General features: G+C 66.5%; 57 protein-coding genes and 1 pseudogene (2 of these 58 running past the window's edge). 21 read left to right on the plus strand and 37 right to left on the minus strand.

Annotation, left to right across the window (positions count from 1 at the left end; translation table 11 throughout):
* The 6 genes from BMX57_RS05785 to BMX57_RS05810 all read right to left on the minus strand — a co-directional run.
* On the minus strand, nt 1-786 hold the 5' portion of the coding sequence (locus BMX57_RS05785; protein WP_092363511.1) for a hypothetical protein. Its footprint begins 216 nt before the window's first position; only the first 786 of its 1,002 coding nucleotides appear in the window; its start codon is at nt 784-786; its stop codon lies off the left edge, out of view.
* A gap of 183 nt (nt 787-969) precedes the next feature.
* Nucleotides 970-1,287, minus strand: coding sequence for an excinuclease ABC subunit A (locus BMX57_RS05790; protein ID WP_177175397.1), 318 nt, complete (start codon nt 1,285-1,287; stop codon nt 970-972).
* Nucleotides 1,288-1,381: 94 nt separating this feature from the next.
* On the minus strand, nt 1,382-2,254 hold the full coding sequence (gene mmsB, locus BMX57_RS05795; protein ID WP_092363514.1) for a 3-hydroxyisobutyrate dehydrogenase: 873 nt from the start codon (nt 2,252-2,254) through the stop codon (nt 1,382-1,384).
* A 3-nt stretch (nt 2,255-2,257) separates the two neighbouring features.
* Nucleotides 2,258-3,298, minus strand: a complete 1,041-nt coding sequence (locus BMX57_RS05800; RefSeq protein WP_092363517.1) for an enoyl-CoA hydratase/isomerase family protein — start codon at nt 3,296-3,298, stop codon at nt 2,258-2,260.
* 7 nt (nt 3,299-3,305) lie between these two features.
* On the minus strand, nt 3,306-4,448 hold the full coding sequence (locus BMX57_RS05805) for an acyl-CoA dehydrogenase family protein (protein WP_092363520.1): 1,143 nt from the start codon (nt 4,446-4,448) through the stop codon (nt 3,306-3,308).
* 118 nt (nt 4,449-4,566) lie between these two features.
* Nucleotides 4,567-5,682: a carboxylate-amine ligase gene (locus BMX57_RS05810; RefSeq protein ID WP_092363523.1), complete on the minus strand. Its 1,116-nt coding sequence runs from the start codon at nt 5,680-5,682 to the stop codon at nt 4,567-4,569.
* A gap of 136 nt (nt 5,683-5,818) precedes the next feature.
* Here BMX57_RS05810 and BMX57_RS05815 point away from each other — a divergent pair, with 136 nt between their 5' ends.
* A complete protein-coding gene (locus BMX57_RS05815) occupies nt 5,819-6,670 on the plus strand; it encodes a class I SAM-dependent methyltransferase (protein WP_092364334.1) in 852 nt (283 codons plus the stop codon).
* A 10-nt stretch (nt 6,671-6,680) separates the two neighbouring features.
* Here BMX57_RS05815 and BMX57_RS05820 read toward each other — a convergent pair whose 3' ends face one another.
* Nucleotides 6,681-7,283, minus strand: a complete 603-nt coding sequence (locus BMX57_RS05820; protein WP_092363526.1) for a L,D-transpeptidase — start codon at nt 7,281-7,283, stop codon at nt 6,681-6,683.
* 148 nt (nt 7,284-7,431) lie between these two features.
* Nucleotides 7,432-8,931, minus strand: coding sequence for a CoA-acylating methylmalonate-semialdehyde dehydrogenase (locus BMX57_RS05825; RefSeq protein ID WP_092363529.1), 1,500 nt, complete (start codon nt 8,929-8,931; stop codon nt 7,432-7,434).
* A 114-nt stretch (nt 8,932-9,045) separates the two neighbouring features.
* On the opposite strand from BMX57_RS05825, the gene BMX57_RS05830 reads away from it, so the two are divergent.
* The 4 genes from BMX57_RS05830 to BMX57_RS05845 all read left to right on the plus strand — a co-directional run bounded on the left by BMX57_RS05830 (nt 9,046) and on the right by BMX57_RS05845 (nt 11,338).
* Nucleotides 9,046-9,954, plus strand: coding sequence for a LysR family transcriptional regulator (locus BMX57_RS05830; RefSeq protein ID WP_092363531.1), 909 nt, complete (start codon nt 9,046-9,048; stop codon nt 9,952-9,954).
* Nucleotides 9,955-10,016: 62 nt separating this feature from the next.
* The gene (locus BMX57_RS05835) at nt 10,017-10,451 is read left to right on the plus strand and encodes a CBS domain-containing protein (RefSeq protein WP_092363534.1); all 435 of its coding nucleotides are present in this window, start codon (nt 10,017-10,019) and stop codon (nt 10,449-10,451) included.
* Between the two features lie 81 nt (nt 10,452-10,532).
* Complete coding sequence (coaD, locus tag BMX57_RS05840) at nt 10,533-11,036, plus strand: pantetheine-phosphate adenylyltransferase (protein ID WP_092363537.1); 504 nt, start codon at nt 10,533-10,535, stop codon at nt 11,034-11,036.
* On the plus strand, nt 11,033-11,338 hold the full coding sequence (locus tag BMX57_RS05845; protein WP_092363540.1) for a hypothetical protein: 306 nt from the start codon (nt 11,033-11,035) through the stop codon (nt 11,336-11,338). The genes coaD and BMX57_RS05845 overlap by 4 nt, the downstream gene beginning before the upstream one ends.
* 4 nt (nt 11,339-11,342) lie before the next feature.
* Here the strand turns inward: BMX57_RS05845 and BMX57_RS20615 are convergent, their stop codons facing one another.
* Together BMX57_RS20615 and gap are read right to left on the minus strand one after the other, a co-directional pair.
* Nucleotides 11,343-11,486 (minus strand): hypothetical protein, encoded by a 144-nt coding sequence (locus BMX57_RS20615; protein ID WP_177175398.1) that lies wholly within the window; start codon nt 11,484-11,486, stop codon nt 11,343-11,345.
* Between the two features lie 71 nt (nt 11,487-11,557).
* Complete coding sequence (gap, locus tag BMX57_RS05850; RefSeq protein ID WP_092363543.1) at nt 11,558-12,559, minus strand: type I glyceraldehyde-3-phosphate dehydrogenase; 1,002 nt, start codon at nt 12,557-12,559, stop codon at nt 11,558-11,560.
* 178 nt (nt 12,560-12,737) lie between these two features.
* Between gap and BMX57_RS05855 the strand changes: the two genes are divergently transcribed.
* Complete coding sequence (locus BMX57_RS05855; protein ID WP_092363546.1) at nt 12,738-13,709, plus strand: DUF808 domain-containing protein; 972 nt, start codon at nt 12,738-12,740, stop codon at nt 13,707-13,709.
* Between the two features lie 97 nt (nt 13,710-13,806).
* Here the strand turns inward: BMX57_RS05855 and tkt are convergent, their stop codons facing one another.
* A complete protein-coding gene (gene tkt / locus BMX57_RS05860; protein ID WP_092363549.1) occupies nt 13,807-15,828 on the minus strand; it encodes a transketolase in 2,022 nt (673 codons plus the stop codon).
* A 255-nt stretch (nt 15,829-16,083) separates the two neighbouring features.
* Between tkt and BMX57_RS05865 the strand changes: the two genes are divergently transcribed.
* From BMX57_RS05865 to BMX57_RS05875, 3 genes are read left to right on the plus strand one after another with little or no spacing between them, the layout of a single operon-like run.
* On the plus strand, nt 16,084-17,103 hold the full coding sequence (locus tag BMX57_RS05865; protein WP_092363552.1) for a coiled-coil domain-containing protein: 1,020 nt from the start codon (nt 16,084-16,086) through the stop codon (nt 17,101-17,103).
* Nucleotides 17,103-17,498, plus strand: a complete 396-nt coding sequence (locus BMX57_RS05870) for a cell division protein ZapA (RefSeq protein ID WP_092363555.1) — start codon at nt 17,103-17,105, stop codon at nt 17,496-17,498. Before BMX57_RS05865 ends, BMX57_RS05870 begins: the two co-directional genes overlap by 1 nt.
* Nucleotides 17,495-17,848 carry an MliC family protein gene (locus BMX57_RS05875; protein WP_092363557.1) on the plus strand — a complete coding sequence of 118 codons (354 nt, stop codon included), beginning with the start codon at nt 17,495-17,497 and terminating at the stop codon, nt 17,846-17,848. Before BMX57_RS05870 ends, BMX57_RS05875 begins: the two co-directional genes overlap by 4 nt.
* Nucleotides 17,849-17,873: 25 nt before the next feature.
* Here the strand turns inward: BMX57_RS05875 and BMX57_RS05880 are convergent, their stop codons facing one another.
* The 9 genes from BMX57_RS05880 to BMX57_RS05920 all read right to left on the minus strand — a co-directional run bounded on the left by BMX57_RS05880 (nt 17,874) and on the right by BMX57_RS05920 (nt 27,081).
* Nucleotides 17,874-18,521: a hypothetical protein gene (locus tag BMX57_RS05880; protein ID WP_092363560.1), complete on the minus strand. Its 648-nt coding sequence runs from the start codon at nt 18,519-18,521 to the stop codon at nt 17,874-17,876.
* 111 nt (nt 18,522-18,632) lie between these two features.
* Entirely contained in the window at nt 18,633-18,995 is a 363-nt protein-coding gene (grxD, locus tag BMX57_RS05885) for a Grx4 family monothiol glutaredoxin (protein ID WP_092363563.1), read from the minus strand.
* Nucleotides 18,949-19,284, minus strand: a complete 336-nt coding sequence (locus BMX57_RS20620; RefSeq protein ID WP_177175399.1) for a hypothetical protein — start codon at nt 19,282-19,284, stop codon at nt 18,949-18,951. Before BMX57_RS20620 ends, grxD begins: the two co-directional genes overlap by 47 nt.
* A gap of 10 nt (nt 19,285-19,294) precedes the next feature.
* Entirely contained in the window at nt 19,295-19,537 is a 243-nt protein-coding gene (locus BMX57_RS05895) for a BolA/IbaG family iron-sulfur metabolism protein (protein ID WP_092363565.1), read from the minus strand.
* A 67-nt stretch (nt 19,538-19,604) separates the two neighbouring features.
* Nucleotides 19,605-21,764 (minus strand): phosphoribosylformylglycinamidine synthase subunit PurL, encoded by a 2,160-nt coding sequence (purL, locus tag BMX57_RS05900; RefSeq protein ID WP_092363568.1) that lies wholly within the window; start codon nt 21,762-21,764, stop codon nt 19,605-19,607.
* A 196-nt stretch (nt 21,765-21,960) separates the two neighbouring features.
* On the minus strand, nt 21,961-22,374 hold the full coding sequence (locus tag BMX57_RS05905; RefSeq protein WP_092363571.1) for a hypothetical protein: 414 nt from the start codon (nt 22,372-22,374) through the stop codon (nt 21,961-21,963).
* A gap of 124 nt (nt 22,375-22,498) precedes the next feature.
* A complete protein-coding gene (locus tag BMX57_RS05910) occupies nt 22,499-23,626 on the minus strand; it encodes a BamA/TamA family outer membrane protein (RefSeq protein ID WP_092363574.1) in 1,128 nt (375 codons plus the stop codon).
* 55 nt (nt 23,627-23,681) lie between these two features.
* On the minus strand, nt 23,682-25,925 hold the full coding sequence (locus tag BMX57_RS05915) for a mechanosensitive ion channel family protein (protein ID WP_092363578.1): 2,244 nt from the start codon (nt 25,923-25,925) through the stop codon (nt 23,682-23,684).
* 250 nt (nt 25,926-26,175) lie between these two features.
* Entirely contained in the window at nt 26,176-27,081 is a 906-nt protein-coding gene (locus tag BMX57_RS05920) for a LysR family transcriptional regulator (protein WP_092363581.1), read from the minus strand.
* Nucleotides 27,082-27,249: 168 nt separating this feature from the next.
* Here BMX57_RS05920 and BMX57_RS05925 point away from each other — a divergent pair, with 168 nt between their 5' ends.
* From BMX57_RS05925 to ccmE, 5 genes are all read left to right on the plus strand, one after another.
* Complete coding sequence (locus BMX57_RS05925) at nt 27,250-30,669, plus strand: indolepyruvate ferredoxin oxidoreductase family protein (RefSeq protein WP_092363584.1); 3,420 nt, start codon at nt 27,250-27,252, stop codon at nt 30,667-30,669.
* An 84-nt stretch (nt 30,670-30,753) separates the two neighbouring features.
* Nucleotides 30,754-31,626, plus strand: coding sequence for a lysophospholipid acyltransferase family protein (locus tag BMX57_RS05930; protein ID WP_373283094.1), 873 nt, complete (start codon nt 30,754-30,756; stop codon nt 31,624-31,626).
* 6 nt (nt 31,627-31,632) lie between these two features.
* The gene (locus BMX57_RS05935; RefSeq protein WP_092363590.1) at nt 31,633-32,442 is read left to right on the plus strand and encodes a glutamate racemase; all 810 of its coding nucleotides are present in this window, start codon (nt 31,633-31,635) and stop codon (nt 32,440-32,442) included.
* A 90-nt stretch (nt 32,443-32,532) separates the two neighbouring features.
* Nucleotides 32,533-33,561 carry an N-acetyl-gamma-glutamyl-phosphate reductase gene (gene argC / locus BMX57_RS05940; RefSeq protein WP_092363593.1) on the plus strand — a complete coding sequence of 343 codons (1,029 nt, stop codon included), beginning with the start codon at nt 32,533-32,535 and terminating at the stop codon, nt 33,559-33,561.
* 7 nt (nt 33,562-33,568) lie between these two features.
* Nucleotides 33,569-34,015, plus strand: a complete 447-nt coding sequence (gene ccmE / locus BMX57_RS05945; protein ID WP_092363596.1) for a cytochrome c maturation protein CcmE — start codon at nt 33,569-33,571, stop codon at nt 34,013-34,015.
* 21 nt (nt 34,016-34,036) lie between these two features.
* Here the strand turns inward: ccmE and gluQRS are convergent, their stop codons facing one another.
* The 4 genes and pseudogenes from gluQRS to BMX57_RS05965 all read right to left on the minus strand — a co-directional run.
* A complete protein-coding gene (gluQRS, locus tag BMX57_RS05950; RefSeq protein ID WP_092363599.1) occupies nt 34,037-34,879 on the minus strand; it encodes a tRNA glutamyl-Q(34) synthetase GluQRS in 843 nt (280 codons plus the stop codon).
* Nucleotides 34,876-35,490 carry a class I SAM-dependent DNA methyltransferase gene (locus BMX57_RS05955; protein ID WP_092363602.1) on the minus strand — a complete coding sequence of 205 codons (615 nt, stop codon included), beginning with the start codon at nt 35,488-35,490 and terminating at the stop codon, nt 34,876-34,878. The genes gluQRS and BMX57_RS05955 overlap by 4 nt, the downstream gene beginning before the upstream one ends.
* Nucleotides 35,491-35,512: 22 nt before the next feature.
* Nucleotides 35,513-36,886, minus strand: coding sequence for a methylenetetrahydrofolate--tRNA-(uracil(54)-C(5))-methyltransferase (FADH(2)-oxidizing) TrmFO (gene trmFO, locus BMX57_RS05960; protein WP_092364337.1), 1,374 nt, complete (start codon nt 36,884-36,886; stop codon nt 35,513-35,515).
* Between the two features lie 323 nt (nt 36,887-37,209).
* A pseudogene (locus BMX57_RS05965) lies at nt 37,210-37,998 on the minus strand (enoyl-CoA hydratase); the annotation flags it as partial.
* Between the two features lie 55 nt (nt 37,999-38,053).
* Here BMX57_RS05965 and BMX57_RS05970 point away from each other — a divergent pair.
* Nucleotides 38,054-38,497 (plus strand): PaaI family thioesterase, encoded by a 444-nt coding sequence (locus BMX57_RS05970; RefSeq protein WP_092363608.1) that lies wholly within the window; start codon nt 38,054-38,056, stop codon nt 38,495-38,497.
* A 65-nt stretch (nt 38,498-38,562) separates the two neighbouring features.
* Here the strand turns inward: BMX57_RS05970 and BMX57_RS05975 are convergent, their stop codons facing one another.
* The gene (locus tag BMX57_RS05975; RefSeq protein WP_092363611.1) at nt 38,563-38,790 is read right to left on the minus strand and encodes a DUF1127 domain-containing protein; all 228 of its coding nucleotides are present in this window, start codon (nt 38,788-38,790) and stop codon (nt 38,563-38,565) included.
* 96 nt (nt 38,791-38,886) lie between these two features.
* On the opposite strand from BMX57_RS05975, the gene BMX57_RS05980 reads away from it, so the two are divergent.
* The gene (locus BMX57_RS05980; protein WP_092363613.1) at nt 38,887-40,287 is read left to right on the plus strand and encodes an aminotransferase-like domain-containing protein; all 1,401 of its coding nucleotides are present in this window, start codon (nt 38,887-38,889) and stop codon (nt 40,285-40,287) included.
* Between the two features lie 9 nt (nt 40,288-40,296).
* Here the strand turns inward: BMX57_RS05980 and BMX57_RS05985 are convergent, their stop codons facing one another.
* On the minus strand, nt 40,297-40,662 hold the full coding sequence (locus BMX57_RS05985; RefSeq protein WP_092363616.1) for a nuclear transport factor 2 family protein: 366 nt from the start codon (nt 40,660-40,662) through the stop codon (nt 40,297-40,299).
* Nucleotides 40,663-40,896: 234 nt separating this feature from the next.
* On the opposite strand from BMX57_RS05985, the gene rplM reads away from it, so the two are divergent.
* Entirely contained in the window at nt 40,897-41,358 is a 462-nt protein-coding gene (gene rplM, locus BMX57_RS05990) for a 50S ribosomal protein L13 (RefSeq protein WP_092363619.1), read from the plus strand.
* A 2-nt stretch (nt 41,359-41,360) separates the two neighbouring features.
* Complete coding sequence (gene rpsI, locus BMX57_RS05995) at nt 41,361-41,846, plus strand: 30S ribosomal protein S9 (RefSeq protein WP_092363622.1); 486 nt, start codon at nt 41,361-41,363, stop codon at nt 41,844-41,846.
* Between the two features lie 169 nt (nt 41,847-42,015).
* On the opposite strand, the gene BMX57_RS06000 is transcribed toward rpsI, so the two are convergent.
* The 4 genes from BMX57_RS06000 to metA are packed head-to-tail and all read right to left on the minus strand — an operon-like array spanning nt 42,016 to nt 45,438.
* Entirely contained in the window at nt 42,016-42,630 is a 615-nt protein-coding gene (locus tag BMX57_RS06000) for a TetR/AcrR family transcriptional regulator (protein WP_092363625.1), read from the minus strand.
* Nucleotides 42,623-43,492 carry a polyphosphate kinase 2 gene (gene ppk2, locus BMX57_RS06005; protein WP_092363628.1) on the minus strand — a complete coding sequence of 290 codons (870 nt, stop codon included), beginning with the start codon at nt 43,490-43,492 and terminating at the stop codon, nt 42,623-42,625. Before ppk2 ends, BMX57_RS06000 begins: the two co-directional genes overlap by 8 nt.
* Nucleotides 43,493-43,545: 53 nt before the next feature.
* Nucleotides 43,546-44,493: an alpha/beta fold hydrolase gene (locus BMX57_RS06010; RefSeq protein ID WP_092363631.1), complete on the minus strand. Its 948-nt coding sequence runs from the start codon at nt 44,491-44,493 to the stop codon at nt 43,546-43,548.
* Nucleotides 44,494-44,499: 6 nt separating this feature from the next.
* Complete coding sequence (gene metA, locus BMX57_RS06015) at nt 44,500-45,438, minus strand: homoserine O-acetyltransferase MetA (RefSeq protein ID WP_092363634.1); 939 nt, start codon at nt 45,436-45,438, stop codon at nt 44,500-44,502.
* Nucleotides 45,439-45,571: 133 nt separating this feature from the next.
* Here metA and BMX57_RS06020 point away from each other — a divergent pair, with 133 nt between their 5' ends.
* Entirely contained in the window at nt 45,572-46,144 is a 573-nt protein-coding gene (locus tag BMX57_RS06020) for a hypothetical protein (RefSeq protein WP_092363637.1), read from the plus strand.
* A 13-nt stretch (nt 46,145-46,157) separates the two neighbouring features.
* On the opposite strand, the gene BMX57_RS06025 is transcribed toward BMX57_RS06020, so the two are convergent.
* From BMX57_RS06025 to guaA, 5 genes are all read right to left on the minus strand, one after another.
* The gene (locus BMX57_RS06025; protein ID WP_092363640.1) at nt 46,158-47,024 is read right to left on the minus strand and encodes an ATPase; all 867 of its coding nucleotides are present in this window, start codon (nt 47,022-47,024) and stop codon (nt 46,158-46,160) included.
* A gap of 50 nt (nt 47,025-47,074) precedes the next feature.
* Nucleotides 47,075-47,977 carry a DMT family transporter gene (locus BMX57_RS06030; protein WP_092363643.1) on the minus strand — a complete coding sequence of 301 codons (903 nt, stop codon included), beginning with the start codon at nt 47,975-47,977 and terminating at the stop codon, nt 47,075-47,077.
* 118 nt (nt 47,978-48,095) lie between these two features.
* Nucleotides 48,096-49,253, minus strand: coding sequence for an OmpP1/FadL family transporter (locus BMX57_RS06035; RefSeq protein ID WP_092363646.1), 1,158 nt, complete (start codon nt 49,251-49,253; stop codon nt 48,096-48,098).
* A gap of 113 nt (nt 49,254-49,366) precedes the next feature.
* On the minus strand, nt 49,367-50,260 hold the full coding sequence (locus BMX57_RS06040) for a DMT family transporter (protein ID WP_373283093.1): 894 nt from the start codon (nt 50,258-50,260) through the stop codon (nt 49,367-49,369).
* Nucleotides 50,257-51,819: a glutamine-hydrolyzing GMP synthase gene (gene guaA / locus BMX57_RS06045; protein WP_092363652.1), complete on the minus strand. Its 1,563-nt coding sequence runs from the start codon at nt 51,817-51,819 to the stop codon at nt 50,257-50,259. Before guaA ends, BMX57_RS06040 begins: the two co-directional genes overlap by 4 nt.
* A 77-nt stretch (nt 51,820-51,896) precedes the next feature.
* Between guaA and BMX57_RS06050 the strand changes: the two genes are divergently transcribed.
* Nucleotides 51,897-52,334, plus strand: coding sequence for a GNAT family N-acetyltransferase (locus tag BMX57_RS06050; protein ID WP_092363655.1), 438 nt, complete (start codon nt 51,897-51,899; stop codon nt 52,332-52,334).
* Nucleotides 52,335-52,347: 13 nt separating this feature from the next.
* Here BMX57_RS06050 and BMX57_RS06055 read toward each other — a convergent pair whose 3' ends face one another.
* On the minus strand, nt 52,348-53,028 hold the full coding sequence (locus BMX57_RS06055) for a DUF2270 domain-containing protein (RefSeq protein ID WP_177175410.1): 681 nt from the start codon (nt 53,026-53,028) through the stop codon (nt 52,348-52,350).
* Nucleotides 53,029-53,210: 182 nt separating this feature from the next.
* Here BMX57_RS06055 and BMX57_RS06060 point away from each other — a divergent pair, with 182 nt between their 5' ends.
* The gene (locus BMX57_RS06060; RefSeq protein WP_092363658.1) at nt 53,211-54,755 is read left to right on the plus strand and encodes a trimethylamine methyltransferase family protein; all 1,545 of its coding nucleotides are present in this window, start codon (nt 53,211-53,213) and stop codon (nt 54,753-54,755) included.
* 2 nt (nt 54,756-54,757) lie between these two features.
* On the opposite strand, the gene BMX57_RS06065 is transcribed toward BMX57_RS06060, so the two are convergent.
* Nucleotides 54,758-54,789 carry the end of a DUF6477 family protein gene (locus tag BMX57_RS06065; RefSeq protein ID WP_092363661.1) on the minus strand. Its footprint extends 265 nt past the window's final position, so only the last 32 of its 297 coding nucleotides appear in the window; its start codon lies off the right edge, out of view; the stop codon is at nt 54,758-54,760.

Below are 54,789 nucleotides of genomic sequence, written 5' to 3' on the forward strand. Positions count from 1 at the left end.
TTGCCCGGACACGCCGCCCAACAGGTTGCCGCGGCGGATCTGGCGTTCGGCGGCGTCGGTGATCTCGTCCGACAGCGGCCCCATGAACTTGCCGACGATTGCGCCCAGCATGCCGTCGGCGACCGAGTCCAGCGCGTTGTTCACCACGTCCTCAACGGTCTCGTCCACCGTCACGGTCTCGCCGGCCATCGCCCGGCCCAGGCGGGTCGCGCTGTTCTCCATCTCGTTGATGATGAAGCTCGACGCCGCCGCCTGGATCAGCGCGGTGCCGGCCCCGGTGCCACCTGCCACCGCGGCGCTGGCCCCGGCAGTGGCGCCGCCCGACAGCAGCGCGGCACAGGCCTGCAGCGTCAGGAACGACCCGTCGCGTGTGATCTCCAGGACCCGGACGGTCGAGGTCGTGCCGCTGCGCACGCGGTCCATATAGGTGTTCATGTCGCGCGCGAACCGCGCCGCGTCGCGCTGCCAGCGGGCGAACTGGTTGTAGAAGTTGAGGATGCCGCTGGGGTTCAGCATCCGTTCAAGGCGCTGTTTCTGCGAATTCAGCCGGTTGGCCCGGCTTGCGGCGGGCAAGGTCGCGCTGCCCACGGTTTCGACGACCCAGAGGAACAGGTTCACCGCGTGACCGCGATTGTGGTAGGACCAGTTCTGGTAATGCTGCTCGAACCGGAATTTCGGCGAATTCCAGACATGCAACCGGGTCTGACGGATCAGCCGGCGCACAAGGTTGCGCGCCTCGCCATCCGTCAGCGTGACAAGCTGACCGTTGATTTCGACCGTGGGCATGGCGTCGGGTCCTCCGCATCGTTCCGCGCGCAGGGCCGGCGGCGGGAATCGACACGGTCTCGGACAGCCCTATCCGCCGGAGCGCGAACAGATCATCCCGATTCCGTTGGCGGATGTATATGAACTACGCCACAGTTCCGATGCGCGGGCCGGGTTGGCGCGCCAGCGCGCCGCCCGTTCGGCCTAGTTCAGGACGTTCACGACAGCGCCGATCAGGTCCAGAACCTCGCGCGTTTCGCGGTCGACACGATAGACATGGTCGCCGACGCGATAATAGGTCTGGCCGGGGTTCAGGCCATAGCGGCCCGGTGACCGGATGACGATGTAGTCGTCATTGATCCTGTCGCCGATGCCATAGATCTTCTTGGCCTGTCCCGGTGGCAGACAGCCGTTGTTCTTCTTGGCCAGGCCCGGCGGGCAGCCTTTCGGAGCGGCGGTCGATGTGGCGGGCAGGGCCGCGGCACCCAGGACAAGCGCGAGTGCGGCGATGGGTCTGATCATGTCGGCTCCGGGTTGCGTGGCTGTTTCCAGATCAGATGGGCCGTTTGGACGGCCCTGCCAAGAGGGCGCCCGAGATTGCGCGAGACCTTGCCGATCAGCCGCGCCCGCGTTTTTCGAACCTGGGCAGCATCGCCGAGAAATCGCGGCCGGCGCCGTCCTCCTCCTCGACGAAACGGGCGTAAAGCGCCTGCGCCAGCGCACCCATCGGCGTGTCGGCATCGGCGCTTTCGGCGGCTTGTTGCGACAGGCGCAGGTCCTTGAGCATCAGGTCGGCGGCGAAACCCGGCTTGTAGTCGTTGTCGGCCGGGCTTTGCGGGCCGATGCCGGGGGCGGGGCAATAGGCGTTCATCGTCCAGCTGTAGCCCGACGAGGTGCTGACCACGTCGAACATCTTCTGCCGGTCCAGCCCCAGCTTGTCGGCCAGCGCAAAGGCCTCGCAGGTGGCGATCATGGTAACGCCGAGGATCATGTTGTTGCAGATCTTTGCCGCCTGTCCGGCGCCCGCCTCGCCGCAATGCACCGCCTTCTGGCCCATAATGTCGAAGAGCGGCTCGGCCTTGGCAAATGCCACATCGGACCCGCCCGCCATGAAGGTCAGCGTGCCCCCGGCGGCCCCGCCGATGCCGCCCGAGACGGGGGCGTCCACAAAGAGAATCCCTGCCTTTTCAGTATCCTGCGCGACGGATTTCGCGCTGTCCACATCGACGGTCGAGCAATCGACCAGCGTCGCGCCCTTGGCCATGGCGGGGATCACCTCGGCGGCAACCAGCCGCAGGATCGCGCCGTTGGGCAGCATCGTGATGACCACCTCGGCGCCCTTGGCCGCCTCGGGGCCACTGGCGGCGGGGGTGACGTCCTCGACGGTGACGCCGGCAGTGTCGAACCCGGTGACCTCATGCCCGGCCTTGACCAGATTGGCGGCCATCGGCGCGCCCATGTTGCCCAGGCCAATGAACCCGATCTTCATGTCTCAGTCCTCCTCGAATGTCAGCGTGTGTTCGCCCAGCGGCTGCAGCATCTTGGACACCGCCACCGCGGGCACGTCACCGTCGGCGAACTGCCACTTGGGATTGCGGTCCTTGTCGATGATCTGCGCCCGGATCCCTTCGAGCAGGTCGCCATGTTCCATCGCACGGTGGGTAAAGCGGTATTCCATCTCCAGCGCCTTGCGGATGGTCAGCGAGGGGCCACGCAGGCGGTGGATCATCTCTATCGTGCAAGCCATTGAAATCGGGCAGTTCCGTTCGACGACCTTCAGTGCCTCCGTAACCAGGTCGCCACTCCCGGCGCGCAGATCGTTGCGGATATCGGTCAGGGTCTCGCCGCCGAAATACCGGTCGATGTCTTCGCTGCGATCCCGCAACGGCCCGCGCGGCGCGGGTTGCGCGTGGCGCTCGACATGCGCGGGGTCGCCCGATGCCTCGAGCAGTTCGATCAGGTCGGCCCAATCCGCGCGCGGGATGCAATGGTCGGCAAAGCCCGCGCAAATCGCGTCATCCGGCCCCATGCGCGTGCCGGTGATCCCGAGGTATTCGCCCAGCCGCCCCGGCGCCAGCGCCAACAGCAGCGATCCGCCCACATCCGGCACCAGCCCGATGCCGCATTCCGGCATCGCGATCTGCGAGCCCTCGCAGACGACGCGGTGGGTGCCGTGGCAGCCCAGCCCGACGCCGCCGCCCATGGTGAAGCCCTGCATCAGGCTGATCACCGGCTTGGGGTATTCGAAGATCCGCGCGTTCATCCGGTATTCGTCGCGCCAGAACCGTTGGGCATAGGCGAAATCGCCCTGCGTGCCGGTTTCGTAGAGCTCGGCGATGTCGCCGCCGGCACAGAACGCCTTGTCGCCCTCGGCATCCAGGATCACCAGCGCGATCTCATCATCCTCGCGCCAGTTGCGCAGGGCGGTATCCACGGCCAGGCACATCTCGTAGCTGAGCGCGTTCAGCGCCCTGGGGCGGGTCAGGGTGATCCGGCCGGCGCGGCCGGTGACGCGGATGTCGATGTTGCTCATGGCCTCCTCAGCGGTTGGCAAGCATGTGGCGGGCGGTGATCACCCGCATGATCTCGTTGGTGCCTTCCAGGATCTGGTGCACGCGCAGGTCGCGCACAAGCTTCTCGATTCCGTAATCGGCCAGGTAGCCATAGCCGCCATGCAGTTGCAGGCATTGGTCGACGACCTTGGAGCCGGTCTCGGTCACGAATTTCTTGGCCATGGCGCAGAACTTGGTGGCGTCCGGGGCGCCCTGGTCCAGCTTCCACGCCGCCTGGCGCAGGAAGGTGCGCGCGGCCTGAAGCTCTATCTCCATGTCGGCCAGGCGGAATTGCAGCCCCTGGAACTGGTCGATGCTCTGGCCGAAGGCCTTGCGCTCGCCCATGTAATCCAGCGTCAGGTTCAGCGCGGTCTGGGCCGCGCCCAGCGAGCAGGAGGCGATGTTGAGCCGTCCGCCATCCAGCCCGGCCATGGCGTATCTGAAGCCCTTGCCCTCTTCGCCCACCAGGTTTTCGGCGGGGATCCTGCAATCGTCGAACTGCACCTGCGCGGTGGGCTGGCTGCGCCATCCCATCTTGTCCTCGAGCGCGCCGAAGCTGAGGCCCTTGGTGCCGTCCTCGACATAGACGGTCGAGATGCCGCGTGGCCCGTCCTCGCCGGTGCGCACCATCACCACATAGGCATCCGAATAACCGCCTCCCGAGATGAAGGCCTTGGTGCCGTTGAGCGTATAGCCCTCGTTGCTGCGTTCCGCGCGGGTCTTGAGCGCGGCGGCGTCCGAGCCCGAGCCGGGTTCGGTCAGGCAATAGCTGAGCACGGTGTCGAGCGACAGGATGTCGGGCATGATCCGCGCCTTCATCTCGTCGCTGGCAAAGGTGTCCAGCATCTTGGCGCACATGTTGTGGATCGACAGGAACGCCGCGACGGACGGGCAGGCCATCGACAGCGCCTCGAAGACCAGCGTGGCGTCCAGCCGGCTGAGCCCCGAGCCGCCCGAATCCTCGGACACGTAGAGCCCGCCGAAACCCAGCTCGCCCACGCGCGGCCACAGGCCCTTGGGGATGGTTCCCTCGGCCTCCCACTGGCGGGCGAAGGGGGCGATCTGCTCCTGCCCAAAGGCATGGGCCATGTCAAAAATGGCGGTCTGTTCCTCGGTCAGTGCGAAATCCATGCGCGCCTCCTCGCTCGACGGGTTCGAGTAATTGAACAGTTGTTTATTTATAGCTTTGACGAATTGCGCGATCAAGTCATCATTGCCGCAAAGGCGCTTTGCGGAATTGCATGGGCGCCTACAGGTCCTCGTGAAACTCGTCGATCAGGTGCTGGACCACGGCGCGGCCCGGATCCTCGCCCTTGGACAGCGCCTCGGCATGGACCCGGCGTTGCCGCGTGGCCGAGGTGCCGTTCTCGGCGATGCGCCGCAGCGAGGCCAGCTCGTTCAGGCTGCCCAGCGCCTCGGCGTCCTCGGCCAGAATGCCCATCAGCTCATCCATCAGCACGCTCATCGGCTTGATCGAGCGGTCGCCGAAATCGATCAGGCCCTCGCCAACCCCGTAGCGCTGTGCGCGCCAGCGGTTCTCGGCAATCAGGAAGCGGTCGTAGTTGCGCCAGCGCAGGTTGCGCGCCTTGAGCCGGCACAGCATCCGCACGATGGCCTGGTTCAGCGCGGCCAGCGCCAGGGTGTGCTCCATCCGCGGCGAGACGTCCATGATCCGCGTCTCCAGCGTCGGGAAGCGGTGCGAGGGGCGCAGGTCCCACCAGATCTTGGTGCTGTCCTCGATCACGCCCATGTCGATCAGCGCGCCGGTGGTGCGCTCGTATTCCGCCCAGCTGGCAAAGCTGGGAGGCAGGCCGGTCCGAGGCAGGTTGTCGAACACGGTCAGCCGGTAGGAGCTGAGCCGCGTGTCCTCGCCCTTCCAGAACGGCGAGGAGGTCGAAAGAGCCAGCATGTGCGGCAGGAAATAGCTGAGCTGTGGCATCAGGTCGGCGCGCAGGGCGTCGTCCTCGATCCCCACATGCACATGCATTCCGCAGATCAGCATCCGGCGGGCCACGCCGCCCAGCGCGTGATGCAGCGCGTCATAGCGTTCCTTGTGCGTGTGATGCTGGTCGCGCCAGTTGGCCGACGGGTGGCACGAGACCGCGATGGGGGCCAGGTTGTGCTCGGCGGCGCGTTCCGAGACGCAGGCCCGCAGCCGCCTGAGATCTTCGCGCGCGCTGGACACGGTGCCGTGGACGCGGGTGCCGACCTCGATCTGGCATTGCAGGAATTCGGGGCTGACCTGGCCTTCGAAATCCGCCTGGCACGCGGTCATCAGGGCCTCGGGCGCCACCGCCAGTTCCAGCGAGTCGCGGTCGACCAGCAGGTATTCCTCTTCGATGCCGATGGTGAAGTCTGTCTGCATCGGGCCCTCCGCTTGCGATTTGCCCCAGAAAACAGCTTCGGCACCGCGCTGCCAAGAAAATTTCGCCGTGCGCATGGACTTGGAACCGGTGGAAAAGGCGGCTAAGCAGCGCAGGCGCAGCCAGCAGGAGATGCGGATGAAGCCCAAGACGCGCAAATTTCCCCGGATCAACGCGCTGCTCGATCCGCTCGACGTGAAACTGATCGACCGCAAGGACGAGATCGACGAGACCGCGCGGCTGCAGGCCTTCGAGCGGCGCGGCGGGCTCAAGGGGCCGGCCTATGCGCTGTCGCCGGGGATGGAGGGGTTCGACATCGCGCCGCTGGTCGAAGGCTATGGCGAACATGCCGAGGCGCTGCAGGCGCTGCGCGACCCCGGCCACAAGGGCGCAGGGTTCCGCATGGGCAACGGGTATTTCGACGCGCCGGATGCCGACGCGCTGTATCTGATGGTGCGCCGGTTCGCGCCCGCCCAGGTGATCGAGGTCGGCTGCGGCCACTCGACACGGGTGACGCGGCAGGCGGTGATCGATGGCGGGCTATCGACGCGCGTCACCGCCATCGACCCGTATCCCCGCGCCGACATCGCCGACGTGGTCGACCGGTTCGAGCAGTCACGGCTGGAGGAGGTGGATCCGGCGCGGTTCGCGTCGCTGGGCGACGGCGACATCCTGTTCATCGATTCCAGCCACCAGGTCCGGATCGGCAACGACGTGGCGCATCTCTTCTGCAGCATCATCCCGGCGCTGGCGCCGGGGGTGGTGATCCACGTGCATGACGTGTTCCTGCCCTACGAATACCCCAAGCGGTTCTTCTACGACTGTCCCGGCTGGGGCGAGCAATACCTGCTTCACGCACTGCTGCAATCGGGCGGCTTCGAGATCCTGTGGCCCGGCTACTACCTGCAGATGGAGCGGCCGGATGCGGTCGAGGCCCTGCCATTCCTGGGGCAGGGCCGGGCGCAATCCTTCTGGATGCGCAAGACCTGAGCGGCGCCGGTCAGAGAAGCAGCACCTTGGTGCCGATCTGCACCATCGGATAAAGTTCCTCTACATGCTGGTTGTAGAGACCGATGCAGCCCGACGAGCTTTGCCGGCCGATCTTGCGCGTGTCGTGGGTGCCATGCACCAGATAGGCCGGCCAGGCCAGATACATCGCGCGGGTCCCCAGAGGGTTGTCGGGACGACCGCCTTCGACACGCCTGGGCAGCGTGGGGTCGCGCTTGCGCATGTTGGCGGTGGGGGTCCAGCTGGGGTTCTCGGCCTTGCGCACGATCCGCGAGTAGCCGCGGCGCGTCAGCTCCTCGGTCATCGGCACTGACGAGGGATAGAGGCGGTAGGTCACGCCGTCGCCGCCCCAATAATGCACTGCGCGGCTGTCGATATCGGCCAGAAGGCATCCGACGCCCAGACTGTCGAAATGGTCCTGCCAGTTGCGCTTGCGGAACGACGAGATGTTGCGGCGCACCGGCAACTGGTCGCGGATCGCCGGTTCGCTCTGCGGGAAGGCGTCACTGGTCTGCGCGCGCAGCAGCGCCGGTGAGGCGAGCGTGGCCGCTGCCCCCAGGAGGGCGCCGCGCCGGGTCAATCTGGATCTGGTCACGTGAACCTCCGGACATTGAACGTTTGGCCGTAAAGATACGCTGCGGGCGCCGGATTTGCCAGCGCCCGTGTGTGAAAAATCCGTGATGGTGCCGGCGGAGTTCCGCCGGTCGCGGCCCCGTGTGTCGTGCCGGGGCCGGGCCGGAGGCTCAGTCCATGGCCTTGAAGTTGAATTCGCCGCCTTCCTTGATGCCCGACGGCCAGCGCGAGGTGATCGTCTTGGTGCGCGTGTAGAACTTGAACGCGTCGGGTCCGTGCTGGTTGAGATCGCCGAAGGCCGACTTCTTCCAGCCGCCGAAGGTGTGATAGGCCAGCGGCACCGGGATCGGCACGTTGATGCCCACCATGCCGATGTTGATCCGGTTGGCGAAATCGCGCGCCGCGTCGCCGTCGCGGGTGAAGATCGCGGTGCCGTTGCCGTATTCGTGGTCCATCGCCAGGCTCAGCGCGTCCTCGTAGGTCTGCGCGCGCACGGTGCTCAGGACCGGGCCAAAGATCTCCTTCTTGTAGATGTCCATCTCGGGCGTCACGTGGTCGAACAGGTGCGGGCCGACAAAGAAGCCGTCCTCGTAGCCCTGCAGCGAGAAGCCGCGGCCGTCGACCACCAGCTTGGCGCCCTGATCGACCCCGGACTGCACCAGCCGTTCGATATTGGCCTTGGCCGCGGCGGTGACAACGGGGCCATAATCCACGTCGTCGCCGGCGGTGTAGGGGCCGACCTTCAGCTTTTCGATGCGCGGCACCAGCTTGTCGATCAGCCGGTCGGCGGTCTCGTCGCCCACCGGAACCGCGACCGAGATCGCCATGCAACGCTCGCCCGCAGCCCCGTAACCCGCGCCGATCAGCGCATCGGCGGCCTGGTCCATGTCGGCGTCGGGCATCACGATCATGTGGTTCTTGGCGCCGCCGAAACACTGCACGCGCTTGCCGTTGGCGCAGCCGGTGCCATAGATGTATTCGGCGATCGGGGTGGAGCCCACGAAGCCGATCGACTGGATCACCGGGTGGTGCAGGATCGCGTCCACGGCCGCCTTGTCGCCGTTCACCACCTGCAGGATGCCCTTGGGCAGCCCGGCCTCTTCCATCAGCTCCGCCAGCATGAGCGGCACCGAGGGGTCGCGCTCGGACGGCTTGAGGATGAAGGCGTTGCCGCAGGCGATGGCGGGGGCGAACATCCACATCGGGATCATGGCGGGAAAGTTGAACGGGGTGATTCCGGCGCAGACGCCCAGCGGCTGGCGCATCGAATACATGTCGATGCCGGGGCCGGCGCTGTCGGTGAACTCGCCCTTCAGCATCTGCGGCGCGCCGATGCAATATTCCACCACTTCCAGACCGCGTTGCACATCGCCCTTGGCGTCGGGCAGGGTCTTGCCGTGCTCGCGGCTCAGCGCCTCGGCCAGCTTGTCCATGTCGCGGTTCAGCAAGTCAACGAATTTCATCAGAACCCGCGCCCGGCGCTGCGGGTTGGTGGCGCCCCAGGCCGGCTGCGCGGTGGCGGCGATCTCGACGGCCTTGTCGATCTCCTCAGAGGATGCCAGCGGCACCTTGGCCTGGACCTCGCCGGTGGCGGGGTTGAACACATCGGCGAACCGGCCGGACGTGCCGTTGACGTGCGCCCCGCCGAGATAGTGGGTTAGCTCTTGCATGACTGGTCCTCCATCGGGAATTTGCGAACAGGATAGGCTTGCACAAATCCCCTGAACAGAGGCAACATCTCAAAGGCGTTTTGCATTTTCGCAGGGAAGGGCCTAGGATTGGGCATGGATCCGCACTGGGACGACATGAAGGTCTTTCTGGCCGTGGCCCGCGAGGAAAGCCTGTCCGGGGCCGGACGGGTGCTCAAGCTGGACCCGGCCACGGTCGGCCGCCGCATCGCCCGGCTGGAGGGCGCCTTCGAAGCTCCGCTCTTCGTCAAGTCACCCCAGGGCTACACCATGACCGCCGCCGGCGAGCGGCTGCTGGCCCATGCCGAACAGGCCGAGGAGGCGATGCGCGGCGCCGCGGAATCGCTGACCGGCCCGGCCGACCGGCTGAGCGGGCAGATCCGCATCGGTGCGCCGGACGGCTGCGCCAATTTCATCCTGCCGCAGGTCTGCGCCCGGATCGGGCGCGATCACCCCGACCTGGACATCCAGATCCTGGCGCTTCCGCGGATCATCAACCTCAGCCGGCGCGAGGCGGACATGGCGATCACCGTCAGCCCGCCGACCGCCGGGCAGCTGCTGGTGCAGAAGATCACCGACTACAAGCTGCACCTGGTCGCCTCGCGCCGGTATCTGCGCCGCAATCCGCCGATCACCTCGGTCGAGGATCTCGTCGATCACCGGATCATCGGCTATATCCCCGACATGGTGTTCGACCGCGAACTGGACTATCTCAGCGACCTCGGCATCGAGCGGGTGGCGCTGGCGTCGAACTCGGTTGCGGTGCAGCTGCGGCTGGTGGCGCATGACACCGCTCTGTGCATCGCGCATGACTTCACGCTGGCCTTCAACGGGCGCCTGCGCAAGGTGCTGGCCGACCAGATCAGCCTGACCCGCAGCTTCTATCTGGTGCGCCACCAGGGCGACCGGCGCAGCGAACGCCTGAACCGCTTTGCCGAGACGCTGAGCCGCGGCATCCGTGACGAAGTCGCCCATCTGGAGGAACAGAGCGCCCCGGCGTCTTGACAGGGCAGGCCATTGCGGCAACCTTTTGATGACCGAAGGAAAAGATCGCCGGGGTATCGCATATGCTTGTCCAGTCCATTCTCAAGTCCAAGGCCGGCAGCGGCGTTGTCACGGTTCCGGCCAAGGCCAGCGTGGCCGAAGCGGCCAAGATCCTGGCCGAGAAACGGATCGGCACGGTGGTCGTCTCCGACGATGGCGAGACCGCGCTGGGGATCCTGTCCGAGCGCGACATCGTGCGCGAACTGGCGGCCAGCGGGGCCGACTGCCTGACCCGCGCGGTCAGCGACTACATGACCAAGGAGCTTGTCACCTGCACGGTCGAGACCACGGTCGAAAGCCTGATGTCGCAGATGACCGAGGGCCGGTTCCGGCACATGCCGGTGATCGAGGACGGCAAGCTGATCGGCATCGTCACGCTGGGCGACGTGGTCAAGGCGCAGCTCTCCGAACTGGCGATGGAAAAGGATGCCCTGCAGGGCATGATCATGGGTCACTGAACCCGTCCTCCGGGCCGGGCTTGCGCTGACCCGTCCGTTGTGCTTGCTGGCGCGGCAGAAACGTTGCGCAGGAGACCCCCGATGCGAATTGGTTTGTATCCCGGGACATTCGATCCGATCACGCATGGCCATCTCGACATCATCCGCCGGGCTGCGGCGCTGGTGGACAAGCTCGTCATCGGCGTGGCGATCAACCGCGACAAGGGGCCGCTGTTCCCGCTGGAAGAGCGCGTCGCCCTGATCGAGGCGGAATGCGAGGCGCTCTCGGCGCAGACCGGGACCGAGATCGTGGCGCATCCCTTCGAGAATCTGCTGATCGACTGCGCCAATGATGTGGGCGCACAGATCATCGTGCGCGGTCTGCGCGCGGTGTCCGATTTCGAATACGAATTCCAGATGGTCGGCATGAACCGCGCGCTGGACGATTCCGTCGAGACGGTGTTCCTGATGGCCGAGGCCGAGCACCAGGCGATCGCGTCGAAACTGGTCAAGGAGATCGCCAGGCTGGGCGGCGACGTGTCCAACTTCGTCACACCGCGGGTCGAGCAGGCCCTGAAGGACCGCCTGGCGCGCGCGGCCGGTTGAGCGGCTGGCGACGGATCACCACCCGCGCGGATTTCTGCGATGCGGTGGTCGACCGTGTGATCCTGGGCGACGGGCTCCGCTTCGTCATAGGCTCCGACGCCACGATCTCCGGGCAGGCCCATGGCGTGGCCCTGTCCGGCGTCTGGACCTGGAACGAGGGGTATTTCTGCCGCAATGCCCGCGTCGGGGAGGCAGAGACCGGAAAGGATTGCGAGGTGATCGAAGTGGCGCCGGGCCGGATGCGCTATACCCGCGACCGGGGCCGGGGCGCGTCGGTGGTCGTGACTATACCCGACGCCTGAGCCGCTAGCGCCAGAAGGCGACCCAGTCGATCAGGTCCATCAGCTTGCGGGTGAGAAACAGCAGGTGCTCGGTGCCGAAGAACGCAAAGTCCAGCATCAGCCCGCCGAGAATGAGAATCCCGAGCCAGAGGGCGATCTGATTGGTCATGGGGTCCTGCCGAAAATGAAATGCGCCCGCACCGGAGTAGCCGTGCAGGCGCGGCGTCGCAAGGGGGCAGGTCAGTTCAGGCGGCCCATCGCCACGGCGACATCGGCCATGCGCACGGAAAAGCCCCATTCGTTGTCATACCAGGCCAGCACCCGCACCATCCGGTCGCCGACCACCCGGGTCTGATCGGGCGCGAAGATCGAGCTCTGCTCGGTATGGTTGAAGTCGATCGACACCAGCGGCGCCGGTTCATAGCCCAGCACCCGGCCCATCGGGCCACGGGCGGCGTCGGCGACGATGGCGTTCACCTCGTCGGCGGTCACGTCGCGGGCAGCGCGGAAGGTCAGGTCGACAGCCGAGACATTCGGCGTCGGCACCCGGATCGCGGAGCCGTCCAGCTTGCCCTTGAGGCCCGGCAGCACCTCGCCCAGTGCCTTGGCCGCGCCCGTGCTGGTGGGGATCATCGCCATCGCCGCGGCGCGGGCGCGATACAGGTCGTTGTGGCGGCGGTCCAGCGTCGGCTGGTCGCCGGTATAGGCGTGAATGGTGGTCATGATACCCGACTCGATGCCGATGGCCTCGTCCAGCACCTTGGCCAGCGGGGCGAGGCAGTTCGTCGTACACGATCCGTTCGACACCATCCGGTCGTTGGCGCTCAGCTCCTCGTCATTGACGCCGAAGACCACGGTCTTGTCCACGTTCTTGCCCGGCGCCGACAGCAGCACCTTGCCGGCACCGCGTTCCAGATGGGCGCGGGCCTTCGCGCCGTCGTTGAATTTGCCGGTGCATTCCAGCACCACGTCGCAGCCGTCCCAGTCCAGCGCGTTCAGGTCGTAGGTCGAGAACATCTCCATCGGGCCGTGCCCCAGATCCATCGTGTTGGCGCCGACGATGATGTCGCGGGGGAACCGTCCGTGCACGCTGTCATATTTCAGAAGATGGGCGGCGGTCTCGATCGGGCCGGTCGCATTCACCTTGACCACTTCGATGTCGTTGCGGCCCGAGGCCGCGATGTGGGACAGGGTGCAGCGGCCGATGCGGCCGAATCCGTTGATGCCAACCTTGATGGTCATGACGTGCTCCGACAGGTGGTTTCCTGGCAGCCGTATAGCCTTGCTTAACGCGTTCAGGAAGGGCAAATACGCAATATTTTGAGTGCGTTAGCGCAAACTTGACGTGATTGCGCTAACGCTTGTGCTGACCGATCATTCCGCTAGGCTGGCAGGTCAGGAGAGCGCGAAAGGGTGCGGGATGAGCGGATTGCTGGCCTTGCTGGACGATGTTGCGGGGATCGCCAAGGTGGCGGCGGCCTCGGTCGACGACGTGGCGGCGGCGGCGGGCAAGGCCGGGGCCAAGACCGCGGGCGTCATCATCGACGACGCCGCGGTCACGCCGAAATACCTGCAGGGCTTTGCGCCGGCGCGCGAGTTGCCGATCATCTGGCGGATCGCGCGCGGCTCGCTTTTCAACAAGGTCATTTTGCTGCTGCCGGTGGCGATCCTGCTGGCCAATTTCGCGCCATGGATGATCACGCCGCTACTCATGCTGGGCGGCTGCTACCTGTGTTTCGAGGGCGCGGAAAAGATCTTTCACGCGCTGTTCCCGCATGGCAGCGCCGAGATCAAGAAGGACATGGATGTCCGTGATCCCGGCCACCTGGAGGAACAGAAGATCAAGGGCGCGATCAAGACCGACTTCATCCTGTCGGCCGAGATCATGACCATCGCGCTGGCCGCGATCGAGGCGCCGAATGTCTGGATGCAGACCGCGACGCTTGCGGTGGTGGGCATCGGCGTCACACTGGCGGTCTACGGATCCGTGGCGGTGATCGTGAAGATGGACGATGTCGGGCTCTTCATGGCGACACATGGCCGGACCGGACCCGGCCGCGCGCTGGGGCGGGGCCTGGTCAAGGCGATGCCAGCGCTTTTGAAGCTTCTGTCGGTGTTGGGCACCGCCGCGATGCTCTGGGTCGGCGGCTCGATCATCATCCACGGGCTCGAGGTGCTGGGCTTCGGCTGGCTGGGCCGTCACATCTACGACATCGCCAATGCGGCCGGCTACGCGGTGTCCGAGGGCTGGACCGGTGCGGTCAAGTGGATCGCCAAGGCCACGATGGACGGGGTGTTCGGGCTGATCCTGGGCTTCGTCCTGATCCCGCTGGCGACCAAACTGGTGATGCCGGCGGTCGCCCGTCTGCAAGCCGCGCGGCGCACCGGCTAGGCCCGTCCAAGGGGGTGCAACAGCCCCCTCATTCCTCTTGCCAAAAATATCCCGGAGCGCGAGGCAGAGCCTCGCATAGACCCCGGTTCCGCCGCGATCAGCCCAGCAGGTCGCGGACCCTTTCCGCGGCGGCCTGCGCCGTGATGCCGAAATGCTCGAACAGCTCGCCCGCCGGGGCCGAGGCGCCGAAGCCCGTCATGCCGACGAACCCGGCCTTGGCCTCGCGCCCGCGCTCGCCCAGAAGCAGCCGGTCCCAGCCGCCGTCGCGCACCGCCGCCTCGATGCCGACGCGCACCGGGCCGGCGGGCAGGACGCGCCTGCGATAGGTCTCGTCCTGTTCGGCGAAAAGCTCCATGCAGGGCATAGAGACGACGCGGGTGCCAATCCCCTCGGCCTCCAGAAGCGCCTTGGCCTCCATCGCCAGCGACACTTCGGACCCGGTGGCGATCAGGATCGCGCGGCGCTTGGCCTCGGCCTCGGCCAGCACATAGCCGCCCTGTGCGGTCAGATTCTTGGTCTTGTGATCGCCCCGCACCGTCGGCACGCCCTGACGGGTCAGCGCCAGGACCGAGGGGCTGGCGCGGAAGCTCAGCGCAAGCTCCCAGGCCTCGGCGGTCTCGACCATGTCGGCGGGACGGAAGACATAGGTGTTGGGCGTCGCGCGGCTGATCGCCAGGTGCTCGACCGGCTGGTGGGTCGGGCCGTCCTCGCCCAGGCCGATGCTGTCGTGGGTCATCACGAAGACCGAGGGAACCTTCATCAGCGCCGCCAGCCGCATGGCGGGCCGTGCATAGTCGGTGAAGGCCATGAACGTGCCGCCATACGGGCGGATGCCGCCATGCAGCGCCATGCCGTTCATCGCCGCGGCCATGCCGTGCTCGCGGATGCCGTAGTGGATGTACCGGCCCTTGCGGTTCTCGGGAAGGAACACGCCCAGGTCCGGCGTCTTGGTGTTGTTCGACCCGGTCAGGTCGGCCGAGCCGCCGATGGTCTCGGTGACCACCGGGTTGATGACCTCCAGCACCTTTTCCGAGGCCGCGCGGGTGGCCAGCTTGGGCTGCGTCTCGGCGGTCTGCTTTTTCAGCGCGCGGATGGTGGCGGCCAGCTTCTTCGGCGGCTCCAAGGCATGGGCGCGGTTGAACTCGGTCTGCTTTCGCTCGGACAGCTGGGCGAACCGCTCTTCCCACGCGCGGCGTTCGGACGCGCCGCGGCTGCCGATCGCCTCCCAGGCCGACTTGACCTCCGAGGGCACCTCGAAGGGCCCGTGCGCCCAGCCATAGGCGTCCTTGGCGGCGCGCAGCTGGTCGGCGTCGGTCAGCGCGCCGTGGCCCTTCGACGTGTCCTGCGCGGCGTGGCCCAGCGCGATATGCGTCTTGCAGGCGATCATCGAGGGCTTCTTGGACGACTTGGCCTTGGCGATGGCGGCTTCGATGGCCTGCGGGTCGTGGCCGTCGATCTCGATCACCTGCCAGCCGGCGGACTTGAAGCGCATGGGCTGGTCGGTGCGGTCGGCGATGTCGAGCGGGCCGTCGATGGTGATGTCGTTGTTGTCCCAGAACACGATCAGCTTGCCCAGTTCCAGCCGGCCGGCCAGCGTGATCGCCTCCTGGCTCACGCCTTCCATCAGGCAGCCGTCGCCCGCGATCACATAGGTGTGGTGATCCACCACCTTGCGGCCATAGCGCGCGCGCTGGGCCTCTTCGGCGATGGCGAAGCCCACGGAGTTGGCCAGCCCCTGGCCCAGCGGGCCGGTGGTGGTCTCGATGGCGTCGGCCATGAAGTTCTCGGGATGGCCGGCGGTGCGGGCGCCCAGCTGGCGGAAGTTGCGGATCTGGTCCAGCGTGATCTGCGCGTCACCGGTGAGATAAAGCAGCGAGTAGAGCAGCATCGAGCCATGCCCCGCGGACAGGATGAACCGGTCGCGGTCGGGCCAGTTCGGATGCGCCGCATCGAATTTCAGGTGCTTCTCGAACAGCACCGTGGCCACGTCCGCCATGCCCATCGGCATGCCGGAATGGCCCGAGTTCGCGGCGGCGACCGCGTCGAGCGTCAGGGCGCGGATCGCGGCGGCCTTGGTCCAGTGTTCGGGGTTGGCGTTGCGCAGCTCTGTCAGGTCCACGGGGCACGCTCCTTTGGGTTCTTGCCGGGTCGCAGGCTCAATACCATCCGCCCCCCAAAGTGCAAGCGGAACCCGGGATCGGCGGCGTCTTGCGGGTGAACTGCCGCGGGCAAGTGCTTGAAACCAATAGGGGGGTATTTTCCCGCCGCTTTCGCTAGACTAAGCCTATGGGAACCCGATCCCGATTCGGCGCGCGACGCTTGGCGGAGAACGGGACCGGGCAAGAACAACCAACCGAAGGATTGGGTGAGGCGCATGAGCCAGATCGAGGAACTCCAGAGCCGGATTTCAGCCGCGATGGACCGGATTGGCGCGGGGGTCGAGGTTCTCGGAACCGCCCGGCCCGGGGCCGCGCCGGAGGCCGATGCCGGGGCCGGTGACGCCGGGGCCGAACCCGATCCGGCGCTGCTGGAGGCGCTGGAAGAAGAGAAGATGGCCAACGCCCAGCTGGAGGAGCGGCTCAAGCGGCTCAAGTCCCGGCATGAGGAGGAACTGGCCGGGCTGCGCGAGAGCGGCGGCGAGGCGGATGGCGAAGAGCTGGCGGCGTTGCGCGCCGAGCTGGAAGAGCTGCGCGCCCGGACCGAGGCGCCGTCCGAGACGGGTGGCGAGGATGCGGATGGGGATCTGAGGGCGCAGCTGGCCGAGGCCAATGCCGCGCTGGCCGCCGCCGAGGCCGCGCGCGCCGCGCTGGAGGCGGAGCGGCAGGAGGGCGACGAGGCGGATCAACTCCGCCAGGAAATCGCGACGCTTTACGAACAGCTGGACGGGGTCGAGGATCCCGCGCCATTGCACGACGAGATCGCCACGTTGAAGGCGCAGCTTGAGACGGTCGAGGATCCGGCGCCGCTGCATGAAGAGATCACGGCCCTGTGTGCGCGGGCCGAGGCCCGCGAGGCCGAGGCCGGGGCGCTGCGCGACGAGCTGGAGGCGACGCGGGCCCGGCTGGCCGATACCGAGCGGCTGGAGGACCTGAACGCCGAGTTGGAGATGCTGCGCGCCGAGCGGTTGAGTCACGGCGAGGCGATGACGCGGCTGGACATGGACCTGCAGCGCCTGCGCAAGGCCAGCGCGCAGCTGCGCGAGGTCAACGAGGCGCTGCGCGAGGCCAATGCCGCGGGCCTGGCCGATCCCGGCCTGATCGACAGCGGATTGCAGGCCGAGCTGGAGGCGCTGCGCGCGGTGCGCGCCACCGACGCTGCCGAGGCGCAGGCGGTGTTGTCCCGGCTCGAACCGCTGCTGGCGCAGGCCAACCTTCCAGAAGGAGAGGATGAATAATGCCTGAGGTGACGATCAAGATCGGCGGACGCGGCTTCGAGGTGTCGTGCCAGTCCGGCGAGGAGGAATTCCTGCACGCCGCCGCCAAGATGCTCGACGACGAGGCGCAGGTCCTGTCGGACCAGATCGGCCGTATGCCCGAGGCGCGGATGCTGCTGATGGCCGGGTTGCTGCTGGCCGACAAGACCGCCGCCTACGAGGACAAGCTGCGCGCCATGGAAACCCGCCTGGCCGAGCGCGAGGGCGAGCTGAACCGGCTGCGCAACGCGCCGCCGCCCGATCCCGAGCGGGTCGAGGTGGCCGTCGTGCCGCCATCGGTGACCGACACGCTGGCGGAACTGGCCGCCCGCGCCGAGTCTCTGGCCGACGCGGTCGAGGAGAAGGTGCAGGGATGAGACATTCGATTTCCCTCGCCGTTGCCGCCATGCTGGCCGTCGCGGCCCCGGCCGCGGCGCAGGAACCCGAGTTGGTGCAAGTGACATATACCTGCGACCGAGGCGTCGAAGTGCCGGTGGTCTTCATCAACACCGAGACCGGGCCCGGGCAGGCGGTCATGCAGATCGAGGGCAAGCTGGTGGCGCTGCGCGCCGCGCCCACGGGATCGGGCGTGCGCTATGTGGCGGTGGACGAGCAGGACAGCTATCGCCTCTATACCAAGGGCGACGTCGCCATCATCGGCCACCTGGTGGCGGATCACACCGCCACCGAGACGGTCCTGTTCGAGGAATGCACCGCCGGGAACTGAGGCTTCGCGCCCTGTCGCCGGGCGATCAGGGCATGACCCGGCTCAGGCCCATGACCAGCTTTTCCGCCGCGCGAAGCTCGGTCTCGATGCGCTTTATCTCTTTTCCGGCCTTGGTGAGGTCCTGATACATGGCCTTGAGCGCGAGGTCGCGCTGGTCAACGGGGAGCTTCGCCCATTTCCTCTCGAGCGCGCGGGCTTTTTTCATCAGGTCACGATGAGCGAGCAGATGGACCGATCGCTGCAACTGGCGCCCGCGACATTCCGGTGAGATGTCGTTGCATTGGGTGTCGATCCGGTCGGCGCGGCGCAGATAGTCGGCGGCGGCCGCCTTGAATTCGGCGATTTTCTTTTCGTCCTTGTACCGGTCCCGGCTCCAGCCCGAGATGACCTTGACCAGCAATTTGCGGCTGGCGGACACCTCCTTGAGCGCCTTGGACAGCCGCGCGATCTTGGTGCGTTCGGCCTTGAGGCCGGCTGGCGGGAGCAGAGGGATGAAGAGCGGCGCGGCCTTGGGCAGCTTCGTCTTCGGCGAAGGTGCCAGCGCCTTGAACGCCTTGTTATAGGGCTTGTCGATCAGCTTCTGGTGCAGGGTTGCAGGCCAATCGAGACTTGCCAGCGCCTTCGCAGCCGTACCGTTCTTGGGAATCCTTTCGGACAGAAGGTAATCGTTCACGACACCTCCAGGTTGGAAGCGCAATGGCGACCGGCCCGCACTGTGCGGACCGGCCTCGGGACTTTACCACAAATCGTCAAATTTCGCGAACTGGGGGCCGGGGCGCGGCGCTCAGGCGTTGGCTTCGCGGATCTTCTCGGCCGCATCCTTGTCGAAAGTGACGCCGTTTTCGGAAAACAGCGTGTCCAGTTCGCCCGAGAGCGTCATCTCGGTGATGATGTCGCAACCGCCGACGAACTCGCCCTTCACGTAGAGCTGCGGGATGGTGGGCCAGTCGGAATAGTCCTTGATGCCCTGCCGGATCTCCTCGTCGGCCAGCACGTTCACGTCGGCGAAATCGACGCCCATGTAGTTCAGCACGCCGGCCACGCGCGAGGAGAACCCGCATTGCGGCATCTCCTTTGTGCCCTTCATGTAGAGCACGACGTCATGTGCCTTGACGGTTTCGTCGATCCGGGTCTTTGCGTCGGTCATCTGCGTTTCGTCCTTGTTCTGCGTGGTCTTCGGTGTCCGCAGCGCACTGTTCGGCCACGGCGTCGGTGTCGTCCTGCTGCTCGTTGACGGGTTCGAACTCCTCGGGGTCGAACCCGTCCTCGCCTTCGGCGAGCGCGCCCACATGGGTGGTGTTGGTTTCCGGGTCATAGGTCAACCCGTAGGATTTGGGACCTTCCTGCTTCCAGCGGCGGTATTCAAACCAGCCGGCATAGGCAAAGACGCCTACCGCCGGCAGCAGGATCAGCACGGCGAGGGTCGTCGCCTCCATCAAACCTCCTTCACTCGGGCGCCTTTGTGGTCAGCGCCAGCGCGTGCAGTTCACCCGCCGAGCCGTCCATCTTGCCCTTGAGCGCGGCATAGACCGCGCGTTGCTGTTGCACGCGGTTCTTGCCGCGAAAGCTCTCGTCGATCACCTCGGCGGCATAGTGGTTCCCGTCGCCCGCCAGGTCGGTGATAGTGATCCGGGCATCGGGAAAGGTCTCCCGGATCAGGGATTCGATTTCATGGGCCTGCATCGCCATGCGGATTTCTCCTGTGGTCTTTTGCCAAGATGTAGAGTGCGCCACCGGGCGGCGCAAGGGAGGGGGGTCAGGCCACGGCCGCCGCAAAGCTTGATCGGTAGAGCGCCGCCAGTTCAGACAGGGGCGCGGACGCGCCGCCGATGCGCACGCTGTCGCCGGTGAACTTGCCGACCGACTGGATCGGAACCCCGGCCTGGCCCGCGGCGATCATCAGCGCCTCGGCCTGGTCGAAATTGCACGCGACCAGATAGCGGCCCTGGTCCTCGCCGAACAGCATCTCGGTGGGGGCATCGTCCAGATGCAGACCGACACCTGCCGCCTCGGCCATCTCGAAGGCCGCCAGCGCCAGCCCGCCATCGGAGAGATCGGTGCAGGCGCGGATCAGCTCGCGGTTGGCGCGGATGAAGTCGCCATTGCGCCGCTCGGTGTCGAGGTCGACCACCGGCGCATCGCCATCCTCGCGGTTGAACACCTCGGCCAGCAGCGCGGACTGACCCAGGTGGCCGGCGGTCTCGCCCACCACCAGCGCCACATGGCCGTCGCGCACGTCGCAACCGATCACCTCGTCGGCCGAGCGCAGCAGACCCACCGCGCCGATGGTCGGCGTGGGCAGGATGCCCTGGCCGTCGGTTTCGTTGTAGAGCGAGACATTGCCCGACACGATGGGCATGTCCAGCGCCGAACAGGCCGCGCCGATCCCCTTGATGGCGCCGACGAACTGGCCCATGATCTCGGGCTTTTCGGGATTGCCGAAATTGAGGTTGTCGGTGCTGGCCAGGGGCAGGGCGCCCACGGCGGTCAGGTTGCGATAGGCCTCGGCCACCGCCTGCTTGCCGCCCTCCTCGGGGTTGGCGCGCACATAGCGCGGGGTCACGTCGCTGGTGAAGGCCAGCAGCTTGTCGGTGCCATGCACCCGCACCAGACCCGCGCCCAGGCCCGGGATTCGGGCGGTGTCGGCCATGACCATCGAGTCGTATTGCTCATAGACCCATTGCTTGCCGGCATGGTTGGGCGAGGCGATCAGCGCGCGCAGCCCGTCGATCGGGTCGATCTGCGGCACGTCGGCCAGCGGCTCGGGTATCGGTGTCGCCTCCCACGGGCGGTCATATTCGGGGGCGGACGAGGCCAGTTTCGACAGCGGCAGGTCGGCCACGGTCTCGCCATTGTGGACAATCAGGAAACGATCTTCTGCGATTGTTTCGCCAACGATGGCGAAGTCGAGATCCCACTTGTCGAACACCGCCTTGGCCTCGGCCTCCTTCTCGGGGCGCAGCACCATGAGCATGCGTTCCTGGCTTTCGCTGAGCATCATCTCATAGGCGGTCATCTCCGCCTCGCGCTGCGGCACGGCGTCGAGGTCGAGGCGGATGCCCAGGCCTCCCTTGTCGCCCATCTCGACCGCGGAACAGGTCAGCCCGGCGGCGCCCATGTCCTGGATCGAGATCACCGCGCCGGTGCGCATCAGTTCCAGGCAGGCTTCCATCAGCCGTTTCTCGGTGAACGGGTCGCCGACCTGCACCGTGGGGCGCTTTTCCTCGATCGTGTCGTCGAACTCGGCGCTGGCCATGGTGGCGCCGCCCACGCCGTCGCGCCCGGTCTTGGCGCCCAGATAGACCACCGGCATCCCGACACCCGAAGCGGCGGAGTAGAAGATCTTGTCGGCATCGGCGAGGCCCGCGGCAAAGGCATTGACCAGGCAATTGCCGTTATAGGCCGGGTGGAACCGCACCTCGCCGCCCACGGTGGGCACGCCGAAGCAATTGCCGTAGCCGCCGATCCCCTCGACCACGCCGTTGACCAGCTGACGGGTCTTGGGGTGCGACGGCTCGCCAAAGCTGAGCGCGTTCATCGCCGCGATGGGGCGCGCACCCATGGTGAAGACATCGCGCAGGATGCCCCCCACGCCGGTCGCAGCACCCTGATAGGGTTCGATATAGGAGGGGTGGTTGTGGCTCTCCATCTTGAACACGACAGCCTGCCCGTCGCCGATATCGACCACGCCCGCATTCTCGCCGGGGCCGCAGATCACCTGCGGGCCGTCGGTGGGCAGGGTGCGCAGCCATTTCTTGGAGGATTTGTAGGAACAATGCTCGTTCCACATGGCCGAGAAGATGCCCAGCTCGGTGAATGTCGGCTCGCGCCCGATGATCTGCAGGATCAGGTCGTATTCATCTGGCTTCAGCCCGTGTGCGTCGATCAGTTCGGGGCTAAGTGCGGGCTCTCGCATGTGGTGTCCTCCGCCGGATTGGCCGGTTGTCCGTCGCGGCTGTCTTTAGAACAGGCGGGCAGGGGGTGAAAGGGCAAAGGTGGCGCTTGCCGCTGCCACCGGCCGCACCCGTGACATGCGAAACGGGCCGCCCTGCGGAACAGGGCGGCCCGGATGCGTGCGGGCCTTGCGGCCCGCCTCGCCTTGGTCGGTTCCGTTATTTCACGATGACCTTGGCGGCCGATGCGCTGTTGGCGCCCGAGGTGCTCACCAGGCTGGCAAGCTCACCTTCGTCGGTGCCCAGGGCAACGCCCTTGTCGGTCACGGTGACCTTGCTGGGATCGGCGGTCACGATCAGAGTTTCGCTGTTCGAGCCCACGTTGGTCTCCAGGTCGATCTGCAGTTCCACCATCTCGTCCGCGTCGATGTGGACATCGGTGATGGTGCCCAGCTTGGTGCCGTCGGAATAGCTCACGGTGTGGCCTTCGGTGCGTTCGATGGCCATGGACATGTTCTCCATCGCGGCAAGGTTGTGGTCCGCGTCATACATCACGCCGTCGCCGGCGGCGAAGGCGGGGGCGGTGCCCAGTGCCAGGATGGTCGAGGTAATCATCAACGTCTTGCGTGTCATGATAGGATCTCCTTTCTGATCGCGTTGCGTTCACCATACCTACGCAACCCCCCCGCCCGGTGTTCCGAAAGTTTTTCAAGAAATTTCCTGCCGGGGCGTCCGCCGGGCGCGCGCCGCGTGCCGGTCAGAACCTCTGCCCGACATAGACATAGACCACGTCATCGCCCTCGTTGTTGCGCGACAGGTCGACCGAGAAATCCACCGGGAATTTCCGGGACACACGATAGCGCGCGCCCAGACCGACGGCACTGTGGGTGCCGTCCGCGTCGAGATTGCCAAAGCTGTCGCCGACCCGGCCGGCGCCGCCGAACAGCACCGCGCCGAAGCGGTCGCCGAAGCGGTGACGATATTCCAGCTGCGCCGAAACCGAGCGGCGGTCGAGGAACTGGGTGACCGAGAAACCGCGGAATCCGTCTGTGGCGCCCAGCGAGCACTGGTCGAAGAACGGTGTCTCATCCGACGCGCCGCAGGCCGACAGGCGCCCGGCCAGAACGCCGTTGCTGCCAATGGGGCGATAGGCCGAGAAATTGGCATAGCCCTTCAGGTAATCGCCGGTCAGCCCGGTCAGAGTGTGGTTCGACAGGGCCTCGGCATCGAGGACGAATCCGCGCGTGGGATAGATCGTGTCGTCGCGCCGATCCCAGGACGTCAACAGCCCGACACTGGCCACCTCGACGTTCAGGAACCGGTCGAATGGAGGGGGAATGGCCGGCAGGCCAGGGCCGTCGGGGGTGATGCTGGTGTCGAGATATCGGAGCGCCAGCCCGACCGAGAACTCTGGCGTGAACCCGTAGGAGAGGCTGGCGCGGGCGAAGCGCCCCTTCTGGCCGATCGGGATCTGGCCCAGACCGGTATAGAGATCATAGCGGATGTCGGCCTCGGCAAAGAGCGACTCGATCTTCCAGCGGTTGTTGTCGAAGTAGAAATTGGCGGCCAGCCCGGCACCGCGCGACCCGTTGTCCGAGCGCAGACCGGCTATGCCGACCATGGACGGGTCCGACCCGGGATCCAGCGAGAACAGGTATCCCGCGCCCAGCACCAGCCCCGAGCCGACCGTGGGGTTGGAGAAGGGGATCGGCGCGACGATGACCGAGCCGTTGCGAAAGCCGACCGTCTCCTCTTTCGACGCGTCGTTCATGCCGCCGGTCTGGCTGTCGATGACGCCTGTAGCCGGCTCGGCAAGCAGGGGCAGGGCCGCGAGGGTCATCACCCAGCCCAGCAGGAATCCGGCAGATACGGTTGCCCTGGTCATGCCCTCTCCTCGGCGGCTCCCGGTCTCGACGCCGCCGGGAACTCACGCCGGCCTGTCAGCCTTGCTGCTGCTGACTTGCCGCCGCGCCCCCGGCCGCGGCCGCCTTTTGCTCGTCGCTGAGGGATTCGGCATCCTCCAGCCCCGGTATGGCCACGCGCACCTCGCGGCGGGCAAAGTCGATGCCGGCCTCGTTGAAGGCGTTCTTGACCCGGTTGTAGATCTCCTTGCGGATGGTGAACTGGGTGCCCGGCTTGGCCATGAACTTGCCGCGGATGATCATGCCCACATCGTCGAAATCGAACACGCCCTGGCTCTTGAACGGTTGCAGGAACCCGTCCTTGTGCACCGGATCCTCGATCATTTCCGCGCCGATCTTCTTGAAGATCTTCTTGACCTTGTTGGGGTCGGTGTCGAAGGGCACGGTGAATTTCAGCTTCATGATCACCCAGTCGCGGCTGTAATTGGTCAGCTTCTGGATCTCGCCATAGGGGATCGTGTGCACCGCGCCGCGATGGTGGCGCAGTTGCATGGACCGGATCGAGATCTTCTCGACCGTGCCCATCGTGCCGCCCACATCGACATATTCGCCCACGCGGAAGGCATCGTCGATCAGGAAGAAGATGCCGCCGACGATGTCCGACACCAGCTTCTGCGCGCCGAAGCCGATGGCCAGACCCAGGATGCCGGCACCGGCCAGCAGCGGGGTGATGTCCAGCCCCAGCGCGCCCAGCGCGAGCAGGGTGAAGATGACCGCGATGGCCACCTGCGCGGTGATGCGCAGCAGCGGCAGGACCGTCGCCAGCCGCGAGCCGCCCGCGCCGCCACCTTCTCCGGCTTCCTCGTCCTGGGTCTGCGCCGCGGTCTGCTCCTTGGCGAGCCTGCGGTTGATCCAGAGCGAGACGACCTCGTTGAGGATATAGCCGAAGGCCAGGATCATCAGCGCCTGGATCACCGCCCCGCCGGACTCGGTGCCGGCCCCGGCGACATTGCGCAGGTCGATCTCCCAGGCGTTCGCGATCATCAGGATCACGAACACCCCGGCGATCACCCGGCCGATGCGGATATAGCTGCGCTTGGTGGATTTGTAGGCCCGCTCGGCCACCGGCCCGGTGCCGATCATCGGCGGCTGCAGGTGCCGCACCAGCCCGCGGATCAGCGTGTCGATGGCCGGCGCCATCAGCAACCAGAACATGGTGGTGAAATGCGGCGCCTTGAGCGCCAGCAGCTGCAGCGTCTGTGGGTTGCCCATGCCGATCAGCGTCTCGACCAGCAGCCAGGTCAGCGCGGTCACCACGAGCGCGAAGTAGGGATAGCTGTAGGCGACCTTCTCATCCCATTCCGTGCGGTCCGGGTCGCGGCCGCGCATCATGTCGCGCAGCCCGTCACGGGCGGTCCAGGCGATGATCCCGATATAGACATGGATCGAGGTGTTGAGCCAGAAGCCGAGCCGCATCTCGCCCGGCGGAACGCCGTTCAGCGCATTGAACCCAAGGATCCAGAGCGTGAAGCCGATCAGGAAGAACAGGCCGATCTGGTTTCGATGCAGGTAACTGGCCCAGTGATCGTCGATGCTCACCAGGCGGATGCTCGGCTGTTTCGGGGCCAGGATGAACCGGGAGATGGCGGCCCCGAGACGCGGCAGCAGGATCAGGTAGAAGACGAAGGGCGCGGCATAGGCGATTTCCTGCGCCGACAGGATCTGCCGCCCCACGACCCGCAGGACGACCCAGAAGACGATCAGGCCAAGCACTTCGCGGCACAGGCGGCGGAACAGGAACCGCAGGGCACCGCGCAGGTCCGAGTCGTCGGCGGGCTTGGCCCGGGTGTGCCAGTCCCGCGTGAGATAGACGGCCAGACGTTCCGCGGCATAACCCACCGCAAGGATCAGGGCGGTCAGCCCGAACAGGCGCAGCAATCCGCTGCCGCCGAAGGTCGACCCGAAATTGGCGAAGGACTCGCCCAGCTTGGCGAACAGGGTCGGCACGGCGGCCAGGGCGGCGGTCCAGTTGGCCAGCAGCGCGGTGCCGATTGCGCCGATCCGGGCGATCAGCCCCTCGTTCTCGGTCACGACCTCGGCGCGCTCGGCCGCGACCGCGTCCAGCCGGTCCAGCAGCAGCGCCCGCACCTGGTCATCCGACAGGCGGGCGACCAGACCATCCACCATCTCCGGTGTCAGATCCTCGGGAACGCTGGGCGCGGCGACGGTTTCCGAACCGGTGTCGGCAGTTTGCGCCAGCACCGGGGCGCATAGGCTCAGAGCCAGCAGAAGCGCTGCTACCCTGGAGAACAGTCGGATCATTTTTCGTCCCTCGGCATATTGTTTTGCCGCAGACGTTACTGGAGCGCTTTGTGTCTGCCTAGCCTTCGACCTGATTTGGCGAAAAAAAAGGCCGAGCACTAAGCTCGGCCGAAGTCCAACAGGGAGGTATGAAGATGATGAGCGTTTCCGCGTCATCGCCTTCACGGGACTAAATATGAGGCAGGAGTCGGACAATCAAGGTTTTTGACGTCGCACGGGAGGCATTTCGGATATGCGTTGCACGCATGGCTCAGGGGGTGGCCAACTCCTTGAGCTTCTTGCGATAGGCGATGATCTCTTCCTGCACGAAGTCGCGGAAGGTCGCGATGCGCTTGGAATGGCGCAGTTCCTCGGGGTAGGCCAGATAGACCGGCACCTCGGCCGAGGATATGTCGGGCAGGACCTGGACCAGGTTCGGAAAGCCCTGGGTGACATAGTCGGGCAGGACACCGATGCCGAGGTCGTTGATCGCCCCCTGGAGCACCCCGGCATAGTTGTTGACGGTCAGCAGCGACGAGGGGTTGTGCGTCATCAGGTGCTGCACCAGCGTGGCCGAGGCAGACACCTGCGCCGATGACGGGCTCTGGCAGACCAGGCGGTGGGCGCTGATGTCGCTGATGTCCTGCGGGGCGCCGAACCGCTCGATATAGCTGTTCGAGGCGTAAAGCTGGATGCGGACGCTCATCAGGCGCTTGCGCACCAGGTCGGCCTGGCTGGGCTCTTTCATGCGGATCGCCACATCGGCCTCGCGCATGGGCAGGTCGAGAACGCGCTCTTCCAGCATCAGGTCGACGCGCAGGTTGGGATATTTCTCGTAGAGTTTGGCCAGCCGCGGCGCCAGCCACAGCGTTCCGAACCCGTAGGTCGTGGTGACGCGCAGCTCGCCGAACACCTCTTCCTCGCTGTCGCGGATCCGCGCCGAGGCGGTGTCCAGCCGCCGGGACATGGCCGAGGTCGCGTCGAACAGCAATTCGCCCTGTTCGGTGAGAATCAGCCCCCGCGCATGGCGGTGGAACAGGGTGGCGTTGAGCGATTCCTCAAGCGCGCGGATCTGCCGGCTGACGGCGGGTTGCGACAGGTTCAGCTTGTCACCGGCATGGGTGAGGCTGCCGGCATCGGCCACCGCGTGGAATATTCTGAGCTTGTCCCAATCCATCCCTGAAACTTTCGATCTTTTGGCGCAGCCCTATATGAAAGGTATCGTCAAAGCCATATTCAACCGGGCCCGAATAGCGGAATAAATAAAATACCGGGTGGTAAGGTCAATATAGGTGACCTATTATCGGTGAAATTCCGCATGGCAATCCGACGTGGGAGGCGTCCGATGACTCAGCACAAGATCTCGCTCAATGACCGGTTCGATCTGGAGCAGTCGCCGGTCCTGCTCAACGGCACGCAGGCGCTGGTGCGGCTGATGCTGATGCAGAAGGCACGCGACACGTCCGCCGGGCTGAACACCGCCGGCCTCGTCACCGGGTATCGCGGCTCGCCGCTGGGCGCGGTGGACCTGCAGATGACCAAGGCGCGCAAGCACCTGGATGCAGCCGACGTCACCTTTCAATACGGTCTGAACGAGGATCTGGCGGCCACCGCGCTCTGGGGCAGCCAGCAGGCCGGGCTGCGCGGCGACGGCAAGTATGACGGCGTGTTCGGCCTGTGGTACGGCAAGGGGCCGGGCGTCGACCGTTCGGGCGACGTGATGCGCCACGCCAACATGGCCGGCACCGCCCAGCATGGCGGCGTGCTGATGGCGATGGGCGACGACCACACCGGCGAAAGCTCGACCGTGCTGCACCAGTCGGAATGGGCGCTGGTCGATGCGTATATGCCGGTGGTCAGCCCCGCCGGCGTGCAGGAGATCCTGGATTACGGCATCTACGGCTTCGCGCTCAGCCGGTTTTCCGGGCTGTGGGTCGGGCTGAAGACCATGAAGGACACGATCGAGGTGACCTCGGTGGTGGATGGCGACCCGAACCGGATGCAGCTGGTCGCGCCGGAGTTTGCCATGCCAGAGGGCGGACTGAACATCCGCCTGGGCGACACGCCGCACCTGCAGGAGGCGCGGATCATCGACCACAAGCGCTTTGCCGCCGAGGCGTTCAGCCGCGCAAACGGCATGGACAAGCGCGTCTGGGGCAAGCCGGGCGCCAAGATCGGCCTGGTCGCGGCCGGCAAGAACTGGCTCGACCTGGAACATGCGCTGAGGCTGCTGAACATCAGCGAGGGCGAGGCCGAGCGGCTGGGCATCACCACCTACAAGGTCGGCCAGACCTTTCCGCTGGACATGCAGGGCTTCCACGACTGGGCCGAGGGGCTGGACCTGATCGTCATCGTCGAGGAAAAGCGCAAGCTGATCGAGGTGCAGGTCAAGGAGGCCATCTTCGACGACCGCCGCGGCCGCCGGGTCTATGGCTGGTACAAGGGCGGCGCCGGGGGCATGCACCGCGACGAACTGTTCCCGACCCGCGGCGCGCTGGATCCGATCCTGATCGCCGAGAAGCTGGGCGAGATCCTGATCGAGGAGGGGCGCGAGACCGACGGGATCCGCGCGGGCCTGTCCACGCTGGCCGATGCGCGCCGCAACGACAATGCCGAGGAGATCGCCGCGCGGCTGCCCTATTTCTGCGCCGGCTGCCCGCATAACAGCTCGACCAAGCTGCCCGATGGCAGCCGCGCCTATGCCGGGATCGGCTGTCACTACATGGTGCAGTGGATGGACCGCGAGACGACCGGGTTCACCCATATGGGCGGCGAGGGCGTCAACTGGGTCGGCGAGGCGCCGTTCTCGACCACCGAGCACGTGTTCCAGAACCTGGGCGACGGCACCTACAACCATTCGGGCGTGCAGGCGATCCGGGCGGCGCTCGCCGCCGGCACCAACATCACCTACAAGATCCTGTTCAACGACGCCGTGGCGATGACCGGCGGCCAGCCCAACGAGGGCGACCTGAGCGCGCCGCAGATCGTCGCCGAGCTCAAGGCGATGGGCGTCAAGGAGATCGCGGTCGTCTATGACGACAAGGAGGACGTCGAGAAATCGGCCTTCCCCCCGGGCGTGCCGTTCCACGAGCGGGCCGGCCTGATGGAGGTCCAGGAGAAGTTTCGCGAAATCAAGGGCGTCTCGGCCATCGTCTACATCCAGACCTGTGCCGCCGAGAAGCGCCGCCGCCGCAAGCGCGGCACCTTCCCGGACCCCGACAAGCGCGTGTTCATCAACACCGATATCTGCGAGGGCTGTGGCGATTGCGGGGTTCAGTCGAACTGCGTCGCCATCGTGCCGAAAGAGACCGAGCTGGGCCGCAAGCGGGCCATCGACCAGTCGGCCTGCAACAAGGACTTCTCCTGCCTCAAGGGGTTCTGCCCGTCCTTCGTGACGCTGGAGGGTGCCAAGATCCGCAAGGAGGCCACGACCGACCTGGACCTGCCGCACCTGCCGCAGCCCGACCTGCCCGAGATCGACGGCACGCATAACGTGGTGATCACCGGCGTCGGCGGCACCGGGGTGGTGACCATCGGCGCGATCCTGGCGCAGGCCGCGCAGCTCGACGGCAAGGGCGCGGGCATGATGGAGATGGCCGGTCTGGCGCAGAAGGGCGGCGCGGTGCATATCCACTGCCGGCTGGCCGAGAAGCCCGGCGACATCAGCGCCATCCGCGTCGCCACCGGCGAGGCGCATGCGCTGATCGGCGGCGACCTGGTGGTGTCGGCCGGGGCCAAGACCCTGGGGCTGACCGCCACCGGCAAGACCGGCGCGGTTGTCAACAGCCACGAGATCATCACCGGGGATTTCACCCGCGACACCGAGTTCACCATCCCCGCCGACCGCCTGTCGCTGGCGCTTCAGGCGCGGATGAAGGACCGGGTGGACCTGTTCGACGCCTCGGAACTGGCGCGCGCGGTGATGGGCGATTCGATCTTCTCCAACATGATGATCTTCGGCGCGGCCTGGCAGCGCGGTCTGCTGCCGGTCAGCCACAAGGCGATCATGGACGCGATCGAGCTGAACGGCGCCGCGGTCGAGCGCAACATGCGCGCCTTCGAGATCGGCCGCTGGGCGGTGCTGCACCCGCAGGACGCCGAGAAGATCCTGACCCCCAACGTGGTGGACAAGCCCAGGACGCTGGACGAGCGCATCGCCTATCGCGCCGAACACCTGGAGGCGTATCAGGGCAAGCGTCTGGCCAAGCGCTATCTCAAGATGCTGGACGGCATCACCGACAAGGACCTGAAAGAGGCTGTCGCGCTGGGCTATCACAAGCTTCTGGCCTACAAGGACGAGTACGAGGTCGCCCGCCTGATGCTGGACAGCCGCGACAAGGCGCAGGCCGAGTTCGATGGCGATCTGAAGATGACCTTCCACCTGGCGCCGCCGATCCTTGGCGGCACCGGCCCGGACGGCCGCCCGAAGAAGCGCGAATTCGGCGAGTGGATGCTGCGGCCGATGAAGCTGCTGGCGCGGATGAAGGCATTGCGCGGCACGCCGCTGGACATCTTTGGCTATTCCGCGGAGCGCCGGATGGAACGCGCGCTGATCAAGCAATACGAGGCCGACATGGCCGAAGTGCTGCCCAAGGTCACGCCCGAGACGGTCGAGATCGCCGCCGCGCTGGCCCGCCTGCCGCTGGACATCCGCGGCTTCGGCCCGATCAAGCAGGCCAACGAGGCCAAGGCGGCAAAACGGCGCGAGGAACTGCTGGCGGCGTTCCGGCAGGGCGGAGGCGGTTTGCGCAAGGCGGCGGAGTGATCCGTCACGAAACCGTCACGGACCCTGTGCAATAGCTGAGGTCATTGCTAAACCTCGGGAAAACGCCCGGGTCCGGACCTGCCGATGCGCCGCCACATCGTTCGTGACATTACCTATGCCCATTCCGCCGCCACGCGCGGCGGACGGACGGTGATCCGGCTGATGGAAAACGCCACCGGACGGATCGGCCTGATCCGACGCGCGCAAGGCTATGAGGCGGACGTGGCCGCGGGGCACGATTTCTGGCAGGTCATGGTCGCCCGCTACGGCCTGCGCCTGGACGTGCTCGCCGGATCGCTGGGCAACATCCCGGCCACGGGCCCGGTGATCCTGATCGCCAACCATCCCTATGGCATCCTCGACGGGCTGATGATGGGGCATATCCTGTCGCGGACACGGGGCGATTTCCGCATCCTGGCCAACCAGGTGTTCCACCGGGCCGAGGATATCAGCCGGATCATCCTGCCGATCTCGTTCGACGACACCCGGGAGGCGCGGCGCGACAACCTGGCGACGCGGCGCGCGGCGCTGGACCATCTGGGGCAGGGCGGCGCCATCGGGATCTTTCCCGGCGGCACGGTCAGCACCGCGGCCCGGCCCTTTGCCCATCCGATGGACCCCGGCTGGCGCGGGTTCACCGCGCGGATGGTGGCCAAGTCGGACGCTGTGGTGGTACCGGTCTTCTTCGACGGCAGCACCAGCCGCCTGTTCCAGATCGCCAGCCATCTGCACCAGACCCTGCGCATGGGATTGCTGATCAAGGAGTTCCGAAAGCGCGTCGATACGCCCGTGCGTGTGGCGATCGGCGCGCCCCTGGGGCGCGACATTCTGGACCCGCTGGCGGGGGATGCGCGCAAGATGATGGATTTCCTGCGCGAAGCGACGTATGAGCTGTCTCCGACACCGCTGGAATCGCTTGATTACGGCTTCGAATTCGAGGAACGGCATCGCGCCTGAGGGATCATGGCAGTAGGTATTTTCGATTCCGGACTGGGCGGGCTGACCGTCCTGGAGGCGGCGCAGTCGCGCCTGCCGGAGGTGGAATTCCTCTACTATGCCGACAGCGCCCATGCGCCCTATGGCGTACGCGATGCCGATGACATTCACGGCCTGACCCGCAAGGCGGTGGGCGAACTGTGGGACCGGGGTTGTGACCTGGTGATCCTGGCCTGCAACACCGCCAGCGCCGCCGCGCTGCGCCGGATGCAGGAGGCGGGCGTGCCCGGGGGCAAGCGCGTCCTCGGCGTCTTCGTGCCGCTGATTGAGGCGCTGACCGAACGGCAATGGGGCGACAACAGCCCGCCGCGCGAGGTCGAGACCAAGCATGTGGCCCTGTTCGCCACGCCGGCCACCGTCTCCAGCCGCGCGTTCCAGCGCGAGCTGGCCTTTCGTGCCATCGGCGTCGATGTCGAGGCGCAGAGCTGCGGCGGCGTTGTCGATGCCATCGAGGAGGGCGACCTGATCCTGGCCGAGGCGCTGGTGCGGTCCCATGTCGATGCGCTGAGGCGCAAGATGCCGCATCCGCAGGCGGCGATCCTGGGCTGCACGCACTACCCGCTGATGCAGGACATCTTTCAGGACGCGCTGGGCGCCGATGTGAAGGTGTTCAGCCAGGGCCGGCTGGTGGCCGACAGCCTGGCCGACTATCTGGTTCGGCATCCCGACATGCTGGGCACCGGGTCGGGCGGGTTCGTGACCACCGGCGATCCGACGCGCGTGGGCCAGCGGGCGACGCAGTTCCTCCGACGACGGATCGCGTTCGAGGCGGCCTGACTTAGGTCAAGGCGCGCCGGTTGATCCTTTTCTATTCAGGTACCGTCCGGGGCGGTTCCACCCGATGACATGAGATGAAAGAGGTCCGAGATGACCCACAGAATCGCAATTCTGGGCGCCAGCGGCTATACCGGCGCGGAACTGGTGCGGCTGATTGCCGGGCACCCCAACATGAAGATCACGGCGCTGGCCGCCGAGCGCAAGGCGGGCCAGACCATGGCCCAGGTGTTTCCGCATCTGCGTCACCTCGATCTGCCAACCCTGTGCAAGATCGGCGAAATCGACTTCGGGCAGATCGATCTGTGTTTCTGCGCCCTGCCGCACAAGACCAGCCAGGAGATCATCCGCGAGCTGCCGAAGACGCTGAAGATCGTGGATCTGAGCGCCGATTTCCGGCTGCGCGATCCCGAGGCCTATCAGGAATGGTATGGCAACCCCCATGCCGCCGTCGCGATGCAGGAAGAGGCGGTCTATGGCCTGACCGAGTTCTACCGCAACGAGATCGCCGCCGCGCGGCTGGTGGCCGGCACGGGCTGCAACGCGGCCACCGGGCAATACGTGCTGCGCCCGCTGATCGCGGCCGGGGTGATCGACCTGGACGAGATCATCCTGGATCTGAAATGCGCGGTCTCGGGCGCCGGGCGGGCGCTCAAGGAGAACCTGCTGCATGCCGAGTTGAGCGAGGGCTATCACGCCTATGCCGTCGGCGGCACGCACCGGCATCTGGGCGAGTTCGACCAGGAATTCTCGAAGCTGGCCGGCCGGCCGGTGCGGATCCAGTTCACGCCGCACCTGATCCCGGTCAATCGCGGCATCCTGGCAACCGCCTATGTCCGGGGCGCGGCCGACGAGATACACGGCGCCCTGTCGCGGGCCTATGCGGACGAGCCGTTCCTGCAGGTGCTGCCGCTGGGCGAGACACCGTCCACCCACCATGTGCGCGGGTCCAATTTCTGCCATCTGGGCGTGGTCGCCGACCGGATCGCAGGGCGCTCGATCATTGTCGGCGCACTTGATAACCTGACAAAAGGTAGCAGCGGGCAGGCCTTGCAGAACGCCAACCTGATGTTACGTGAACCCGAGACCGAGGGCTTGTTGATGGCCCCGCTTTTCCCGTGAGGATGCCATGAAATCGCTCAAGAAACGCCGCAGGGTCCAGATCATCGTGCTGGCCGCCGTCGCGCTGGCGCTGTCCACCGCGCTGATCGGCTATGCCATGCGCGACGGTATCAACTTCTTCCGGTCGCCCAGCCAGGTGGTCGAGGAACCGCCGCAATCCTCGGAAGTGTTCCGCATCGGCGGGCTGGTCGAGGAGGGCTCGATCGAACGGGGACAGGGCAAGGCAGTGCGCTTCACCGTGACGGATGGCGGGGCCAGCGTGCCGGTGGTCTTTTCCGGCGTGCTGCCGGATCTGTTTGCCGAGAACCAGGGCATGGTGGGCACGGGATCCTACGTCGATGGTGTCTTCCAAGCCACGGAAATCCTTGCCAAACACGACGAAACCTACATGCCCAAGGAAGTCGTGGACGCGCTCAAGGAACAGGGCGTCTACCAGGAGGCGGAAGGCAGCTGAGCCCCGGCTCGGCAGAACCGCTCAGCGCAGGCCGACCAGGCGCCTGATCTCGCCCGGCGAGACACCCTCGCGGCGATACTTGGCGATGGCGCGCGCGTCGTCACGCTTGGCCAGGCGTTTTCCCTGTTCGTCCCGGATCAGCCGGTGATGGTGATAGACCGGCACCGGCAGGTTCAACAGCGTGAGCAGGATGACCTGGATCGCGGTGAAGTCGAACAGGTCCTCGCCACGGATGACATGGCTGATCCGCTGCTCGGCATCGTCCAACGCCGAGGCCAGGAAATAGGCGACGATGTTCTCGCCCTTGCGCGACAGGACCACGTCGCCGATGGTCTCCAGCGCCGTTGTGCGGTCGATCCGGTGCCGCCCCTCATGCGCGGGACCGGTTTCGGAGAACACGGGCAGGTCGGCGCCCAGCTGGTCGAGGGCACGCGCCAGGTCCAGCCGCAGGGCATCGCCCGGGCCACGATTCGACAGCGGGCGATGGCGGCAGGTGCCGGGATAGACCTCGTGCGGGCTGCCTTCCTGCGGGGCGGCGAGAGCCGCGCGGATATCCGCGCGGCTGCACCGGCACGGGTAGAGCAGGCCCATATCCGCAAGTGCATCAAGACGGGCGTTGTAGCCGTCCAGATGCTCTGACTGGCGCAGGACCGGCCCGTCCCAGGTCAGACCCAGCCAGGCCATGTCCTCGAGGATCAGCGCCTCCCATTCCGGCTTGCTGCGCTGCAGGTCCGTATCCTCCATCCGCAGCAGGAAACGCCCGCCAGCCGCACGCGCCATGTCATGTGCCAGGATCGCGGAATAGGCGTGCCCAAGATGCAGCGGACCCGTGGGCGACGGTGCGAAACGAGCGGTAAAAATCACGCCTTCTGAACAACATATACGTTGGAGTTCATGTCCTTCCCGGTCAGGTGCGGGCCGTAGTCCTTGCTGAGCAGATGCGCAGAACCGCAGTCCAGCCAGTCGTTCAGCCGCATCTCATAGCCGCGGTCGGCCAGCGTGTGATCGTTGAACGAGAACGCCAGGTAGCCCTGCGACGGCAGCGCCCGCATCAGCAGATCGAGGGTTTCCGGCGGCGCCGCGCCTGCACCGATCACGCCAATGGCGGTGATGATCCGATAGGCGTCCTGCGGCACCGGGTGGCTGTCATGGATGTCGATTTCGATCAGGTCGCGATAGACATCCTTGGCCCGCGCGCCCTCCAGCATCTCGGGCGAAGGGTCCATGCCGTCGATCACCTTGAACCCCGCCAACCGCAGAGCCAATCCCGAGAGGCCGGTGCCGCAGCCATAGTCCAACACCGGCGCGTCAGACGTGGGCGTCCGTGCCCAGAGCGCCTGCGCCACCCGTCCCGGCGTGACATAGCCGTTGTCGCCGACCTCGCTGTCATAGGACGTGGCCCAGCGGTCATAGAGGGCGCGGGTCTCGTCGGCGGATTTCAGGTTGTACACGTCATCCAGGAACTTTTCGGTCATACCCGCAGGATACCCGGCGGGATCAGGCCGCGTCCAGTGCCGACTGGTTCAGCCACGCGGTCCAGGCCGCCTTGGCGCGGTCGGTATAGGCCTTGTAGCGGTCCTTGCGGCCCCGGCGCCCGCCCTTGAGTCCGTCGACGGGGCGGAACAGGCCGAAATTGACGTTCATGGGCTGAAACGTCTTGGCCTCGGCCCCGCCGGTGATGTGGTGGATCAGGGCGCCCATGGCACTGTCCTGCGGCGCCGGCCGCAGCGTCCGGCCCAGGATCTCGGCGGCGGCCATGCGCCCCGCCAGAAGGCCCATCGCGGCGCTTTCGACATAGCCCTCGACCCCGGTGATCTGGCCCGCGAAGCGGATGTTCGGACGGCTGCGCAGGCGCATCTGTTCGTCCAGCAGCGTGGGCGAGTTGAGGAAGGTGTTGCGATGGATGCCGCCCAGCCGCGCGAAGCGGGCGTTTTCAAGCCCCGGGATCATGCGCAGGACCTCGGCCTGGGCGCCGTATTTCATCTTGGTCTGGAACCCCACGATGTTGAAGAGCGTGCCCAGCTTGTTGTCGCGGCGCAGCTGCACGATGGCATGCGGCTTGACCTGCGGCGCGTACGGATTGGTCAGGCCCACCGGCTTCATCGGGCCGTGGCGCAGGGTTTCGCGGCCGCGCTCGGCCATCACCTCGATCGGCAGGCAGCCGTCGAAATAGGGCGTGGCGTCGGGGGCCGAGCTGGCCTCGCCGTCGTGGAACTCGGTCTTGTCGGCGGCCAGCAGCGCGTCGATGAACGCCTCATAGGTGTCGCGGTCCATCGGACAGTTCAGATAGGCGGTGCGCTCCTCCTCGGTCTCGCCCTTGTCGTAACGCGACTGCATCCAGGCCTTGCTCATGTCGATGCTGTCGGCATGCACGATCGGGGCGATGGCGTCGAAGAAGGCCAGCGCCTCGGTGCCGGTCTCGGCCCGGATCGCGCGGCCCAGCGCGGGCGAGGTCAGCGGGCCGGTGGCAAAGATCCACTGGCCCTCGGGCGGCAGGTCGTCGATCTCGCCGGTCTCGACGGTGACGCGCGGATGGGCGCGCAGCGTGGCGGTGACCGATTCGGCAAACGGGTCGCGGTCCACCGCCAGGGCACCGCCTGCCGGCAGGCGGTGGCTGTCTGCGGCGGACATGATCAGCCCGTTTGCGGCGCGCATCTCCCAGTGCAGCAGGCCGACGGCGTTTTGCTCGTCATCGTCCGACCGGAAGGAATTGGAACAGACCATCTCGGCCAGGTGGCCGGTCTTGTGGGCAAAGGTGGCGACCTGGGGGCGCATCTCGTGGATGACCACGTCGACGCCCATCTGCGCGGCCTGCCACGCGGCCTCGGACCCGGCCATGCCGCCGCCCACGATATGCAATCTCTCGCTCATGCCGTGCGACATAGGGCAGGGGGCGACCGCTTGCAACGGCCCAGTCGCGCGCCGCGCACGTGCCGGGTTCCAGAACTGTCAGGGAGGTCTTGGGGTCGCCGCTGCGGGAATGTCGCGCCAGTGAGAGAAACTGGCCAGGAGGGACCTTCCGCCCACGGCGACCCAAAAGTCACGGGGCTTTCGCCCTGACAAATCATTGCCACACTCTTGCCCAGATTGAAACCCTGAAAATGGAAACAATTCAAATGATCGCCAGAAACGATACAGGGAGGGTGGTCAATGGGCCGGAAACCGACCCGAAACCGGCCCGGAGCTGCCTTGGGTCAGCGTTGCCACTCGGGCGCGCGTTTCTCAATAAAGGCAGCGATTCCCTCTTCGGTGTCGCGGTCCAGCATGTTCTCGACCATCACTTCGCCGGCATAGGCATAGGCCTGATCCATGGTCATTTCGGCCTGCGCATAGAACGCGGCCTTGCCGATGCGCACCGCGCTGTCCAGCTTGCCGGCCAGCGTGTCGGCCAATGCCTGCGTCTCGCCCGCCAGGGCGTCGGCGGGCACGACGCGGTTCACCAGCCCCAGTGCCTCGGCGCGGGTGGCGTCGATGAACTGGCCGGTGGTCAGCATCTCGAAGGCGTGCTTGCGCGGGATGTTCCGGCTGAGCGCAACCATGGGCGTCGAGCAGAACAGCCCGATATTCACGCCGTTGACCCCGAACCGCGTGCCCTCGGCGGCCACGGCTAGGTCGCAGGACGCGACCAGCTGGCAGCCGGCGGCGGTGGCGATGCCATGGACCTGCGCGATCACGGGCTGCGGCAGGTCGCGGATCGTGGTCATCATCCGTGCGCAGCGGGCGAAGAGGTCGGCGAAATAGGCCCGTCCGCCATCCTCGGCCTGCCGGCCCGCGGTCATCTGCTTGAGGTCATGGCCGGCGCAGAACGCCTTGCCCGCGCCGGAGAGGACTACGACGCGGATGTCCCGATCCTCGCGCAGTGTGTCCAGCTCGGACTGCAACGCCGCCAGCATTTCGTCGCTCAGCGCATTCAGCCGCTCGGGCGCGGTCATGGTCAGATGCGCGATTGCGCCGGTGTCGTGACGTTCCAGAATTGCCATCTTGCCCTCCGCCTTATTCCGGGGGCAACTCTAGGGCCAAAGCGAGGGGAGGAAAAGCATGGCGCTTGCATTCGACCGGGACGAATTGACCGCCTATCTGGCCGAGGTGTTTCCGCAGGTGCGCGACGATTTCGTCATCGATGCCCTGGCCGAGGATCACCTGACCCTGCGCCTGCGCACATCCGAGCGGCACCTGCGCCCGGGCGGCACCGTCTCGGGCCCGTCGATGTTCGCGCTGGCCGATTGCGCGGTCTATGCCATGGTCCTGGCGCGGGTCGGACGCCAGGCGCTGGCGGTGACGACCGGATGCTCGATGGATTTCATGCGCAAGCCCGAGGGTGGCGCGGACATGCTGGGCCGGTGCCGGCTGCTCAAGCTGGGGCGGACCCTGGCGGTGGGCGACGTGCTGCTCTACTCAGAGGGCGCGGAAAAGCCGGTGGCGCGCGCGACCATGACCTATTCGATCCCGCCGGCCGGCTCGGCGGCGGCGCGGGCGGGATGAAAAGGGCCGGGACGCGCGAGCGCCCCGGCCAGGTCAAGAATCCGGTGCGGATCCCGGGGAAGAGGTCAGGGTTGCCAGAACAGGCGCGCGGATTCCGTGCGCGCCTGATGACGGGTGAGGCCGACATCCGCCAGAATCCGGTCATCGAGCCGGCCCAGGTTCAGCCGCGTGCGGCGGCGTTTCTCCCAGGTCGTGACCATCACCGCAAAGCGCACGGCCAGCGACGCGATCAGCGGCAGCCGGGGGCTGGCGGTCAGCATCTGCAGGTGGCGGGTGTGTGCGGCGGGTGTCATGACGTGTTCCTTTAAATTGTATTGACACAAAGCGGAGTCGATTAGTACAAATAATTGGTACGCTCGAAATTGTGCGGCGGCAAAGGAAAGATTGTCATGAATACAATTTGGCCGCAGGCGCTGCCGGCCAGCCGCGGACCGAAATACGCCCTGGTTGCCGACATCATCCGGAAATCCATCGAAAACAAGTCGCTGGAGGTCGGGGCCAAGCTGCCTCCGGTGCGTGACCTGGCCTATCGGCTGGGCATCACGCCAGGCACGGTGGCGCGGGCCTATTCCATCCTGACCGACGAGGGGCTGGTCCAGGCCGAGGTCGGACGCGGCACATTCGTCGCGCCGCCGATGACGCCGATTGTGGATGACGTGTGGTCGCGTATGTCGGCCAGTGCCGAAGGCGAGGGTGGCGATGTCAGTCTGTTCAGCCCGCGCCTGGTTGACCGCGGGCAGGTCGCGCTGCTGAGCGAAGGGCTGACACGGCTGGCCCAGAGCGATCCATCGACCTTGCTGAACTACCCGACCCGCGACGGCGCGCGCCCGCTCCGCGAGGCGGTGGCGCGCTGGCTCGCCGACCTGCCGCTGGGGCCGTTCGACGCCGAGGACGTGGTAATCACCCACGGTGGCCAGAACGGAATCGGGGTGATCTTTCAGACGGTGCTGACCGGCCCGCGCCCGCGGATCCTGATCGAGGAGCTGACCTATGCCGGGTTCCGCCGCGCCGGCGAGTTGATGCGGGCGGATGTGCAGAGCGTCGAGATGGACGAATGGGGCATGGTGCCCGAGGCGCTGGATCACGCCGTGCGGAACGGCGGCGCGCAAATCGTGTGCCTGACGCCCGAGGTTCACAATCCCACCGGCGGGCATATGCCGCTGGAGCGTCGCAAGGCACTGGTCGCGGTGGCGCGGCGCCACGACCTGCAGATCCTCGAGGATGATTGTTACCGCGTGGGCGAGGCGCGGGTGAGTTGCTTCCGGGCGCTGGCCCCGGAACGCGCCTGGTATGTCACCTCGATCTCGAAGACCCTGACGCCGGCGCTGCGGGTGGGATTCGCCATCGCGCCGCAGGACCGGGCGGCCGAGCTGCGGCGTGCGGCTGAATACGGCTTTTTCGGTGTGGCCCAGCCTGTCGCCGAACTGACCCGGCTGCTGCTGAGCGATGCGCGCACGCCGGGCGTGGCGGCGCGGGTGCGGCAGGGCATGGCCGAATATGTGCGGGTGGCGGTGAACGTGCTGGGCCGATTCGACCTGGTCTGGGACCGCGAGGTGCCATTTGTCTGGCTGCGCCTGCCGTCGGGCTGGCGGTCGGCCGCGTTCTGCCGGGCGGCGGAACGGGCGGGGGTGCAGATCCGCTCGGCCGACGAGTTTGCCCTGCGCGACGGGCTGGCACCCAATGCGGTGCGGATCGCGGTGAACGGGCAGGTGTCGCTGGACCGGTTTCAGGACGCGATGGAGCGGCTGCGCGGGTTGCTGGACAACCCGCCGGAACAGATCAGCGTCTGAGGTTCGGTGTCACGCCAGCGGATCGGGGTCGCCGAAGAACCCGGCCAGCCGTGCGATCCGCCCGTCCGTGTCCAGCGTGGCCATGTCGTGGCCGCGGACCAGGATGGCGCCGTCCGGGCCGACCATGTGCCAGGTGAAATGCGCGACGTCGTGATGGGCGTTCGGGCGGCTGGTGATCTCGACCCTGCCGCCGGTGCTGGCGAGAACCTCGCCGATATGCGCGACGAGCGCCGCGCGACCCTCGACCCGCGCCATCGGATCGACATAGACCGCGTCATCCGCCCAGACGGTTTCCAACAATTCCAGACGCTTGGCGGGATCGGTTTCCCGCCAGGCGGCGCCATATGTGTCGACCGTCTCCTGCAATGTCGCCATGGTGCCCTCCGGCCGGTGTCGCCCAAGCCGAGCATGACAGGGACCGCGCTGCCGTGGCAAGCACTCGGATTTCTTGGGGTATATTGATACCCAATTTTCAAGCTATTGAAAATGAACAGTAAAACGCTTGCTTCGGCGCTTGACGCCACCGCGCTGCCCCCTTAGAACGCGTCCATCGAATTCGGGCCGGCCGTCTCTGGGCCGGTCTTTCACATCAAACAGGACCATCCTGCCATGAAAACCTTCTCTGCGACCCCTGCAGATATCGAGAAGAAGTGGATCCTGATCGACGCCGAGGGCGTCGTTCTGGGCCGTCTGGCCTCGATCGTCGCCATGCGCCTGCGTGGCAAGCACAAGCCGTCCTTCACGCCGAACATGGACATGGGCGACAACGTGATCGTCATCAATGCCGACAAGATCCAGATGACCGGCAAGAAGCGCGACGAGCACTTCTACTGGCATACCGGCCATCCGGGCGGCATCAAGTCGCGCACCAAGCAGCAGATCCTGGAAGGCGCGCATCCCGAGCGTGTCGTGTTCCAGGCCGTCAAGCGGATGCTGCCGGGCAACCGCCTGTCGCGCCAGCAGATGACCAACCTGCGCATCTATGCCGGGACCGAGCACCCGCATGATGCCCAGGCCCCCGAAGTTCTGGACGTGAAGTCCATGAACAAGAAAAACACCCGGAGCGCATGACGATGGCTGAACAGATCAACACACTCGAAGAGCTGGGCGCCGTCGCCGGCGTGGACCCCGTTGCCGAAGAGACCGTCTCGCGCGAGCCCGTGCGCGACGAGCTGGGCCGCTCCTATGCCACCGGCAAGCGCAAGGACGCGGTGGCCCGCGTCTGGATCAAGCCCGGATCGGGCAAGGTCACCGTGAACGGCAAGGAGCTGAACAAGTACTTCGCCCGCCCGGTGCTGCAGATGATCCTGCGCCAGCCGTTCACCGTGGCCGGTGTCGAAGGCGAGTTCGACGTTCTGGCGACCGTCAAGGGCGGTGGCCTGTCGGGTCAGGCCGGTGCGGTCAAGCACGGCATCTCGAAGGCGCTGCAGCTCTATGACCCCAGCCTGCGCGGCGCGCTCAAGGCCGCCGGCTTCCTGACCCGCGACAGCCGCGTGGTCGAACGGAAGAAATACGGCCGCCGCAAGGCCCGCCGCAGCTTCCAGTTCTCGAAGCGCTGATCGGCGTCAGCGACCACTTGCAGGAGGGCCGCCCCGAAAGGGAGCGGCCCTTTTCCTTGGGCAGATGTGATCCAATTGAGCGCCTTCGGCGCGCATTTCGGGCGCTGACGCGCGGTGCGAGGCTCTGCCTCGCGCTCCGAGGTATTTGCGGCGAGAGGAAGGGTGGGGGTCAGTCGTCGGGCGGAATCAGGCCGAGGCCGCGCAGGTAGATGCCGATGCCCGATTCCAGCAGGTCCTCGGGCGGGAAGGCCGAGGCGGTGCCGGTGTTGCGGGCGTAGAGCTCGACCACGCCGTGGCTCATCGCCCAGATATGGGCGCTGAACATCGAGGCCGGCGGGCGGCGGTCGGGCGGGATGTGCTGGCTGAGATCGGCGGCGGCCTGTTCCAGCACGCCGCGGGCACGGGCGGCGGCGGCGGCCAGTTCCGGCGTGCGGTTGACCGAGATGCCGCTTTCGAACATGGCGATATAGTGGCCGGGATGCTTGCGCGCGAAGGCCAGGTAGGCGCGCCCGGTCGCCTCGAACGCGGCCAGCGCCGAGGGCTGGCCCTTGTCATAGGCGTACTGGATCAGGTCGGCGAACATCTCGAAGCCCTGCCGCGCGCCTTCGGCGATCAGGTCGTCGCGCCCCTCGAAATGGCGGTAGACCGCCGCCGGGGTGACGCCGGCCTGCTTGGCGGCCTCGGACAGGGTGAAGCCGGTCGGGCCCTTGGCCTCGATCAGTTCCAGCGCCGCGTCGATCAGCGCCTGCCGCAGATTGCCGTGGTGGTAGCCGCGTTTAGCCATCCCAGATGTCGGGCCCCCCGCAGACCTTGCCGTCGACGGCGCCGATCGCCGAGGCATCCTTGTCGGCATAGTCCAGGCGGCTCAGCACATGGCGGATCGCCGCCAGGCGGGCGCGTTTCTTGTCGTCGGACCGGATCACCGTCCAGGGGCAGCGTTCGGAGTGGCTGCGTGTCAGGGTTTCGCGGATCGCCTCGGTGTAGGCGTCCCACCGGGCCAGCCCGGCGATGTCGATCGGGCTCAGCTTCCATTGCTTGAGCGGCGAGGTCTCGCGCTTGCGGAAACGGCGCAGCTGTTCGGCGCGGCCGACATTCAGCCAGAACTTGAAGAAGTGGATGCCGTCATCGACCAGCCCCTCTTCCAACGGCAGCACCTGGTTGAAGAAGCGTTCACGCTGGGCCGGGGTGCAGAAGCCGAACACGCGTTCGACGACGCCGCGGTTGTACCAGCTGCGGTCGAAGAAGGCGATCTCGCCGCCCGAAGGCAGGTGATCGACATAGCGTTGGAAATACCATTGGCTCTGTTCGGCCTCGGTGGGCTTGGGCAGGGCCACCACACGCGCGCCGCGCGGATTGAGGTTTTCGCGGAAGCGCTTGATCGTGCCGCCCTTGCCGGCGGCGTCGCGTCCCTCGAAGATGATCAGGACCCTCTGGCCGGTGCCCTTGACCCAGGCCTGCAGCTTGACCAGCTCGATCTGCAGGTCGTCCATCGCCTTGTCGTAATCCTTGCGCGACATGCGGTCGTCATAGGGGTAGTCGGGGTTGAGGATCTCGTCCTTGTCCGCCGAGGCGATGAGGTCGCGCAGCTCGGCCGGTGCGCCGGTCTCGATGAAGGCCGCGATCTCGCCCTGTTGCGCCCGTGCCATCCTGTGCCTCCCGTCGGTCATCTTGTTGCGGTCACTATGGAATGTGAATCGGGTTAACGCAAACCGGCGCGTGCGGCCGCGCGGTCGACCGCGGCGGCCACCGCGTCGGGTTCGACCTGGTGCGCCATGTGGCCGATCCCCTCCAGGCGGGTCAGCACGGCGCCGGGAACCGCCGCGAGCAGCGGCTGGGAATGGATCGACAGGCCGACCGTGGTGTCGGCGGTGCCGTGCACGATCTCGGTGGGCACGGCGATGTCGCCATATCGGCCGTGCAGGGCCTCGATCTCGGCCAGCAGGTTCGCGCGCTGGCGGGCGTTGGCGCGCATGGCGGTGCGGCGCAGCGACAGGCCGGGTCCGAAATGCGCGGCATAGCCCTCGGGCACGTCCTGCGGGTCGAAGACCGAGGCCAGCGTGGATTCGACGTAGGAATCCGGCACATAGGCGGTGAGCATCGGGATAACGACCGCCGAGCCCGGCGCCGAGGAGGTGACGCGATAGAGCGGATCGAGCGGCGTGTCCCAGGGGTGGGAGGGCGACGCGACCGGCACCAGCGCCGACAGCGCGTCGGGGTGGTTCACCGCCCAGGCCAGCGCCACGGCACCACCATAGCTGTGGCCCAGTACGATCGGGCGCTCCGCCCCCAGTTCCTGCGCGGCGCGCCGCAGCAGGTCGGCCTGCTGGGCGATGCTGGCGCCGCCCTGGCCGATCCGGTCGGTATAGCCCAGGCCGGGCCGGTCCAGGGCGATCACCCTGAACCGATCGGCCAGCGCCGGGGCGAGGCGGAAGGTCATGTCGCGCGTGCTGCCGCTGGAGCCGTGGATCAGCACCACGTCCGGCCCGCTGCCCGACACCACCGCATGCACCCGGGTGCCGTCGATCTCAAGGAACTGGCCGGTGGGCGGGAAGGCCGCCTCGGCGCGCGCCTCGTGGCGGGCGGCCCGCCAGAGGGTCACTGCCCAGAACAGGGCGGCGAGGACAAGCAGGATAACCAGCACGCGCATTCCCGGTCAGGCCCGCAGGTCGCTGGATTCAAGCCCGATCCGTTCGAGGTCGAAGGGCGTGGTCTCGTAGATCTCGCTGATCCAGTTGCCGTAGAGCAGGTGCGCGTGGCTGCGCCAGCGGTTCTGCGGCGTCTGGGCCGGATCGTCGTCGGGGTAGTAGTTCACCGGCACGTTGATGGGCGTGCCGTTCTCGACGTCGCGGTCATATTCCTGTTTCAGCGTGTCGCTGTCATATTCGAAATGGTTGAAGATAAAGAGCGCGCGATGGCCCGGATCCTCGATCAGGCAGGGGCCGACCTCGTCGCTGGCCAGCAGCGTGCGCAGGCCGGGGGCGGCGTCGATCTCGGCCTGTTTCATCTCGGTCCAGCGGCTGACCGGGATCACGCAATCATCCGAGAAACCGCGCAGGAAGGGCGAGGCGGGAACCATGTTGCGGTGCCGGAAACAGCCGAAGGCCTTGGCGTCCAGCATGTGTTTGCGCACGCCGTGGAAGTGGTTGATCATCGCCATCCCGCCCCAGCAGACGCCGAATGTGGAATGCACGTTGGTCTGGGTCCAGTCGAACACCGCGCGCATCTCGTCCCAATAGGTGACATCGCCGAAATCCAGGTGCTCGATCGGGGCGCCGGTGATGATGAGGCCGTCGAATTTCTCGTCCCGCACGTCCTGGAAGGGCCGGTAGAACTCGGCCATGTGCTCGGCGGCAGTGTTCCTGGTGCGGTGCTCGGACATGCGGATGAGGCTCAGCTCGATCTGCAGCGGGGTGGCGCCGATTAGGCGGGCGAACTGGTTCTCGGTCTGGATCTTCTTGGGCATCAGGTTGAGCAGCGCGATCCTGAGCGGCCGAATGTCCTGCCGGGCGGCCTGGTCCTCGGACATGACCATGACGCCCTCGCGGCTGAGCACGTCATAGGCGGGCAGGTCGGAGGGTATCTTGATCGGCATGATGCGCGGCTTTCGTTGTCGGACGTCAGGCCTAGATAGAGCGAGTGTGTCCCGGTGCCAAGGGCAGGACGGCTTGACAAGGCACCGGCCGTCGCAGCTTGATGGTTGCGGGGGCTGCTCGGGGAAGTGATTGATGCGACGTCTGTTTCCGCTTGTGCTGTTGTGGCTGGCCGGGCCGGCGTTGGCGCAGTCGGCCGACCCGATGGAGTTGCAGCGTTGCATCTGGCGCTGCCTGGCCGACAGCCCGGGTGCGCAAAGTCCGCAATACCACGCCTGCGTGAGCCGGATGTGCACCGCGCCGCCGCAACAACAGAGCCCGGCGCCGGCACCGGGCGGTGCCTGGACCGGCGGCGTGGCTTCGGACGGAGTGACACGCTTTGCCGGAATCGCCGAGCCCGCAGGGTCGGGGCGGGGGTTCTATTTCATGTGCGACGGGCGGGGCGACGGTTACCTGATGCTCTATGCGCTGGACCGCCGCGAGGGCCGGTATCAGCTGCGCATCGACGGGCGCAGCTTTCCGACGGTGTTCCACCGTGCGCGGCAGCAATTGACCGTCGATTTGCGGCCGGGGGCGCCGCTGCTCGACATTCTTGCGGGCGGCACCTGGATCGAGATCGTCGATCCCGACGGGATGCTGGCCCTTTCGCTCAGCCTGGCCGAGGCCGGCCCGGCGCTGGCCAATGTGCGGCAGGGTTGCAGGTTCTGAAGGCAACGCGGCCTCACGCCGCTTTCCGCTCCAGCGCCAGGGCGACCAGATCGACGAAATCATCCTTGTCGCGCAGCGCGCCGATCTCGTCTGCGGTCACGGTGACGCCCCAGTTCCGCGCCATCGCCTCGTAGAGCGGCTGCCGATGTGCCAGGGCGCGGGCATAGGTCCAGCGGATGAAGGCGTCGGGATCGACCTGCTCGGGTGCGATTCCGGTCTCGTCCAGATACTCCTGCCACATCCGGGCCAGGAAATCGGGGCGATAGGACATCGGCTTGGGCGCCTTGTCGAACCGGCGGATCAGCGCCTCGGTATGCGCCGCGTCGCCGCGGATCCAGATCATCAGCGTGTTGCGCGAAAGCTCGGTCAGGACCGGGTCCTTGGCGTCCTCGGGATCGACCCATTCGCAGATCGACCCGCCGGTGTCGCAGATGAAATGCGGATAGCCATAGAGCCGGCGGGCGCGGTCGATGAAGTATTCGGTGTCCAGAAGCGCGTGGATCTCGGCCAGGCGGAACTGTTCCTGCCGGCGGCGGTATTCCTCGATCGGCAGGCCGCCGCGGTCGGGATCGCCGGGCTTGCCCAGGTAGGTCGAGACCGGCTTTAGGTTCGAGAACGAGATGTTCGAGCCGATATAGATCGAGTCGGTCAGCAGCAGGTCGCGCAGGAAGGGCACCTTCATCGCCTGCGCCTTGGCGTTGTCGGTGATGTATTCGCCCATGTAGCGGGTGCCGATGCGGTAGTCGATCGAGTAGTGGAACCAGCCGCCGTGGTCGCGCAGGAGGGTGCTGGCATGGGTCTTGCCCAGCCCCGACATGCCGAAGAACAGCACCTTCTTGCGATCCGCCGCGCGCCATTCGCTGGCCGAGCCGTAGAGCATGATCCGATATCCCCGTTTTGCGACCTTGCTAGAACGGGCGGCCGGTGCGGTCAATCGCGGCGGTGCCGCGAGGCGATGTTCAGGATCAGCAGGCCCAGCGCCAGCAGCGCGAAGCCGGTGAAGGCGCGCGGCGGCAGCGCTTCGGCCCGGACGGCCGCGCCGAGCGCGATGGCGACCGGCGGGATCAGCAGCGTCACCAGCATCAGGTTGCCGCTGCCGGCCATCGCCAGGATCCGGTAGTAGAGCAGGTAGGCCCCGGCGGTGGCCACAAGGCCATAATAGCCGATCGCGGCCCAGGTCGCGGGTGCCAGCGCCAGCGAGGGTACGCCGTCGACCAGCAGCGTGGCCGGAACGATCAGCAGGGTCGATCCGGTCAGCATGCCCGCCGCGGCCACCAGCGGCGGCAGGCCGCCCAGGTTCAGCCGGGCCCAGACGCTGGCGCAGGCATAGGAGAACGCACCGCCCAGCACCGCCAGTTGTGCGCCGCTGCGCAGGTCCAGCTGGGCGAGATTGCCCAGCCCGATCGTCGTGACCACCCCGAAGAAGCCCAGGCCGACGCCGAGCAGGCGCGCGGGCGTCAGGCGCTCGTCGGCGAAGACGATGGCGGCCAGGGTCACGCCGAAGATCGCAGTGGCGGCGTTCAGGATCGCGGCCAGGCCGCTCTCGATATAGAGTTGACCCCAGGCCATCAGTCCGAAGGGGATCGCGTTGTTCAGCAGCCCCATCACCAGGAAGGCGCCCCAGACACGCGGGCTGCGCGGGATCGGCAGGCGGCGGGCGAGAACCACAGCCCAGAGCACCAGCATGGCCCAGAATGTGCGGTGCAGCACGGTCGTCAGGACCGGCAATTCGTCCAGCGCCACCCGGATGGCCAGGAAGGACGCGCCCCAGATCAGGCCGAGAAGCGTCAGTTCGGCCCAGGCGCGCAGCGATATGGATTTCTGATCGATCATGAAACGGGTCTAGCGCGGTAGTGCGGTGCTGTCCGATCCGTTTTCTGCGCAATGCCGCTGGCGGCAAAGAAAAAGGCCCCGCCGTGGGTGGCGGGGCCTTGAGTTCGTCAATGGCGGATCAGAAGTAGAAGCCGACCTTGAGGCCGAAGCTGACCGCGTCGTTGTCCTGGAAATCGGCCCGCGCGACATCCGGCGTTCCGGTTTCGGCGAAGGCATCGCCCAGATCGGTGTAACGGACACCGCCCGAGACCTTCATGTTGCCCTGGGTGTATTGCAGGCCCAGCGAAATGCTCTTGAACCCGTTGGTGGGCGCCAGCGGCGAGACCAGGTTATCGCTGTCGGCGTCCTCGTAGCCCAGCGAGACCGAGCCGGCCCAGTTCTCGGTGAACTGGCGCGCGACGCCGAGGTTGTAGGTGATGGTGTCGTTGAGATCGATGAGGTTCGCGCTCGGCAGGGTGCCAAAGGGCGTCGCAATGGCGGTGGTCAGCAACTGCGTCTCGCTGTGGTCGGCCCAGCGGATCGACCCGAACAGCAGCGTGTCCTCGGCAATGCCCGACTGGAAATCGAGGTTGACCGATTGCGGGGTCTTCACGTCCTTGACGCCCTGGATCGAACCCGGAAGGCCCGCCAGCGTCTCGGTGCTGGCAAAGTCATGCTCGATCTCGGACTGATAGGTCAGCGCGACACGCAGGGCGATGTCGGGGATCTCATAGGCGGCACCGGCAACCCAGCCGACCGCGGCATCCCGGTTCAGTCCGATGTCATACCCGTTGAACGGGCCATAGGCCGCGCCACGCAGACGGATGCGCCCGTCGATGCGCTGGTAGCGCAGACCGCCATGAACGCTCCAGGTGTCGTTGAACTGATACCGCACCAGGCCGGTCAGCGCGTCGGAATCGGCAAAGGCCTGGGTGCCGCCCAGCAGGAGCGAGCCGGGTGTGTTGGGGTTGGCGTCTGCGGTGGGATAGCTGATATCCGATCCCCAGGGCTGGTCGTAGATCAGCGCAAAGGATACCTGGTCGCTGAGCTGGTATTTCAGGCCGGCACCGAACTGGGAGAAATCCTGCGCGACGCCGCCCGACGGCGTGCCAAAGGGGTTCAGCGTGGCAACGTCGTTGCCGGTCACGTCCGGCTGCGCCCGTCCCACCGAGAACTCGGCATAGTTTCCCTTTTCGAACAGCAGGGTAATCGGCTGACCGGTGCGGTCCAGGCCGCCTGCGGCCGCTGCCGTTGCTGTCAAGCTGAAAGCGGCCACGCCGCCCATGATCGAACGCATATTCTGTCTCCTCCCGATGTGCCTTGGGCACTGCCCTGTGTGATCGTTGTTGCTTTCAAGGGGCAGAGTGGTCAATTCCTGACCACACGTAAAGCGGGCGCCGCGACGCAGGGTCACAATTGTCGCCGGGCGTTGCGGGATTCACTCAACACGTTAATGTAATTGCTTGCAAAAATGACGGCCGCGCCGACGAAGACCCAAGGATCCAGCGCCTCGTGGTAAAGCAGCATGCCCAGGATGGCGATGACTGGCAGACGAGCAAAATCGAAGGGAATGACCACCGAGGCCGGGGCGATGGACAGGGCGCTGGCGATGCAGAAATGCGCCATCAACCCGCCCAGGGCGATCAGCACCAGCCAGGGCGCCGTTGTCGCGTCAGGCAGCGCGATGTCGCCGTCGAATCCCGAGGCCGCCAGGCCCAGGAAAAGCTGCATCAGGGTCAGCCAGAACATGATGCAGCCCACGGTCTCGGTGCTGGTCAGCCGCTTGGTCTGGATGGTGGTGAGCGCAAAGAACACCGCCGCGCCGGCGGCGGCCAGGATGCCCGCGCTGATCGGGTCGGCGCCGGGGCGGGCGACGATCAGGATGCCCAGGAAACCCAGCAGCGCCGACAGCACCCGCAGCGGCGTCAACCGCTCGCCCAAAAGGAGCGGCGACAGGATGATGACCCACAGCGGCTGAGTGAATTCCAGCGCAAAGACCTGCGCCAGCGGGATCGACGCGATGGCATAGAACCACAGGTTCTGCCCGGTGAAATGCAGCACGTTGCGGATGCCGTGCTGGCCGATCTTTTGCCGCGAAACCTGGTGCAGCGTGCCGCGCAGCGCCAGGATAGCGACCACGATCACGAAGCCGATGGCGCTGCGATATGTCATGATTTCAAAGGTATCGAGCGCGAAGCTCACCTCGCGACCGGCAATGGCCATCGCCGAGAACGAGGCGATGGCGCCGGTCATCCACAGCGCCGCCCTGAGCGCCGGCGCTGGCTCGGCCGGGGGTGCGCTCACTCCCACTCGATGGTGCCGGGCGGCTTCGAGGTGATGTCATAGGTGCACCGGTTGATGCCCTTGACCTCGTTGATGATGCGGGTCGCGGTCTCGCCCAGGAAGTCGTGCGAGAAGGGGTAGTAGTCGGCCGTCATCCCGTCGACGCTGGTCACCGCGCGCAGCGCGCAGGCGAAGTCATAGGTGCGCCCGTCGCCCATCACGCCCACGGTCCGCACCGGCAGGATGGCGACGAAGGCCTGCCAGATCTCGTCATAGAGGCCGTGCCGGCGGATCTGGTCGATGAAGATCGCGTCCGCCTCGCGCAGGATCGCCAGTTTCTCGCGGGTGATCTCGCCCGGGCAGCGGATCGCCAGGCCGGGGCCGGGAAACGGATGGCGGCCGATGAAGCTGTCGGGCAGGCCCAGCTCGCGGCCCAGCTCGCGCACCTCGTCCTTGAACAGCTCGCGCAGCGGCTCGACCAGTTTCAGACCCATCTTCTCGGGCAGGCCGCCAACGTTGTGGTGCGATTTGATGGTGACCGAAGGCCCGCCCGAGAACGAGACGGATTCGATCACGTCGGGATAGAGCGTGCCCTGAGCCAGGAACTCGGCCCCCTCGATCGAATCCGCGTGTTTCTGGAACACGTCGATGAACAGCCGGCCGATGATCTTGCGCTTCGTCTCGGGATCGGACACGCCGTCCAGCTCGCCCAGGAACAGATCGCTCTCGTCGGCGTGGATCAGCGGAATGTTGTAGTTGTCGCGGAACATCGCGACCACTTCCTCGGCCTCGTTCTTGCGCAGGAGTCCGTGATCGACGAAGACGCAGGTCAGCTGATCGCCGATCGCCTCGTGGATCAGCACGGCGGCCACCGAACTGTCGACACCGCCGGACAGGCCGCAGATCACCTTGCGGTCGCCGACCTGCTCGCGGATCTTGCGGATCGCCTCTTCCTTGTAGGCATCCATCGTCCAGTCGCCGGTGAAACCCGCCAGGCGCACGAAGTTCTCATAGAGCGTCCGGCCGTTCGGCGTGTGGTGCACCTCGGGGTGGAACTGCACGGCGAAAAAGTTGCGCTCCAGGTCCGCGGTGATCGCAAAGGGCGCGTGCGGCGAAGTGCCGTAGACGCGGAAGCCGGAGGCAAGCTCGGACACGTGGTCGCCGTGGCTCATCCAGACCTGCTCGCGCTCTTCCAGGAACCAGCCGTTGAGCAGGGCGATACGTTCCTCGGTCGGGGCGACATAGGCGCGGCCGAACTCGGCGGTGCCGTGACCCGAGACGACCTGGCCGCCCAGCTGTTCCATCATCACCTGCTGGCCATAGCAGATGCCCAGGATCGGCACGCCGTAGTCGAAGATTTCCTGCGGCGCGCGCGGGCTGCCCTCGCGGGTGACGCTGTCGGGGCCGCCCGAGAAGATGATCGCCCTTGGCCCCATCTGACGCACCAGGTCCATGGTCACGTTCTGGTAGGGATGGATCTCGCAATAGACGTTCAGCTCGCGCAGGCGGCGGGCGATCAGCTGCGTTACCTGGCTGCCGAAATCGACGATCAGAAGGCGGTCATGGGATGTCTGGTTCATGGCGAAGCTACTAGGTTGCGTGTTGTGCGAGTGCAAGACTATTCATCGCTCCGAACCATCCCCGGAGGGCCTGAGGAATGACAACACCCATCCTGCGCGCCGCGCGGCCCGGGGAGGTCGCGGCGATCGACCGGGTGATCCGGCGCGCCTATGCGGCCGATCGGGCCCGGCTGGAGGATCTGCCGGATGTGACGGAGGGGCTGGCCGAGGAGGTGGCCCGCCGCACGGTGATAGTGGCCGATGCCGGTGCGGGTATCGCGGGCGTGGCGATCTGCGGGTCCGCGGCCGAGGGGTTCCGGATCTTCAACGTCGCGGTGGATCCCGGCTCTGCCGGGGCGGGACTGGGCCGGTCGCTGATGGCCGAGGCGGAACGGCTTGCCCGCGAAAACGGCCATAGGGTGATGCAGCTGACCACCCATGTCGGCATGGACCGCACGCGCGCCTTCTATGCGCGGATGGGCTGGGAGGAGACCGGGATTACCGGCAACGCCGTGGCGATGCGCAAGCGGCTGTGATCGCGGCGGGCGGTCACCCCATCGACGACGAACTTCCGTCGGCGCGGCGGGCCGACCGGTCCTGGTCCACCCGCCAACTCCAGAACGCGATGGCGGACCAGCAGGCGACATAGGCCAGCCCGGTCAGGACGATGATCTCGCCCGGCAGCGGGCCGACATTGGCGCGATCCAACGCCTGCGAGAGCGACTGAACCGGCGTGGGGTGGATGGCCAGCTTGCCGGCAAAGGCCAGCGACTGGATCAGCAGGATCCAGAGATAGTTGCGGCGGATGCGCCGGCCGATCGCGATCAGTAGGCTCACGTGATAGCGCGGTTGCACGTAGTCGCGGGCCAGCACCTTCTGCCAGTCCTCCTCCATATGCAGGTCGCCGTCATGCAGCAGCGGCGCATAGAAATGCGTCTCGAGCCAGCGCGCCCGCGCGCGCCAGACATTGAAATAGCGATAGCGCCGCGCTTCGAGCATCAGGAACAGGATGATCAGCACGCCGACCAGAACCAGCGGCAGCGGGGTGGCATTGGGCGAGGCGAAGGAGATGGACAGCGCGACGCCCAGGGTGACCACCGCCCAGTTGGTCGTAGTGTCCAGCCGGGTGCGCCAGATCGTGCTGCGATAGACCTCGCCGCGATAGAGATGCGCCACCGCGCCGATCTCGGCCGCGCTCAGCGTCTTGCGCTCGGTCTGGTCCTGGGAAATCGCCTTGTCCCCCCGCGCCTGTTCCCGGCCATGATGCCCGGCGGGCAACGTCGGGTCAAAGGCTTAGAGGTGTCGCGCGCATGTCGCTTTTTCCCCAAAGGCGCCGCAATCCATATCTGTCGGGCCTGCGCCATCCTGTAACAAGGGGGCGCAATTCACTCCTATCCGGGGATCAGACACCTATGGCTGACGCAAGCACGCGGCGCAGATCACGGGGCGGCGGCGGCGCCGCCCGCCGTGCGGAACGCACGGCGGTTTCCTTCGAGACCGCGAAATACATCGAGCGGAACATACCGAATTTCGAGGTTCTGAACGAAGAGGCGCTGGAGGTCATCGAGACCAACGCCGAAACGGTGCTGGAAGAGATCGGCGTCAACTTCGTCGAGAACCCCGCCGCCCTGGCGCGCTGGCGCGAGGCCGGTGCCGAGGTCGAGGGCGAGCGCGTGCGGATCCCGCGCGGCCTGGCGCGCAAGCTGTGCGCGACCGCCCCGTCGCAATTCACCCAGCACGCCCGCAACCCCGAGAAATCGGTGGTCATCGGCGGGCGCAACCTGGTGCTGGCCCCGGTCTATGGCCCGCCCTTCGTGCGCGACGCCTTCGGCGGCCGGCGCTATGCCACGATGGACGACTTCAAGAAGTTCGTGAAACTGGCCTACATGTCGAAATGGCTGCACCATTCCGGCGGCACCGTGTGCGAACCGACCGACATCCCGGTCAACAAGCGTCACCTGGACATGCTGTCGGCGCATATGACGCTGAGCGACAAGCCGTTCATGGGCTCGGTGACGGACCCGTCGCGGGCGCAGGATTCAGTGGACATGTGCGGCGTGCTGTTCGGCAAGGAGTTCGTGCAGGACAACACGGTGATGACCTCGCTGGTCAACATCAACTCGCCGATGACCTTCGACGAGGTGATGATGGGCGCGCTCGAGGTCTATGCGACCAACAACCAGGCCTGCATCGTCTCGCCCTTCATCGTCGGCGGCGCGATGGCACCGGTCTCGGTGGCGGGCACGCTTACGCAGGTTCTGGCCGAGGTGATGGCGGGGATCGCCTATTCACAGCTGATCCGGCCCGGCGCCCCGGTCATCTTCGGCGCCTTCGTGACCTCGATCGACATGAATTCCGGCGCGCCCACCTTCGGCACGCCGGAGGCCTCGCTGATCACCTATGGGGCCGGTCAGCTGGCCCGGCGCATGGGCCTGCCGTTCCGGTCGGCCGGCTCGTTCTGCGGCTCGAAACTGCCCGACGCGCAGGCGGCCTACGAGACCGCCAATTCTCTGAACATGGGGCTTCTGGCCGGCGTCAACTTCATGCTGCATGCCTGCGGCTGGCTGGAAGGCGGGCTGGTGGCCGATTTCGAGAAATTCGTGATGGATGCCGACCAGCTGGGCGCGCTGCATGGCCTGGCCAAGGGCGTCAACCATGACGAGAACGGCCAGGCGATGGACGCCATCCGCGAGGTCGGCCCCGGCGGGCACTATCTGGGCTGCGCCCATACCCAGGCGAATTTCAAATCCGCCTTCTGGAAGACGGATCTGCTCGACTACAAACCCTTCGAGACCTGGGAGGAAGAGGGCGGCCGCGACACGCGCATGCTGGCCTCGGCCCGGGTCGAGCGGCTGCTGTCCACCTATGAGCAGCCGGCGCTGGACCCGGCCATCGCCGAGGCGCTGGCGGCGTTCGTCGACGAGAAGAAGGCGTCGATGCCGGACGCCTTCATGTAGCGTCACTCCGGCGCGGTGCGGCTGGCTGCGAGCA

It is taken from the genome of Cribrihabitans marinus, assembly GCF_900109035.1.
In the GTDB taxonomy this organism is placed as follows: domain Bacteria; phylum Pseudomonadota; class Alphaproteobacteria; order Rhodobacterales; family Rhodobacteraceae; genus Cribrihabitans; species Cribrihabitans marinus.

Excerpts from the sequence above, each read along its gene's own strand:
- BMX57_RS06050 (WP_092363655.1), top strand. The coding sequence starts at position 51,897 with ATGACAACACCCATCCTGCGCGCCGCGCGGCCCGGGGAGGTCGCGGCG.
- BMX57_RS06000 (WP_092363625.1), bottom strand. The coding sequence starts at position 42,630 with ATGGCTAAACGCGGCTACCACCACGGCAATCTGCGGCAGGCGCTGATC.
- BMX57_RS05935 (WP_092363590.1), top strand. The coding sequence starts at position 31,633 with ATGGCAGTAGGTATTTTCGATTCCGGACTGGGCGGGCTGACCGTCCTG.
- mmsB (WP_092363514.1), bottom strand. The coding sequence starts at position 2,254 with ATGAAGATCGGGTTCATTGGCCTGGGCAACATGGGCGCGCCGATGGCC.
- BMX57_RS05830 (WP_092363531.1), top strand. The coding sequence starts at position 9,046 with ATGGATCCGCACTGGGACGACATGAAGGTCTTTCTGGCCGTGGCCCGC.
- BMX57_RS20620 (WP_177175399.1), bottom strand. The coding sequence starts at position 19,284 with ATGGAGGCGACGACCCTCGCCGTGCTGATCCTGCTGCCGGCGGTAGGC.
- BMX57_RS05855 (WP_092363546.1), top strand. The coding sequence starts at position 12,738 with ATGAGCGGATTGCTGGCCTTGCTGGACGATGTTGCGGGGATCGCCAAG.
- BMX57_RS05905 (WP_092363571.1), bottom strand. The coding sequence starts at position 22,374 with ATGACACGCAAGACGTTGATGATTACCTCGACCATCCTGGCACTGGGC.
- ppk2 (WP_092363628.1), bottom strand. The coding sequence starts at position 43,492 with ATGGCACGGGCGCAACAGGGCGAGATCGCGGCCTTCATCGAGACCGGC.
- grxD (WP_092363563.1), bottom strand. The coding sequence starts at position 18,995 with ATGACCGACGCAAAGACCCGGATCGACGAAACCGTCAAGGCACATGAC.
- BMX57_RS05920 (WP_092363581.1), bottom strand. The coding sequence starts at position 27,081 with ATGGATTGGGACAAGCTCAGAATATTCCACGCGGTGGCCGATGCCGGC.
- BMX57_RS05895 (WP_092363565.1), bottom strand. The coding sequence starts at position 19,537 with ATGGCGATGCAGGCCCATGAAATCGAATCCCTGATCCGGGAGACCTTT.
- purL (WP_092363568.1), bottom strand. The coding sequence starts at position 21,764 with ATGCGAGAGCCCGCACTTAGCCCCGAACTGATCGACGCACACGGGCTG.
- BMX57_RS05985 (WP_092363616.1), bottom strand. The coding sequence starts at position 40,662 with ATGGCGACATTGCAGGAGACGGTCGACACATATGGCGCCGCCTGGCGG.
- BMX57_RS06010 (WP_092363631.1), bottom strand. The coding sequence starts at position 44,493 with ATGCGCGTGCTGGTTATCCTGCTTGTCCTCGCCGCCCTGTTCTGGGCA.
- BMX57_RS20615 (WP_177175398.1), bottom strand. The coding sequence starts at position 11,486 with ATGACCAATCAGATCGCCCTCTGGCTCGGGATTCTCATTCTCGGCGGG.
- gap (WP_092363543.1), bottom strand. The coding sequence starts at position 12,559 with ATGACCATCAAGGTTGGCATCAACGGATTCGGCCGCATCGGCCGCTGC.
- BMX57_RS05910 (WP_092363574.1), bottom strand. The coding sequence starts at position 23,626 with ATGACCAGGGCAACCGTATCTGCCGGATTCCTGCTGGGCTGGGTGATG.
- BMX57_RS05815 (WP_092364334.1), top strand. The coding sequence starts at position 5,819 with ATGAAGCCCAAGACGCGCAAATTTCCCCGGATCAACGCGCTGCTCGAT.
- BMX57_RS05835 (WP_092363534.1), top strand. The coding sequence starts at position 10,017 with ATGCTTGTCCAGTCCATTCTCAAGTCCAAGGCCGGCAGCGGCGTTGTC.
- argC (WP_092363593.1), top strand. The coding sequence starts at position 32,533 with ATGACCCACAGAATCGCAATTCTGGGCGCCAGCGGCTATACCGGCGCG.
- rplM (WP_092363619.1), top strand. The coding sequence starts at position 40,897 with ATGAAAACCTTCTCTGCGACCCCTGCAGATATCGAGAAGAAGTGGATC.
- BMX57_RS05825 (WP_092363529.1), bottom strand. The coding sequence starts at position 8,931 with ATGCAAGAGCTAACCCACTATCTCGGCGGGGCGCACGTCAACGGCACG.
- BMX57_RS05915 (WP_092363578.1), bottom strand. The coding sequence starts at position 25,925 with ATGATCCGACTGTTCTCCAGGGTAGCAGCGCTTCTGCTGGCTCTGAGC.
- BMX57_RS05975 (WP_092363611.1), bottom strand. The coding sequence starts at position 38,790 with ATGACACCCGCCGCACACACCCGCCACCTGCAGATGCTGACCGCCAGC.
- BMX57_RS05805 (WP_092363520.1), bottom strand. The coding sequence starts at position 4,448 with ATGGATTTCGCACTGACCGAGGAACAGACCGCCATTTTTGACATGGCC.
- BMX57_RS05930 (WP_373283094.1), top strand. The coding sequence starts at position 30,754 with ATGCGCCGCCACATCGTTCGTGACATTACCTATGCCCATTCCGCCGCC.
- BMX57_RS05970 (WP_092363608.1), top strand. The coding sequence starts at position 38,054 with ATGGCGCTTGCATTCGACCGGGACGAATTGACCGCCTATCTGGCCGAG.
- BMX57_RS05790 (WP_177175397.1), bottom strand. The coding sequence starts at position 1,287 with ATGATCAGACCCATCGCCGCACTCGCGCTTGTCCTGGGTGCCGCGGCC.
- trmFO (WP_092364337.1), bottom strand. The coding sequence starts at position 36,886 with ATGAGCGAGAGATTGCATATCGTGGGCGGCGGCATGGCCGGGTCCGAG.
- ccmE (WP_092363596.1), top strand. The coding sequence starts at position 33,569 with ATGAAATCGCTCAAGAAACGCCGCAGGGTCCAGATCATCGTGCTGGCC.
- coaD (WP_092363537.1), top strand. The coding sequence starts at position 10,533 with ATGCGAATTGGTTTGTATCCCGGGACATTCGATCCGATCACGCATGGC.
- metA (WP_092363634.1), bottom strand. The coding sequence starts at position 45,438 with ATGCCGATCAAGATACCCTCCGACCTGCCCGCCTATGACGTGCTCAGC.
- rpsI (WP_092363622.1), top strand. The coding sequence starts at position 41,361 with ATGGCTGAACAGATCAACACACTCGAAGAGCTGGGCGCCGTCGCCGGC.
- guaA (WP_092363652.1), bottom strand. The coding sequence starts at position 51,819 with ATGAACCAGACATCCCATGACCGCCTTCTGATCGTCGATTTCGGCAGC.
- BMX57_RS05865 (WP_092363552.1), top strand. The coding sequence starts at position 16,084 with ATGAGCCAGATCGAGGAACTCCAGAGCCGGATTTCAGCCGCGATGGAC.
- BMX57_RS06060 (WP_092363658.1), top strand. The coding sequence starts at position 53,211 with ATGGCTGACGCAAGCACGCGGCGCAGATCACGGGGCGGCGGCGGCGCC.
- BMX57_RS05925 (WP_092363584.1), top strand. The coding sequence starts at position 27,250 with ATGACTCAGCACAAGATCTCGCTCAATGACCGGTTCGATCTGGAGCAG.
- BMX57_RS06025 (WP_092363640.1), bottom strand. The coding sequence starts at position 47,024 with ATGCTCTACGGCTCGGCCAGCGAATGGCGCGCGGCGGATCGCAAGAAG.
- BMX57_RS05980 (WP_092363613.1), top strand. The coding sequence starts at position 38,887 with ATGAATACAATTTGGCCGCAGGCGCTGCCGGCCAGCCGCGGACCGAAA.
- BMX57_RS05800 (WP_092363517.1), bottom strand. The coding sequence starts at position 3,298 with ATGAGCAACATCGACATCCGCGTCACCGGCCGCGCCGGCCGGATCACC.
- BMX57_RS06030 (WP_092363643.1), bottom strand. The coding sequence starts at position 47,977 with ATGATCGATCAGAAATCCATATCGCTGCGCGCCTGGGCCGAACTGACG.
- BMX57_RS05955 (WP_092363602.1), bottom strand. The coding sequence starts at position 35,490 with ATGACCGAAAAGTTCCTGGATGACGTGTACAACCTGAAATCCGCCGAC.
- BMX57_RS05875 (WP_092363557.1), top strand. The coding sequence starts at position 17,495 with ATGAGACATTCGATTTCCCTCGCCGTTGCCGCCATGCTGGCCGTCGCG.
- BMX57_RS06020 (WP_092363637.1), top strand. The coding sequence starts at position 45,572 with ATGCGACGTCTGTTTCCGCTTGTGCTGTTGTGGCTGGCCGGGCCGGCG.
- BMX57_RS06035 (WP_092363646.1), bottom strand. The coding sequence starts at position 49,253 with ATGCGTTCGATCATGGGCGGCGTGGCCGCTTTCAGCTTGACAGCAACG.
- BMX57_RS05810 (WP_092363523.1), bottom strand. The coding sequence starts at position 5,682 with ATGCAGACAGACTTCACCATCGGCATCGAAGAGGAATACCTGCTGGTC.
- BMX57_RS05870 (WP_092363555.1), top strand. The coding sequence starts at position 17,103 with ATGCCTGAGGTGACGATCAAGATCGGCGGACGCGGCTTCGAGGTGTCG.